Source organism: Alphaproteobacteria bacterium (assembly GCA_030739735.1).
GTDB lineage: Bacteria > Pseudomonadota > Alphaproteobacteria > UBA7887 > UBA7887 > UBA7887.
In genome coordinates this window covers 56,448-113,589 of record JASLYQ010000005.1, presented here as the reverse complement: position 1 = coordinate 113,589, position 57,142 = coordinate 56,448, and the positions used below count along the sequence as shown (strand labels likewise).

Here is a 57,142-nt window from a genome sequence, read left to right as displayed (position 1 = left end):
TATGCGTGCGCATGATATCGATTTCATCACTATCGGCCAATATCTTCAGCCGACGCACAAACACCATTCGGTTAAGCGTTTCGTCACACATGAGGAGTTTTTGGCCTTCGAGATAGCCGCTTACGACAAGGGCTTTCTGATGGCGTCATCGTCGCCGCTGACGCGTTCATCCTATCATGCCGATACGGATTTTGCGAAACTGCGGGTGGCCCGAGAGGCATTGGTATAGATCGGTGTACTGCCATGAGGAACAACGGGTTTTTCCCTATACTGCTGAGCAGCTTTATGATCTCGTCTCTGATGTCGAGCGCTATCCGGACTTTCTACCGTGGTGCATCACAGCACGGCTGACCGCACGCAATAATCTTGCCACCTACGCCGATCTCGTTGTTGGCTTTCGCATGATTCGAGAGCGTTTTGGCTCGCGCATCGTCGGCGTTCGCCCAGGTAGCATCGACGTTACCCAGACAAGCGGGCCGTTTCGCTGCCTTTCGAACAGTTGGTACTTCCATGATCTGGATGATGGTGGCTGCCGCGTCGAGCTTGATGTCGAGTTCGAGTTCCGCTCACGCGTCCTCAATGCGCTGGTTGGCGCGCTGCTCCACGAGGCCGTGCGCTGCATGGTGGGCGCCTTTGAGGACCGCGCTAAGGCGCTTTATGGCAACGGGACGGAGGCCAGCATGGCTACGGCGTGCTCGACGGTGGAGAGTCGCACCGCCTGACGATTCCCAGCAAAGAGATAGTGCTCAGTTTGCGTCGCTTCGGTACGTGCGGCAAGCCCGAAATGCACCAGTCCGACAGGTTTCTCCGCCGTCCCACCACCGGGGCCGGCGACCCCCGTCACGGCCACGGCGAGATGGGCATCTGACCTTGCCAATGCGCCTTTCGCCATGGCCCGCGCGACGGGCTCGCTGACGGCGCCGTGCACGATAAGCATTTCCTCGGTCACGCCCAACATCGTCTGCTTAGCGGCGTTAGAATAGGTGATGAAGCCGCGATCGACCACATCTGAGGATCCAGCGATCTCAGTCAGGCAACCGGCGATCAAACCGCCGGTGCAAGATTCGGCCGTGGCGATCATCCAGTTGTGCTCCCGGCAAAGCTGCAGCACGGCTTGCGCATTCTGTAGCAGGGCATCCGAAAAGCTCACAAGGTCACCTCCACGATCAGCCACAGAACGAGGCCGGCATAGATGCCCGCCGCCATATCGTCGGCCATAACGCCGGCACCACCCTCAATATTCTGGTCGAGCCATGAGATCGGCCAGGGCTTGAAAATGTCGGTGAGGCGAAACAGCACGAAGCCGAGCCCGTAAGCCAGTGGAGAAACCGGCACCACTGCCAGGGTCAGCCATTGCCCAGCAACCTCATCGATCACCACCTCTCCGGGGTCCTTACGCCCAGTTTGTTGAATATACACCTCGGCGGCCCAGCAGCCGATGCCAAAGACCACGACACTGCCTAGAAGCAAGGTGAATTGGCCCGCGAGAGTTTGAATCACGAAGGCAAAAGGTAGGGCGACAAGCGAGCCCCAGGTCCCCGGCGCTTTCGGCAGAAATCCGGTGCCAAACCAGGTTGCAAGCAGGGCCGAGAGGGTCATGCGACGAAAAGCGAGACCACAGCCTGCGCTGCGATACCTTCGCCACGGCCGGTGAAACCCAGGCCCTCGGTTGTTGTCGCCTTGAGACCAATGCGCCCAACCGGCAAGTCGAGAAGCTCGGCGAGGCGCTCGCTCATTGCCGGCTTGTGCGGGCCGAGGTCTGGGCGCTCACAGATCACGGTCAGGTCGATATTGGCAAAACAGGCCCCAGCGTCGCGCACCAGCTGGCAGGCATGCTCGACGAAGATGCTCGACTCCGCGCCGTGCCAACGCGCGTCGGAGGGCGGAAAATGCACCCCGATATCGCCGGCACCGAGGGCGCCAAGAATGGCATCAACCAGGGCATGTAACGCGACATCCGCATCGGAATGGCCGGCAAGGGCGCGATCGTGGGGTATGGATACACCACAGAGCATCACGTGATCGCCCTCCGTGAAACGGTGTACGTCGAAGCCACTACCAACGCGGGTCTCGCTCGATGCCAGGGCAAGCATGCGCTCGGCCAAAGTGACGTCTTCGACTGTCGTCACTTTCAGATTATCCTCCTTACCCGAAACCAGTGCGACGCTCAGGCCGGCCTTCTCGGCGACGGCCGCATCGTCTGTCAGAGCCTCGCCCGCAGCAGCGCGGTGCGCTGCTAGGATGGCGAGATAGCGGAAGGCCTGCGGTGTCTGTGCCCGCCACAACCCATCGCGCGATACCGTATCCGTGATGCATTGTTTGCCTCGCTTGAGGGTATCACGCACAGGTACAGCGAGAATGGCGCCATCGCGCTCGGCGAGGGCCGCGATGCAGGCGGAAATGTCCCTGGGAATTATGAATGGGCGGGCGGCGTCGTGGATCAAAACGTGATCCGGCTCACTTTCTTTCAAGGCTTCGAGCCCGTTGAGCACCGAGTCCTGGCGGGTGGCCCCGCCGGCGATGGGATCTAGCAGATCCAAGCCTTGGGTTGCCCCATCGTAAAGCGCCCGATCGTCCGGATGAATAACCACCGCCACGCCATCGATCCCGGGATGGTTAACAAAGACCTTGGTCGTTCGCCGCAACATGGGCTCGCCCGCTAGCGGCAGGAATTGCTTAGGCACGGCGCCCCCTAGGCGGTGTCCGCGCCCGGCGGCGACGATCAAAGCGAAAGTTCGAGGCATGGCGCGCACGGTAGCGCCTGGTTGGCGCGTTGCCAAGGCGCCCCAGCTCTACAATGCGACCCCATGAGTCAGGGAACGTAATGGCATTCACCAGCTGTTGCGGCGCCCCGACGAGGTATAATGTTGTGCGACGATGTGGGCCGACACGGCCGTGCATCTCATGACCGGTGCTGCCAACCGCGATCCGCCACTGTTCTCGGAACCAGACCGTTTCGATGTTGAGTGCAAGCCCAATCGACATCTTGCCTTCGGTCTCGGTGTCCATATCTAAACCGGAAACGCCTCGCTTGCATCCATTGTGCTATCGCCATTGGGAAGCTATTAGCGTGATCCTTATCCTTGCACGCCATTGAGTGAACGGAAATTGCTAACCGCATCCATTTTCGCGAAGTGATCCGCTCCGGCGTCTCCAATTGATTGATTTTAGGCGGCGATGTTCGTAGGTTGCTCAAGAATTAGGCAGCCTAGAAAGACAACTGCGCCATGACCCTGCGGATCGGTTCAATCACGCTGGACAACCCTGTGATTTTGGCTCCCATGTCGGGGGTTACCGATTTGCCATTTCGCCGCCTTGCAAAGCGTTTCGGAGCCGGTCTGGTGGTCTCCGAGATGATCGCTAGTCAGGCGCTGATTCATGCCAACCGGCGCACTCTTAGCATGTCCCGCGGGGCCGAGGAGATGGCGCCGCTCTCCATCCAACTGGCGGGCTGCGAGCCTGGCGTGATGGCTGAGGCGGCCAAGCTTGCCCGTGACCGGGGGGCCGCCATCGTCGATCTCAATTTTGGCTGCCCGGCCAAGAAGGTCGTGAATGATATGGCAGGCTCGGCGCTGATGCGCGACGAGAGCAAGGCCGCGCGAATATTCACCGCTGTGGTAGACGCGGTCGAAGTGCCCGTGACAGTCAAGATGCGCACGGGCTGGGACGACGACAGCCGTAATGCGCCGCGGCTTGCCCGCATTGCTGAGGACTGTGGCATCAAGCTGCTGACTGTGCACGGACGTACTCGTAAGCAGCGGTACGCTGGCCATGCCGACTGGGATTTCATCGGAGAGGTGAAAGACGCCGTTTCTGTGCCCGTGGTCGCTAACGGCGATGTCACCGATTGCGCGGCGGCATCTGAGATTTTGCGCCGCTCAGGTGCCGACGGCGTGATGATCGGGCGTGCGGCGTGCGGGCGTCCCTGGTTGCCCGGCCATGTGGCAGCTTTTCTGGCTAGTGGAAAAATGCCACCGGAATTTTCGCTGCCTGACCGGCTAGTGATTGTGCTGGAGCATTACGAAGCTATGCTCAGCCATTACGGAACCAATCGCGGCTTGCACAATGCACGTAAGCATCTTGGCTGGTACACCCTGGGCTTGCCGGGCGCCGCACGGTTCCGCAAGCGGGTATTTTGCCTGACCGATCCGGTGGCCGTGATTGCGGCGTTGCGTAAGCTGTTCGGAGCCAGGGCCTATGCCTATGCCGCTTGACAGCGCGATCGAAGATAGCAAGCGCTTGGCCATCCTGGCGGCGCTGCCCGTGGCCGTGTTTGCAGTCGACCGCGATTATCAGGTGACGGTAGCAAATCCGGCTGCGGAAGACTTGCTCGGTGGTAGCGAAGAATTTCTCACCAGACACCGCATGACGGATCTGGTCGCCGCGGATAGTCAATTGCTCTTCCTGATCGGGCAGGTGTTCAACTGCGGGCATTCCGTTGTCGAGTATGGTGTCATGCTGGCCAGCCCACGCTTGGGCGAGCAACCGGTTGACGTGAAGGTCACGCCGCTCACCGATGCCGCCGACATGGTGGTGATCTGCCTGGAGAAACGTACTATGGCGCAGCAATTGGACCGTCAGCTCACCCATCGTGGCGCGGCGCGCTCGGTCACCGGAATGTCGGCCATGCTTGCGCATGAGGTGAAGAACCCGCTCTCCGGCATACGTGGCGCAGCGCAGTTGCTTGAGCATTCGGTGGACGAATCCGAGCGCGACCTGACCCAGCTTATTTGCAGTGAGGCCGACCGTATCCGAGATCTGGTTGATAGCATGGACGTGTTTGCCGATGACCGGCCGCTGGGGGATCGGGATCGCATAAACATTCACACCGTTCTCGAGCACGTGCGCAGGCTCTGCGAAAGCAGTGCAAAGGGTCAGATTCGCTTTCTCGAGCACTACGATCCCTCGCTACCGTCGGTGCATGGCAACCGCGATCAACTGGTTCAGGTTTTCCTAAATATCGTCAAGAACGCGATGGAGGCCGTGTCAACCAATGGTGGCGAGATACAGATTACCTCCGCCTACCATCATGGCTTACGCTTTTCCAATGTCGGCGACGGCAGGCAGCACCATCTACCAATCGTGGTCTCAGTGCAGGACAACGGTTCAGGCGTGCCGGAGGAACTGCGCAACTATCTGTTCGACCCTTTCGTCACCACCAAGAAGGCTGGTATCGGACTCGGCCTGTCGCTGGTAGCAAAGATTATCGAGGGTCACGGCGGGCTGGTGGAGTGCGAGAGCGGCCACCGCCGCACAACGTTCACCGTGCGCTTGCCGGTGGCGAGCTGAGGCGAGGGGCCATGGCAGACGGTTCGACGATTCTCATAGCCGACGACGATAGCGGCATTCGCACGGTCTTGAGCAAGGCGCTCGGCCGTCTCGGTTACACAGTGCGCGCGACAGGCACGGCGTCGGCGCTGTGGCGCTGGGCGGCAGATGGCGAAGGTGATCTCGTGATCACCGACGTGATCATGCCCGACGAAGACGGCCTTGACATGTTGCCGCGCCTAAAGAAGGCGCGTCCAGATATGCCGGTGATCGTCATGAGTGCACAAAACACGCTGATGACGGCGATTCGGGCCAATGAGCGCGGCGCCTACGAATACCTGCCCAAGCCCTTTGACCTCAACGAGGTCATCAGCGTGGTCAAGCGGGCATTGTCTGAGCCGTTGCCGCAGCAAACCGCGACGCCGCCACAGCCGGAGGAAGACGACAGTCTACCGTTGGTGGGGCGTTCGCCGGCTATGCAGGAGGTCTACCGGGTCTTGGCGCGACTGATAGGCACTGACCTGACGGTCACGATCACCGGCGAATCCGGCACCGGTAAGGAGCTGTTTGCACGCGCGCTGCACGATTTTGGCAAGCGCGGCGCATATCCCTTCGTCGCCATCAACATGGCGGCCATCCCGAGAGAATTGATCGAGAGTGAGCTGTTCGGGCATGAAAAAGGTGCCTTCACCGGCGCCACGAGTCGCTCGCTGGGTCGTTTCGAACAAGCCAACCGGGGAACCTTGTTTCTGGACGAGATCGGCGACATGCCGCTGGAGGCGCAGACCCGCTTGCTACGTGTGTTGCAGGAAGGTGAGTTTACGATAGTTGGCGGCCGCGAACCGATCCGCACCGATGTTCGCATAGTCGCGGCAACCCATCGCGACCTCGGTGTCCTGGTGGAACAGGGGCTCTTCCGCGAGGATCTCTACTACCGTCTCAATGTCGTGCCGCTGCGCCTGCCACCATTGCGAGAACGCACGGAGGACATTCCCCTCTTGGCCCGCCATTTTTTTACCTGCATTCAGAAGGAGGGCCTACCCGGCAAAATGTTGAGCGGTGAGGCAGTGCGTTTGTTGCAGTCTTATGATTGGCCGGGTAATGTACGTGAGTTGGAGAATTTGGTGTGCCGCCTTTCGGCGCTCTATACTGAAGAGAATATCGGCGCTGATATCATCGAGAGGGAGTTGCTTGGCGACCGCCAGATGGTCGAGGCGGTGGACGATGCTGAGGCTGACAGTCTTGGAAATTCCGTCGACAGGCATGTGGCGCAATACTTCGCCGCCCACAAGGACGCCCTGCCAACACCCGGTCTTTATGGCCGAATTCTGCGCGAGGTCGAGCAGCCTCTTCTCCAGCGCACTCTGGCTGCTACCCGCGGCAATCAGGTACGGGCAGCCGAAGTGCTTGGGCTCAATCGCAATACCCTGCGCAAGAAAATTCGCGAGCTTGGCATCCAGGTTTCCCGGGCCGTGCAATAAGCGTGGGCATTGAACTCACCCAGCCCAACCGTATGCAACGGTTCTTTGAATCGGCGACGCGTGTCGGCCTTAGCCGTAAGTTAGCATTCGCGCTATCGGTTGGTGCGGTCGTCTCTGGCATCACCACGTATGGCGCCTTGACGGGATATCTGTCACCCGAAGGCGCCGACCCGAACACCATCATTGTGCTGCTCAATATCGACCTGGTGCTGCTTCTTCTGCTCGGCGCGCTGGTCGCCTGGCGTCTGGTGCGTTTGTGGATCGCCCGCCGCCAGGGCTTAGCCGGTGCCCGTCTGCAAGGGCGCATGGTGGGGATGTTCAGCGTCGTTGCGGTGGCACCGGCGATTATCGTTGCCGTATTCTCCGCCACATTCTTCAATCTCGGCATCCAGGATTGGTTTAGCGACCGCGTCCGCACCGCGCTTGAACGCTCGCTTGCGGTCTCGGAGGCCTATCTCAGCGACCACCGCAGCTTTATTCGCGCCGATATCTTGTCGATGGTGGCGGTACTCAACCGCCAGCCGCCGGCATTATTCGATTCTCCAGAAGCCTTAAATCGTATTATAGACGTTCTGGTAGTTGAGCGCTCACTTGCTGAGGCGATCATTACCCGTGGTGATGGCAAGGTCGTAGCGCGCAGTCAACTTAGCTTCGTGCTTGAGTTTGATCCCATAGAAAACGCGGCCCTGCGCCGTGCTGCCGAAGGTGAGGTGGTGATAATGACCAGCGATGCCAGTGATCGGGTGCGCGCGCTGGCCCGTATCGACGCCATGATCGGGGCCTATCTTTATGTCGGACGTTTCGTCGATTCCGCGGTGCTCAATCACATGACCCGCCTTACCAATGCGGTCAGTGAATACCAGAATTTGGAGAGCCGGCGTTCGGGTATTCAGATTACTTTTACGTTGCTCTATGTGACCGTAGCACTGATGCTGCTGCTTGCCGCAGTTTGGCTGGGGCTGATGTTCTCGAACTGGCTGATTGGTCCTATCTCGGCGCTCGTCGGCGCCACCCAGCGGGTGCGTGACGGCGACCTCACCGTTCGCGTCGATGAGGGTCCGGATGGCGACGAGATCGCCGTACTCAGCCGCGCCTTCAATCGCATGACTGGGCAACTCGAAGAGCAGCGCGCTGAGTTGATCGACGCTAACGAGCAGATCGACAATCGCCGCCGCTTCACTGAAGCCGTCCTGTATGGCGTATCGGCTGGTGTTATCGGCCTCGACGATGTGGGTCGTATCTTCCTGCCCAACCGCTCGGCCTTGGAACTGCTGAACTGTGAAGCGGATACATTGATCGGACAACGGCTGGAAACCGCAATGCCGGAAATGGCTGAACTGCTCGCCAGCCTGCGCCAGACTCATCGATCTCTGATTCAGGGGCACGTCTCGCTGGTGCGCGGTGGTCATGCCCGCGAACTGCTAGTGCGGATTGGTGTGCAGGGTGGCGGTTCTGGCGGATATGTAGTGACCTTCGACGATGTGACCGACTTGGTCCGGGCACAACGGGTTGTGGCCTACACCGACGTCGCCAGACGTGTCGCGCACGAGATTAAGAATCCACTGACGCCCATCCAGCTCGCCGCTGAGCGCCTGCGTCGCAAGTTTGCCGACGATGTGGATGATGCGGAACAGGTGTTCGATACTTGCGTCGATACCATCGTGCGCCAAGTCAAGGCCATTCGCGGCATGGTCGACGAGTTCTCTGACTACGCGCGCTTACCGATGCCTGAGTTTGCCGACGAGGATCTAGCTGTTTTGGTCGCCGAGGCCGTGGCCCTGCAGTGCATGGCACATCCGGAGATTACTTTTAATACTGCCGTACCGGACGGTGATGTGATCATTCATTGCGACGGCAGTCAGGCGAGCCAGGCCATGACCAATTTGCTGCAAAATGCCATCGACGCTATTGCGGAGCGGGTGGTTGAAGGGGATGAGCGCCTTGCGCCGGGCCGAATCGACGTCACCATAGATGACAGCGAAGTCGAGCATCTAGTGGTCATGGTGGCAGACAATGGTCGTGGGCTCCCGGAAGATCTTTCGCAGCGTGCGCGCCTTACCGAGCCCTATGTGACCACGCGCGAGGTTGGCACTGGTCTTGGTCTTGCCATTGTCAGAAAGATCATGGAGGATCACCGAGGTGAGGTTGTGCTCGCCGAGGGTGGCGGATGCGGAACCCTTGCGTGTTTGCGCTTTCCACGGCTCGATCGGAGCGACGATCGGCAGGCTGAGAGAACCAAGGAAGTCATGAGCACGACCCGAGCCGATGGCAACTGACATCCTGATTGTTGATGACGAGCGGGACATTTGCTCGCTGATATCCGGAATTCTCGTCGATGAGGGCTACAAAGCTCGCGTGGCGGGCGATGCTGATAGTGCGCTTGCGGAGATTGAGGACCGTCAGCCGGATGCGATTCTCCTCGATATTTGGCTGGAGGGCAGCCGGCTCGACGGCATGGCGCTGCTCAAACTGCTCAAAGAACGTGACATGGACATGCCGGTGATCATGATCAGCGGGCATGGCAACATCCAGACCGCGGTTACATCCATTAAGTTCGGGGCATATGACTTCATCGAGAAGCCGTTCGAAGCGGATCGTTTGCTGCTTTGTATTGAACGGGGCCTGGAGGCATTCCGGCTGAGACGTGAGAACGCGGAGCTTCGCCTGCGCACAGGGCGGCAGATCGAGATCGTTGGCAAATCCCAGTCGGTCAAGCAATTGCGCGAAGCGGTGAGCAAAGTTGCGCCGACCGGCAGCCGAGTTTTGATCAATGGTCCCGCTGGCTCGGGCAAAGAAGTTGTCGCCCGCGCCATTCATGCCCAATCGGGCCACGAGCAGGCGCCTTTCGTGGCCATCAATGCAGCGGCAATTACACCGGAGCGCATGGAGGAGAAACTGTTCGGCGTCGATGGCGGTAGTGCTGTGCCGGGCGCTGTGAATAAGGTCGGCATGTTCGAGCAGGCTCACGGCGGCATCCTCTACCTCGATGAGATTTCTGATATGCCACTGGAAACTCAGGGTAAAATCCTCCGGGTCCTACAGGAGCAAACGTTTCAGCGTGTCGGCGGTAGCCGCCACATCAAGGTCGAGGTGCGTGTCATAGCATCGACCAGTCGCGATCTTCAGGTGGAGATCGCGGGAAAGCGCTTCCGCGAGGATCTCTTTTATCGCTTGAATGTTGTGCCGCTGCGGGTGCCATCTCTGAACGAGCGTCGCGATGATATTCCTCTGCTGATTCATCATTTTCTGGGTAGTGCTACCGCCATGAGCGGGCTGGTGCCGCGTGAGCTTTCCAGCGACGCGCTTGCGGTATTGCAGACTTGCGACTGGCCCGGCAATGTGCGGCAATTGCGCAATGTCATCGACTGGATTTTGATTATGGCGCCGGGCGGTAGCAACGCCCCGGTAAACTCGGACATGCTCCCGGCGGAGCTGCTGATGCAAACACCAGTTTCTCTGCGTCCTAAGAACGGTGCTGAGATGATGGGGTTGCCTTTGCGTGAAGCGCGCGAAATGTTTGAAAAACAATATTTGGAGAGGCAGGTCACCCGGTTCGGACACAACATCTCGCGCACAGCTTCGTTTGTCGGCATGGAGCGCTCTGCCTTGCACCGCAAGCTAAAGACACTCGGCATCACCGGTGACGATCGTTAGGACGACAGTCGGAGCGGCATCGTGAAAGTGCTTGTTTGCGGCGCCGGCGAGGTGGGATTCAATATCGCCCGCCATCTGGCCGACGAAGATAATGATGTCGTGGTTATCGATCATTCGCGCGAACGCATTCAAAAGGTGGGGAAGGCGCTCGATGTGCAGGCGCTAATGGGCTATGCATCGCATCCGGATATGCTAATGCAGGGCGGCGCTGGGGATGCGGACATGCTCATCGCCGTGACCCAGTCGGACGAAATCAATATTGTTGCCTGCCAAGTCGCCCACACGCTATTCAACGTGCCGACCAAGATCGCGCGCGTGCGCAATCAGGCCTACCTGGAGCCGGCCTGGGCGGATTTATTCAGCCGAGATCATATGCCGATCGACGTGGTCATCTCGCCGGAGATGGAGGTTGCGCAATCGGTTGCTCGCCGTCTTGATGTGCCTGGTGCGCTCGATATGGCCGACTTTGCTGACGACAAGGTGAGGCTTGTGGCCGTGCGACTCGGCGAGGACTGCCCAGTGCTCAACACACCACTGCGTCAGCTTAACGAGCTATTCCCCGATCTCGCCATCACCATTGTCTCTATCAACCGCGGCGACCGCAGCCTCTATCCGGATCCATTGGAACAGCTGCAGTCCGGAGATGAGATCTATTTCATCTCCGAGACGGCTGCCGTGCCGCGCGCCATGACGTTATTCGGCCACGAGGAAGAGGCGGCGCGGCGACTTATCATCGTTGGCGGCGGCAATATCGGCGTACTGTTGGCGCGCCAGATAGAGAACAGCAATCCGTCGATCAACCTCAAGCTCATAGAATTCGACAAGGCCCGCGCTGAATACGTCGCAGACACGCTCGAGCACACCATTGTGCTCAACGGCGATGCCCTCGATGCCGACTTGCTGGAGGAAGCCAATGTCGCCGCTGCCGAAACCATCATCACAGTGACCGACAATGACGAGGCGAACGTGTTGGTCTCTGTATTGGCTAAACGCCATGGCTGTTTGCGCGCCGTGACGCTGATCAATGCTAGCACCTATGCGCCCCTGATCTCGCCCCTCGGCATCGATGCTTCTGTGAGTCCGCGAGAGATCACGGTCTCAACCATTCTGCAGCATGTGCGGCGTGGTCGTATCCGCTCGGTCTATACTGTGCGGGCCGGTGCAGCCGAGGTGATCGATGCTGAGGCAATGAAAACCTCTCCCCTTGTCGGCTCACCTTTGAAGGATGTCAGGCTGCCGAAAGGTGTTCTGGTCGGTGCTGTGGTGCGCGGTGACGAGGTGATCGTGCCGCGTGGAGATACCGTCATAAAGGAACATGACAGAGTCATTCTGTTCGCTCCCCACGATATGGTGAAGAAGGTCGAACAGATGTTTGCAGTGGCGATCGGCTTCTTCTGATTTTTTATGGTTTCGGCCTCGCTTTTCAGGGTCCTTGGCCTGTTGCTAATAGTCTTTGCGGGTCTGGAATGTCTGCCCTTGGCGCTGGCACTTGACGAGGGCGAGAGCCTGGCTGCAGCTGGCTTTTCTCTTGGGGCCGGGGCGGCATTGTTCGTTGGTGTGGCACTGTTCATCGTCGGCCGTGATGCCGGACGCGGTGTCGATCGCCGTCAGGCCTTGGCGCTCACCGTTCTTGCCTGGGTAAGCTTGGCGCTGTTTGGCGCAATTCCCATCGCCTATAGCAGCGGTGTGGAAAAATATACCGGCGCCGTATTCGAGGCTATGTCTGGTCTGACTACGACCGGGCTTTCGATCTTCGCGGATCCAGGAATAATCGAGCGCAGCATCGTCTTGTGGCGCGCCATCCTGCAATACCTAGGCGGCTTCGGCACGCTGCTCTTCGCTGTTGCGCTAGCTCCAAGCCTGGCCATGCCCACCGATGTGGTCGCCGAGGTTGGACGGCGGCGAGGGCAGGGATCTTTCCGCCCCCAATTTGCCCAAGCTCTAAAAATCGTCGCGATATCCTATGTCACTTTGACGACCTTTTGCCTGGTAGCGCTGCTACTCTCTGGCTTGCCGCCGTTTTTGGCGCTTTGCTATGCGCTCACGACACTATCTACGGGTGGCTTTGTACCGAACACGGGCGGCCCGTCTGGTCTTGGCAACGCTATGGTCGAGATCGTTCTGATCGTCTTCATGATGGCCGGCGCGATGAATTTTCTGGTCCATTGGGCCGCTCTTAACGGTCAGCGTCGGGTTTACCGTTGCGACCCAGAGCTTGGCTTTTGGCTGGTATTGCTGAGCGTCTCGGTGGCGGTCCTCTGGCTAGTGCAAATTGCCGCTGGCTCACCTGGCAGCATGGCCGGATTGCGTGATACGGTGTTCTTCGTGGTATCGGCGGCGACGACCACCGGCTTTCCCAGCCAGACCTCGACCGTCGCCACATCCGTCTTCGGGCTTATGCTCCTTGCAGGCCTTGCTTTGATTGGCGGCGCCTCGGCGTCAACTGCTGGCGGGGTCAAACTCGTGCGGGCCTTATTGTTGCTGCGCCAGAGCGCTCGTGAATTGCGCCGCCTCAATCACCCACACGGCATCGTCCCGGTAAAGGTCGGCCGGGCGGCGGTGGATGATAAGGTCATGCAGACCGTCTGGTCATTTTTCGTTCTTTTTCTCTTCTGTCTAATCCTCTTGACTATCACGCTGTCAGCGACCGGCCTGCATTTCGAGACTGCCTTGGCGCTGGCTTTAAGCGCTCTTACCAATTCCGGTCCGCTGCTGTCTCAGGTCACTGAGGTGAAGGCGGATCTTGCTGATCTCGGGACGGTCGCCAAGTGGTTGCTTTTGACAGGCATGTTGGTCGGCCGTCTGGAAGTATTCGCGGTTCTGGTGCTATTAACACCGGTCTTTTGGCAACGACGAGCCTTGGAGAAACCATGACCCGCGTTGCCTACGTCAATAGACGCTATGTGCCGCACCATTCCGCACAGGTCCATATCGAAGACCGCAGCATGCAATTTGCTGATGGTGTCTATGAGGTCGTGGCGGTCCTCAATGGCAAGCTGGTTGACCGGGAATGGCATCATGAGCGGCTTGAGCGTTCGTTGGGCGAACTCGGCATCGCGATACCGATGTCCCGCGCTGCCCTCGACGCGGTGCTCGAAGAGATGGTGCGACGGAATCGGGTTGACGAGGGTATCGTCTACCTGCAAGTCGGCCGCGGTGTAGCGCCGCGCGAACATACTTTTCCGGCACACGTCCGTCCCTCGGTGGTGGCGACGGCGCGCTCATCTCGTCCGGCAAGCGCCTCCGCCTTGATAGAGGGAGTGAGGGTGGTGTCGACTCATGACCAGCGTTGGGAACGCTGCGACGTAAAGTCGGTGGCTCTACTTCCCAATGTTCTTGCCAAACAGGGGGCAGCAGAGGCTGGCGCCTTTGAGGCCTGGCAGGTCGATGCCGACAGCATGGTCACCGAGGGAACCCACTCCAACGCCTGGATCGTGGACCACGATGGCGCCATCGTCACCCGTCCGGAAAGTAACGCGATCCTGAGCGGCATCACCCGCCGCCGCTTGCTGGCGGTTGCGCGCGATGCTGGTTTGCCGGTGGTCGAGCGCGCCTTTAGCCTGGACGAGGCCAAAGCTGCCCGGGAAGCCTTCCTCACCAGCACCAGCTCTTTTGTCGTGCCCGTGGTGCAAATTGATGACAAGGTTATTGCAAACGGCCGCCCTGGCAGTGTGACTGAGCACCTTCTCACCTTGTATCTTGCCTTCGCGAGTTCCTCTTAGCAACTACATGGGCTTGCGCAGCGGGCCAAAAAGCGTTGGTATAATGGTTCGGTAGAGCGTGGAATTTGCACGTTGCTAATACGAGAAGGACTTCCGGTCCGTACGGAACGGAATGGGGGGATAATGGCAGCGGAGAAATCGCAAAACGTTCAGGACGTATTCCTGAACTATGTGCGGAAGAACAAGACGCCGTTAACCGTGTTCTTGGTAAACGGGGTGAAGTTGCAGGGTGTGATCACCTGGTTCGATAATTTTTGTGTGCTGTTGCGTCGCGATGGAATATCGCAGCTAGTATACAAGCACGCTATCTCAACGGTGATGCCGGTGGCGCCGATCCAGCTTTTCGAGGCGAATCAGAACGACGAAACAGAGTGACCTGAACAAGAGACGCGACAAGAACAGGCATATGGATGGTTCAGTTCTTGCCGTTGGAGTAGCCTAGGTTCTATTCGGCGCTTTCGAGTGGCCGTAACGTGGCGGTCGTCCACAATGATTCTGCAGGCTTGGCAGAAGCGGTTGGCCTGACCAGTGCCGTCTGGCTGTAGGTGACGATGGCCGAGGCACTGCGGCTATGGGTGCAATGGTCCGCCACTTTAGTTTGGTGTCGGAAAGGTTGAAGCTGCTGGCGAATCCCTAACGCCACACCTGATGGGCAACTGGAAGCATTCATTATCGATGTGGTGGCTTTGAGCCCCGTGCAACAGCGCGACCTGAAAAAGGCATGGCGCTACAGGGCGCCTGGCCGGACCGCGCTGATTCTCCAGATCTTTGGCGAGTGGCGAATTCGCGGGGGACGCTTGCAGGTAGAGCTAGCTGCGGTCTCTACGTGCCGTTGGAAGAGGGGTTACCCTAGCCTGTCTCTAACTAATATGCTGAGGATATGACCCCCCCGTGATGACGAAATGTCGGCCCAGTCCAGGGAAGTTTTGGAGCGTGCCAATCTTGCCCGTTTTGCTCATCGCCTCGACTATTGCAGCAGAATTTACCCGCAATCGAGCGAGGCGATCCCTTCCGCTGCTTGACAGCACCGGTTGCCCTACATATATCCCGGCGACGGCTATTGGCAGTCTTGTCGCGACAGTGCCAAATCGTGTTCGCCGATGAGACGCGCAAGCGAGGGAGAAGGACTCATGAAAGTCAGGCCACTTCACGACCGGGTGCTGGTTCAACGCATCGGTGAGGAGGAGACGACTGCGGGCGGGATTATCATTCCCGATACCGCCAAGGAAAAGCCTAGTCAGGGTAAGGTGCTCGCCGTCGGACCGGGCACCCGTGACGAGGCCGGCAAGTTGCAGCCGCTCGACGTTCGAAAAGGTAACACTGTGCTGTTTGGCAAGTGGTCAGGCACGGAAGTCAAGATCGATGGGGACGACCTGTTGATCATGAAGGAATCCGACATCATGGGAATAATCGAATAGGGGCCTGGTCATGGCAGCCAAAGACGTAAGATTCAGTATGGACGCCCGCCAGCGCATGGCGCGGGGCGTCGATATCCTAGCCGATGCGGTCAGGGTCACGCTCGGGCCTAAGGGCCGCAATGTGGTCCTCGACAAGGCTTTCGGGGCACCGCGCATCACCAAGGATGGTGTTACCGTCGCTAAGGAGATTGAGCTTTCTGACAAGTTTGAAAACATGGGCGCACAGATGGTCCGTGAGGTCGCCTCGAAGACCAGCGATATTGCCGGTGACGGCACCACGACCGCGACCGTGCTCGCCCAGGGGATCTTCCGCGAAGGCATGAAGTCGGTGGCCGCGGGCATGAACCCGATGGATCTCAAGCGCGGCGTCGACCTCGCCGTTGACGCGGTAGTCAAGCAGGTCGGAAAGCGCGCCCGCAAGGTGCAGAGCCACGAGGAAATCGCCCAGGTCGGCACCATCTCGGCCAACGGCGAGCGAGAGATAGGTGACATCATTGCCAACGCTATGGAGCGTGTTGGCAAGGAAGGCGTGATCACGATCGAAGAAGCCAAGGGCCTCGAGACAGAACTCGATGTGGTCGAAGGTATGCAGTTCGACCGAGGCTACCTATCGCCGTACTTCGTGACCAATGCGGAGAAGATGGAGGTCGAACTCGAAAATCCCTACATCCTGATCCACGAGGCGAAGCTCTCTAACCTGCAGGCCATGCTGCCCGTGCTCGAGGCTGTGATGCAGTCGTCACGCCCACTGTTGGTGATCGCCGAGGATATCGAGGGCGAGGCGCTTGCCGCTCTGGTGGTCAACAAGCTGCGTGGTGGTCTCAAGGTCGCGGCCGTTAAGGCGCCCGGCTTCGGAGATCGCCGCAAGGCGATGCTCGAGGATATAGCGGTGCTGACTGGCGGTCAGGTGATCTCGGAGGACCTCGGCATTAAGCTCGAAGGTGTCACACTCGATATGCTCGGGACCACGAAGACCGTGGTGATCACCAAGGACGACACGACGATCGTCGAGGGGGCGGGTGCCCGTAAGACCATCAACGGCCGCTGCGAGCAGATCCGCAGGCAGGTCGACGAGACTAGCTCTGACTACGACCGCGAGAAGCTTCAGGAACGCCTTGCCAAGTTGGCCGGTGGTGTTGCGGTAATCCGAGTCGGCGGTATCACCGAGACCGAGGTCAAGGAGCGCAAGGATCGCGTCGAGGACGCCTTACACTCGACCCGTGCTGCAGTTGAGGAGGGCATCGTGCCTGGTGGTGGTACAAGCTTGATCTACGCGACAAAGGTTCTCGATAAGATCGAGCCGGAGAACCACGACCAGCAGGTCGGCGTCGATATTGTGCGCCGCTCTCTCAGCCAGCCGTTACGCCAAATCGCGGAGAATGCTGGCGTTGATGGCTCGGTGGTCGCTGGCAAGGTCGCCGAGTCGAAGGATACTAAGTTTGGCTTCGATGCTCAGAATGAGGTTTACGGCGACCTGCTGAAGAAGGGCCTTGTCGATCCGGCTAAGGTGGTTCGCGCCGCCTTGCAGGATGCTGCCTCGGTGGCGGGTCTGCTGATCACCACCGAAGCGATGGTTGCTGACCGTCCGGAAGAGAAGAGCGATGCACCGGCCGGTGCTCCCGATATGGGCGGCATGGGCGGCATGGGCGGCATGGGCGGCATGGGCGGCGGCATGTTCTAAGGCAGAGCTGCGTACGCTTGGAGCGGCCGTACCCTGCTGTCGGGGTGCGGCCGCTTTTCTTTTGGCTACGCGTGGGGTATATGCGGCCCATTCTCAGACAGGGCAGGAGTACGGGAAAATGGCGAAAGTCGCCTTCGTTGGTCTAGGCGTGATGGGGTATCCGATGGCGGGTCATCTTGCCAAGGCGGGCCACGACGTGGTGGTCTACAATCGCACGGCATCCAAGGCCGAGGGCTGGGTCACCGAGCATGGTGGCGCTAGCGCACCGACGCCTGCGGCAGCGGCGGCAGGGCGCGAGATCGTCTTCATGTGTGTTGGCAACGATGACGACGTGCGCAGCGTCACCTACGGCGATGACGGTATTCTCGCCGGCATAGCCTCGGGCGCTATTCTGATCGATCACACCACCGATTCCGGAGACCTCGCCCGCGAGGTCGCCGAGGCCGCAGTGGCGGAGGGTGTGGGCTTTCTGGATGCACCAGTTTCGGGCGGCCAGGCGGGGGCGGAGAACGGCGTGCTCACGGTTATGGTCGGCGGCGATGATGCGACCTTTGCGATCGCGTGGCCTATCATGGATGCCTTCAGCCGCGCTGTCACCCTGATGGGTCCGGTCGGCAGCGGTCAACTCACCAAGATGGTCAACCAGATTTGCATAGCCGGCGTGCTACAGGGCTTGGCAGAGGCGTTTAACTTTGCGACCAAGGCGGGGCTCGACGGTGAACTTGTCAAGGACGTTATTTCGAAGGGTGCGGCGGGCTCCTGGCAGATGGAGAATCGAGCCAGCACTATGGTGCGTGATGAATTTGAATTTGGATTTGCTGTCAATTGGATGCGAAAAGACTTAAAGATTGCGTTAGAAGAGGCGGGGCGCAATGGTGCCCGCCTGCCCATGACGGCGCTGGTGGACCAGTTCTACGCCCAGGTCCAGGCTCGCGATGGTGGTCGCTGGGACACCTCCAGCCTCATCCATCTCCTGGCTCATGACTGATGCGTCAGCCTCTGTTAGCCGCGCCACCGCGTCGTCGGGCAGCGGCGCGTCGCCAACGAAGTGCTCACGCTGGGCTTAGTGGCGAAGTCCGTAGACGAGGAAATTAAGTTAAGCTTCAGCCGCAACCTCTGGCATCAGTCGATTGTGATGTTTCCGGAGAACGTGAGCTGCGGCTTGTCCCAGTCGGGCAATGACTCGAAGACCATGTCTTCATTCCCTGATGCATTGGCGTATTTTGCTTCTTCCGCAGGCGATCCATTTCACCTGTTCGCCCGGGTACGCAGTCGTTAAATTAGATGATCATCTCGGGAATGCGAGTTTCGACGACCAGATAGGTGTCACGATAACGCGCTTATCAGCTTTCCTCATCTTTGGCGCGATCCCAGAGCGTGTCAAGCTCGGCAAGCGACGAATCTTCGGCCTGCTTGCCGGCTTCTGCCAGGAAGGCTTCGATGCGCCGAAAGCGACTCTCGAACTTGTTGTTGGCACCGCGCAAGGCGGCTTCTGCATCGACACCGGTGTGTCGGGCGATGTTCGCACAGACGAACAAGAGGTCGCCCACTTCCTCTACCAAGCGCTCAGGTAACGCATCGTCCTCGGCCACTTCCGCTTCTAATTCCACAAGTTCTTCGCGCAGCTTGTCGAGCACCGGGCCCAAACCTGACCAATCGAAGCCGACGCGCGCAGCGCGTTTCTGCAGCTTTACCGCTCGCGATAAGGCGGGCAGGGCGCGAGCCACCCCGGCCAGGGCGCTAATATCGCCATCGGAGGCCTTGGCAGCGCGCTCTTTGGCTTTTAGGGTTTCCCAGGAACGTGTCTGTGCCGCAGATGTGGTGATATCGGCATTGCCGAATACATGAGGATGCCTTCTCAGCATTTTTTCGATCACGGCACCGACAACTGTGGCAAAATCAAAGGCGCCGTCTTCGGCCGCCATCTGGGCGTAGAAAACAATCTGAAACAGCAGATCGCCGAGCTCGTCCGCAAGCCCTGGCATATCGTTCTCTGCAATTGCTGCGGCGACCTCGTAGGCTTCCTCGATGGTGTGGGGGGCGATGGAAGAAAAATTTTGCTCAATATCCCAAGGACATCCGCCATCCGGATCCCGTAACTTGACCATGATCGCTAAAAGCTGCTCGATCGGGCCGGGATTAGGTATTTGGGAATGTCGCATAATGTATATTATGGGAAATTATTCATCGTGGTTTGGCAAAGTACCAGCGAGCTTCGCGCACGATAAAGCCAAAGACCAGCATTAAAACGACGCAAATGGCTACGACGAATGTGGCCCATTGCAGCCCGAGAGTCTCGCCGAAGCCAATATAAACGGCAACGCGGATGGTACCCCACAGGCTTCCCGCGGTTATGAGATAGGCCAGTGTCAATCGCGCTGGGCGCTTCTGATCCCAGCCGAAAACGGTGCCGATGATCCACAACAATGGATCGCGGATTGCTCCGCCCAATAGTACGTTGAACAGCTCCGGTTCCATCTCAGGCAGCTGCAACGGCAGCACGGGCCTCGCGAAATAGCGCATGAAAGTTTGCCGTTGTCGCCTCGGCCAGGCGTTCCGTTGGGACATCCAGCAAATCGGCGATCGCCGCTGCGGTATGGGCGACATAGGCGGGTTCGTTGCGGCGGCCACGATTGGGCGCTGGCGCCAAAAATGGTGCATCGGTCTCGATCAACAGCCGGTTGAGCGGGATTTCGCGCACGATGTTGCGCAACGCCTGCGCGTTGCGAAAGGTCACGATACCCGAGATCGAGATGCTCATACCAAGCGCCAAGGCCGTCTCAGCCAGTGCCCGCCCCGAGGTGAAGCAATGGATGAGGCCAAAAAAGGCGCCCTTCCCGGCTTCGTCGCGCAAAATCTCGGCAGTGTCTTCGTCGGCGTTGCGACTATGAACGATCAGCGGCAGACCGCTCTCGCGTGCCGCTGCGATGTGGCTGCGGAAGCTAGCCCGTTGGGCTTCGCGCGGGCTGTGTTTGTAATAGTAATCGAGTCCCGTCTCGCCGATGCCGATGACCTCGGCATGTTTGATTGCCGCAACCAGTTCGGCGCTGGTGACGTCGCCCTCGTCTCCCGCATTATGGGGATGCACGCCGACGGAGCAGTACATATCGTCGTAACGTTTTGCCAACGCTAGCACTTTGGGAAAGGTGGTCATGCGGGTGCTGATGGTCTGGATCACGCCGACACCAGCCTGTCGCGCCTGCGCCACCACATTGTCGAGATCGTCTGCATAGTCCGGAAAATCGAGATGGCAATGGCTATCTACAAGCATCACTCGGCCTCGGCTTCGATGCGAGGAAACACGCCTTCTGGCTTGGGTAATGCGACACCGGCATGTAACGCATGGCCTGGGCCGAGATGGGAAAAATCTCGCGCGTCGCCCGGTACGGCGAGCTGGTCGAGCATCTTGCCGGCGGCGTCCGGCATGAATGGCTGCACCAAGATAGCCAGATGGCGGATGGTCTCGGCCAGGACATAGAGTACCGTCGCCATGCGTTTCGGATCGGTTTTGCGCAGGGTCCAGGGTGCCTGGCGATCGACATAGGAATTGGCGGCGCGAACGACGCCCCAAAGGCTTTCCAGCGCCGCGTGGAGCGCCTGGCGCTCCATTAGCGGTCGCAGCTCGGCGATCAATGAGTTGGCACTATCCAGAAACGCCGTGTCGTCGCCGCTGTAGGCTCCGGGATTAGGCACGGCGGCGTCGCAATTCTTTTGAATCATACTCAGAACACGTTGCGCCAAATTTCCGAAATCATTCGCTAAATCGCTATTTATTCTATGGATCATGGCCGCGCGCGAAAAATCGCCGTCATTGCCGAAAGGTACTTCGCGCAAGAGGAAATAACGCACTTGATCGAGACCATAGGTGGCGACGAGGTCGAAGGGCTCGACGACATTGCCGATGGTTTTGGACATTTTCTCACTCTCGACCGTCCACCAGCCGTGAGCGAAGACGCGCTTAGGTGGCATCATGCCGGCGGACATCAGGAATGCTGGCCAATAGACCGCGTGGAAGCGCAGGATGTCTTTCCCGACCACATGCAGCACCTCTGACCAAAAGGTCTTGTAGGCCTCGCCGTCAGTGTCGGGATAGCCGACGGCAGTCAGATAGTTGGTTAGCGCGTCGAGCCAGACATACATGATATGCTCGTCATCGCCCGGCACCGGTACGCCCCATTTGAAGCTAGTGCGCGAGATCGAAAGATCCTGCAGGCCGCCGCGAATGAAGCTCAGCACCTCGTTGCGTCGGCTCTCGGGCAGAATGGCATCCGGGTTGGCCTCGTAATGGGCCAGCAACGGCTCTTGCCAGCGCGACAAGCGGAAGAAATAACTCGGCTCCTCGACCCACTCCACCGGCGCGCCAGCCGGCGTAAGCTTCTCGCCGTCGGGGCCCTCGATGAGCTCTTGTTCGGCGAAATAGGCCTCGTCGCGCACCGAGTACCAGCCGTCGTACTTGTTGAGATAGATATCTCCGGCTGCGGCCAACGCCGACCAGATCGCCTGGCTGGCTGCAGCGTGGCGTGGCTCGGTGGTGCGGATGAAGTCGTCATTGGCGCAGCCGAGCACGCCCGTTAAATCACGGAAATGCTGCGACACCCGGTCGGTAAACACCTGCGGGTCTTCGCCCGCGGCAGCGGCGGACTTCTCTACCTTTTGGCCATGCTCGTCGGTGCCAGTCAGGAACATGACCTTGCGGCCGTCAAGGCGCATGAAGCGCGACAGCGCGTCGCAGGCAATCGTCGTGTAGGCGTGCCCGAGATGGGGCACGTCGTTGACATAATAGATGGGTGTTGTGACGTAATAGGCCGTCGGTCCCGGCATGCGCGAGCTCTCCTGCTGTGTAACCGGTCAGGCGCGCGCGTTGCGTTCCAGCGCGGTAAAAACGCCCAGTACGATCTGCTTGCGGTCGAGATTGACGCGGCCGGCGCGCGCCGCGAGGTCGCCGACCTTTTCCCACAGCTCCAGCCATTGATCAAGGTCGCGTGCCGCCAACAGGCGTTTGGCGGTCCGAGCCTCGCCCGGCACCAGCTCGACGAAAGCGACGCCGCGCGCGGCACTACCGACCAGGCGGGCCAGCCAACCGCTGAGCAGAGCCATGGCTTGGGCGAAGGTATCCTCGTTGCCGCGGCTCGCTAACTTGTCGCCGAAACCGTGCAGCGCTTGCGCGTCGATCCCCGGGGCGCTGGCGATCAGGCCGACAAGCTCGCGATACAGCGCCATGCCGCCCGCTTCCGCTAGCGCCAGCGCGCGCCCCGGCGAGCCTTCGGCAAGATGCGTGAGGCCGTGGACATCGTCGGCGTCAAGACCGGGCTGCCAACCCTGCAGTAAATCGGCGACCGTCGCGTTGTTGAGTGGCGCCAGACCCAAGCGCCGGCAGCGGCTACGCAAGGTAGCGCTGACGCGGCCTGGCACGTGGCAAACGAGCAGCAGCAGCGCGCGCGGCGGCGGCTCCTCCACAAGCTTGAGAAGCGCATTGGCCGCATTGCGGTTGAGTTCGTCGGCGGCGTCGATCACGACAACGCGCCAGCCACCCTCGCCGGCGGTCAGCGACAGGAAATCACCGAGACGGCGGGCGTCCTCGACGATAATTTCTCCACGCTGCTTACCTTTGGTGTCGCGGCCGCGCTCAAGGGTAAGCAGGTCCGTGTGTCCACCCGAAGCGACACGAGAAAAGACGGGGTCTTCGGGATCCACCCACAGTCCACCGGCGCTATCATCACTGAGCAGTTCGTTCTGGGCTGCGTCGCCGGTCAGCACAAAGCGGGCGAAGCGGAAGGCGAGTGTCGCCTTGCCCACCCCTCGCGGACCGCTGATCAGCCAGGCATGAGCAAGGCAGTCGGATTCGAAGGTTGCTCGCATGGTCTTTTCGGCCGCCTCGTGGCCAAGCAGGTCCGGGTTTGCCCGAGGCGTCAGGGTGTCCCACTCAAGCATCGTGCATATATTTTTGAATTGCGGTGGCCACGGTCTCTTCGTCACCGTCGGCATGGATGACGATACACCGTTCCGGCTCGCGCGCGGCAATGTCCAGGTAGGCTTGGCGCAAAGCCTCGTGAAACGCCACATCGCGGCTTTCGTAGCGATCGTCGCCGCCTTGCCGAAGCGCCCGCGGCAGGCTCTCCACCACCGGTAGATCTAGCACCAGGGTCAGGTCGGGAACCAGGGTGCCGACGGCAAGGCGGTGCAGGCTCTCGATAACAGGACGACCAAGCCCCATGGCGAGACCCTGATAGGCCATGGTGGAATCCGTGAAGCGATCGCACAGCACCCAGGTGCCGGCGGATAAGGCGGGCGCAATCACCGTGTGCGCATGTTCGCGGCGTGCCGCGAAATGCAACAGCGCCTCGCTCATGACATCCAGACGGTCGGCATTGGCGTCGAGCAGCAGGCAGCGGATCGCTTCGGCGGCCGGCGTTCCACCCGGTTCGCGTGTGGTAAGAACGGCCTTGCCTTGCTCTTGAAGCCAATCGGAAAGGCGGCCGCATTGAGTTGACTTGCCTGTCCCCTCGCCGCCTTCGAAGGTGATGAAGCGGCCGCGGCCCGCCGCGGCCGTCGTCATGGCGCGGGTGGGCCGAAAACGATGTAATCGATGGCCGAAAACAGGCGACCAAATAGGTCGAGCTGGTCCACGTCATGGGCCGCCGCAAGAGAGATTCGCTGTGAGGTCATGTCAGGCGCCTCGATCATCAGGTGTGCGATGAGATCTCCCTCGGTGATCGGGGCCGGCACGGGAGAATCATATTCCACCCAGACGGTCAGCTTCTTGCGTGCCTCGCGGTTCAGAGTGACGACAACATCCTCCTTGATGACGAGCGGCACGAGTGGCTCCGTGCCAAGCCAAACTTCGGCCTGCTCTACCTCGTCGCCGGCCTCGAACAGGTCGTAGTTCTTGGTCTCGCGGAAGCCCCAATTGAGTACGCGCTCTGCTTCAAGCGCCCGAGCCCGCGCGCTTTTCTGGCCGTTCAGCACCAGGATCAGGCGGCGGCCGTCGCGCTTAGCCGTTGCGGTAAGGCCGAAGCCGGCCTCTTCCGTATAGCCTGTCTTCATGCCATCGGCGCCGAGATCCTTGTAGAGCAGCGGATTGCGATTGCTCTGCTCAATGTCGTTATAGGTAAAGGACTTTTCAGCGAAGAGCGAAAAATATTCTGGATACTCCTTGATGATCAGCCTCGTCAAAAAAGCCAGGTCTCGGGCTGTCATGTAATGGTCCGTATGAGGCCAACCGGTGGCATTGGTGAACTCGCTGTCCATGAGGCCGATTTCCTGGCCGCGCTCTGTCATGGCTAAAGCAAAGGCCTCTTCGCTGCCAGCCAGCGCTTCCGCGACGACGATGCAGGCATCGTTGCCCGATTGCACGATGATGCCGCGCAACAGGTCAGCGACGGTCACGTCGGTGTCGACCTCGACGAAGGTTCTGGAGCCGCCCATCTGCCAAGCTTTCTTGCTGACCGGCATGGTATCGGTGGGCATCAACGTACCCTCGGCCAGGCGTTCGAAAACCATATAGACGGTCATCAGCTTGCTCATGGAAGCCGGCGGCATGGGCACGTCGGCGTTCTTTTCGAGCAAAACGGCGCCGGAGTCGAAGTCGATAAGCAGCGCCTCGCGCGCAGTCGTGTCGAAGGCCGCCGCAGCTGTGGTCCACGCGAGCAGGGTGAAAAGATAGATGGTGCGCAGCAAACTCATCGTGGCTGATGTTCTACCACTATGCGGCGCTTGCGAATAGGTTAGTCGGTGACGATGTGGGCCTCGCTGTGACCGGCAGCAATGACCTGAGTGAGCAGGTGTTTGGCAGCATCGCGATTGTAGATTGGCCCGAGACGGACGCGGTAGAGAATACGCCCGCTGGTCTCGAGTGCTGTAATGAGGGTGGGCCCGAAAGGAGATAGCCGCTCACCCAGCTTGACAGCGTTATCTTGTTGGGTAAAGGCGCCGCCCTGGACATAAAGGCGCGAATTTTTCACGGTCTCAAACTCGGCGGCGACGGCGGACGAGATGAGGGAGAAGCTGCGTTCTGGCTCATGCGGCGCAGTGACAGGCGGCGGTGGTGCCGGTGATAGTGAGGCGGTAGCGACCTCCGTTGCGGGCCAGCCGAGAATCTGCACGCGGACCTTAGCGACACCCTGGCGACGAAACCCAAGGACTTCGGCGGCGTGGCGCGAGACATCGATGATGCGCCCGCGCACGAAGGGGCCACGGTCATTGACAACCAACTCTAGGCTGCGACCGTTTTCCAGATTGGTCACCCGCACCCGGCTCGGCATCGGCAGCGTCTTGTGCGCGGCGGTAAGCGCGTTCATGTTGTAGATTTCGCCATTCGCCGTGCGCTTGCCGTGGAAATCTGTGCCGTACCACGAGGCTAGGCCGGTCTCATCGTAACCCGGCTCGACACGCGGCACGTAGCGTACGCCATTGATCGTATAGGGTCGACCTACCTTTACCGAGCGATCAGCATCGCCGCCGCCGACCTGAGTTTCGGCCTTGGTTCCGACCTTGACCACATGGGCCGCAAGCTCTGTCCCGGAACAGCCACCGACCAGGAGGCAGCCCATGATCAGCAGACTTCCAATCAGCGACTGTCGTTGCAACGGTTTTAGCGCCATTTGCTTTTCTCCAATAGGCAAGCTAGGCAAGAATCTAGTGACCAATCATGGAATCGGCAAGTTTTCCGACCGCCAGGGCAAAATAGGTGGAGCGGTTCCATTTCAGCGTAGTGGCGAAGTTTCCGTACACCATATAGGCTTGAGTACCTTCACCATCGGGCTGCACGATCGAGGCCGGCAACTGCCGTGTCGGCAGATCACGGCCGTCCTGTCGGCGCACGCCGAGCACCTGCCAGCCGCCGATCGGTCGTTTAGTTTCGAGACCGATGAGATTCTTGTCAAACCCCGTCGGTAGGCGCACTGCCCTGCCCCAGGTCTGGTTATCTTCCCAGCCGAATTGGGTCAGATAATTGGCGATGGATGCGAAAACGTCAGGCAGTGTCTTCCAGATATCGCGACGGCCGTCGTCGTTCTCGTCCACAGCATAGGCAAGAAAGCTCGACGGCATAAACTGGCTTTGCCCCATGGCACCGGCCCAGGAGCCGCGCATCGCGTCTGGCGCGATGTGTCGTTCGTCCAAAATCTGCAAGGCGGCAAGTAATTCGCTACGGAAGAAGTTCGCGCGGCGGCCGTCATAGGCCAGTGTGGCAAGGGCTTCGATAACTCCGAACCCGCCGGTGTTGCGCCCAAAATCTGTTTCTATGCCCCATAAGGCCACGATGAAGCGTGGCTGCACTCCGTACTTGGCGGCGATGAATTTTAATAATTTTCGATGTTTAGAGAGTCGTTGCTTAGCTACTGTTTGGCGTGATGTAGGAACCACTCGCTCGAGATATTGTGCCGCCGTGAGTCGCCCTTCGGGTTGTCTGCGGTCAAGCTCGATGATGCGTGCTATCGGCCGAATTCCCGTCAATGCCGCATCGAGAATCTCGACGTCAACGCCCATCGCTATAGCCTCCGCGCGCAGGCCGACAAGCCAGGGATCAAAATTCGACGAATCCGCAGCCTGAGCAGCCGCGATCCAGAACAGCACAGCGATAATCGTTCGCGACAATCCAAGCATGGAGCGTTAGTGTTCCGCCTTGGTTACTGAAGTTCCAGTATATTACACTATTTTATGAAACTAAATTATTATTTTGCAAGCCATCTTGACCCGCAAGCCGCGTGCTTCCACCCTGCGCCCCGCTGGGAGGGACGGCATGAACATTGACGGTAAGGCGTATCGCACAATCTGGCGTGCGGAGGACGGGGTGCAGATCATTGATCAGACACGCCTGCCCCATGAACTTGTCATCGTCACCCTGCGGGATATCGACGACGTAGCACGCGCTATTCGCGACATGCAGGTGCGCGGTGCGCCCCTGATTGGCGGCGCTGCCGCCTATGGTATGGCTGTCGCCGCAGCGGTTGATCCTTCCGATATCGCGCTTGCCGAGGCACATGAGATTCTAGCGACGACGCGACCGACTGCCGTCAACCTTGCTTGGGCTTTACAGGAGATGAGGGATCGGCTAGCCCCGTTACCAGAAGATAGTAGGGCGGAGGTAGCTTGGCGCCATGCGGCCACGATATGTGATGATGATGTGGTAAGTTGTCGCAGCATTGGTGAGTATGGTCTCGCCGTCCTACGTGACATAGTCGCGAAAAAACCTACCGGCGAGCCGCTCAACATTCTCACCCATTGCAACGCAGGCTGGCTCGCGACCATAGATTGGGGCACGGCGACGGCACCGATCTACGCGGCCCATGAGGCGGGGCTAGATGTGCATGTTTGGGTCGACGAGACGCGGCCGCGCAATCAGGGTGCCTCGCTGACCGCTTTCGAGCTTGGCCAGCACGGCGTGCCACACACGGTGATCGTCGACAATGTTGGTGGGCACCTGATGCAGCATGGCCAGGTTGATGCGGTGATCGTTGGCAGCGACCGCACCACCGGCGGCGGCGACGTGGCGAACAAGATCGGCACATACCTAAAAGCGCTGGCCGCACGCGATAATGGCGTGCCGTTCTATGCCGCGCTGCCCTCCACGACCATCGACTGGACGCTCAGTGATGGTGTGGCCGAGATCCCCATAGAGCAACGCGACGATGAGGAGGTGGCCTGCATTCACGGTCGCGCGTCCGACGGCAGCATTTCTCGTGTTCGGGTTGTCCCCGACGGCAGCCCAGTGGCAAACTACGCCTTCGACGTGACACCTGCGCGCCTAGTCGATGGCCTGATCACCGAGCGCGGCGTTTGTGAGGCCTCATCCGTCGGCCTCGGCGTTCTGTATCCTGAGCGGGTCGCCTGATGACGAGTTGGCTCGGCACGCCCCTACCGCGCAAGGAAGACCCGGCTTTGCTGACCGGGGCTGCACGCTTTATCGACGACATGGCACCTGTGCCGGGTATCGCCCACGTCGCGCTGCTGCGTTCGCCGCACGCGCATGCGCGAATCCGTAGCATCGACACGGTCGTCGCACTCGAGATGGAGGGTGTTATCGGTATCGTTACCGGTGCCGAGCTCGCGGAAGGATTACGACCGCTCGCGAGCGCCTTGCGCGCACCCATGACTTACTATCCGATGGCGGTCGATGTAGCACGCTATGTCGGCGAGCCGGTGGCTCTCGTTGCCGCTGTAGACCGCTATCTGGCGGAAGACGCACTTGAAGCGATCCTGGTCGATTACGAGCCTCTATCCGCGGTGGTGGATCCGGCCGCTGCTGCAGGCGATGAGGCACCGAAAGTCCATGAGTCGATGGACAGCAATCTCGTCCACCAACGCCATTTTTGTTACGGTGATCCGGAAGCCGCTTTCGCGGTGGCAGACGAGACTATCTCGCTGTCATGGCATTATCCGCGGCAATCCTGCACACCGATGGAAACCTGTGGCGTTATCGCTCATTTCGAAAGCCACCCTGCCCGCTACACCCTCTGGTCCAACTTCCAGGGCCCATATATTTTGCACGGCCTGATGAGTGCAGCGCTCGGCGTTGATGGCAACCGGCTGCGCTTGATCAGCGCTCCGAGCAGCGGCGGCAGCTTTGGCAACAAGCAGGCTATGTTCCCTCAGATGGTCATGCTGGCGGCCGTCAGCCGCTTGCTGGGCGTGCCGCTGAAATGGATCGAGGATCGCCTGGAGAACCTGCAGGCTGGCTCCTGCGCTTCGGACCGGGCGGACGCGGTATCCGGCGCTTTTGCCGCTGACGGTACGCTGCTCGGCCTGCGCTACGACAACCTGATGAATGCCGGCGCCTATGTGCGTGCGCCGGAGCCTGCTTCTCTGTATCGCATGCATGCCGCATCCAACGGCTGCTATCGGGTGCGCGACATCGCGGTGGACAATCGAGTGGCCCTGACGAACCTGCCGCCGGTTGGTCTCAATCGCGGTTATGGTGGTCCGCAGTTTTATTACGGGCTCGAGCGCCTGATGGATAGCGCCGGGCGTCGCCTCGGCCTCGATCCTTTAGCCATGCGTCGCCGCAATATCATTCCGGCCGATGCCTTCCCCTACGAGGCGCCAGCCGGCGCTACCTACGACGCCGGCGACTATGAAAGCGTGCTCGATCTCGTCGCCGAGCGCGCCGACTACCCTGCCCTGCTGGCCGAGCGCGAGACAGCGCGCTCCGAAGGGCGGCTGTTCGGCATCGGCATGGCTATGGGGGTCGAACCGTCGGGCTCGAACATGGCTTATGTCACTCTCGCCCAATCGCCGGAGGAGCGTGCTAAGGCCGACGGGCGTTCTGGCGGACCGGGCTCGGCGACAGTATCCTTCGACCCCTCAGGAGTGGTTACCGTGCGCACGGTCTCGACCCCGGCGGGCCAAGGGCATGCCACGGTGGCGGCGCAAATCGTCGCCGACAGGCTCGGTCTGCATCCAGACGACATCACGGTGAACACTCAGGCCGACACCTTCACCAGCGACTGGTCTTTGGCCTCGGGCAACTATGCCAACCGCTTCTCCTCCGTTGTAGTTGATGCCATCGCGCTGGCCGCAGATCGCATCGCAGGCCGTCTGAGGCGCATCGCCGGTGACATGTTGGAGGTTGCGCCAGAGGACGTCGAGCTTGGCGACGGACGCGCGTGCATCGTTGGCGTGCCCGACCAAGGGCTACCCATTCGGCGCGTCGCCGCCCGCGCTCATTGGCACCCCCTCGGCCTGCCCGAAGGCGAACCGGCGATGCTGCGGGAAACGGCTGTCGTCTCGCCCGACGTGCTCACCTCGCCGGACGAGCAGGATCGTGTGGGCTCGGCCGTGACCTTCGGCGTTGTCTGCGATCTCGCGGCTGTCGAGATCGACCGTGCAACCGGGCGCGCGACCGTGCATTCCTACGTCTCGGTGCACGACTGCGGCACCATCCTTAACCCGTTGGTGGCGGAGGGGCAGGTCCTCGGCGGCTTCGCTCATGGTTTCGGCGCCGCCTTCCTTGAGGAGTTGGATTACGACGAGGGTGGCAATTTCCTTTCGGGTAGCTTCGCCGAGTACCTCTGCCCCACGGCACCCGATATGCCAGATATTGAGACGGCCACCGTGACTACACCCTCGCCGCGCAACGCTGTGGGCTCGAAGGGCATGGGCGACGGCTCCGCCATGCTCACCCCATCGGCAATCGCCAATGCTGTTGCCGATGCGCTCGGGCGGGAGGATATAGAGATTCCCCTCACCCTCAATCGCCTTTGGCGGCTGGCCCAAGCATGAAGCCACCGCGCTTTGCCTATGCTCGTCCCGAAACCGTCGAGGAGGCGCTTTCGTTACTTGCTGATGGTGAGGCCAGCGTGCTCGCCGGTGGTATGTCACTTGGCCCTATGCTTAACATGCGCCTCGCCTGGCCAGAGTTGGTGGTCGACATCAATCGCCTGTCGGGCTGCGATGTCATCGCCGTCGAAGGCGATACCGTGCGCACGCCCTGCCTGGTACGCCAGGCGGTGATGCTGAGGAATGGTAACGTGCCGCTGCTCTCGCTCGCCCTACCCCATGTTGGACACATGCAGACGCGCAACCGCGGAACGCTGTGCGGCTCTGTCGCCCACGCCGATCCGAGCGCCGAGGTGCCGCTTTGCCTTACTGCCCTTGACGGCGAGGTCGAGCTGACGTCGCAATGCGGCACACAAAAAGTCGCAGCCGCGGTTTTTTTCGATGGTCTGCTGACGACGGCACGTGAGCCGAACGAAATGATCACAGCACTGACATGGCCAAAGTCGCCGCCCGGAACCGGCTACGGTTTTGCCGAGATCGCGCAGCGCCGTGGCGATTTTGCCCTTGCCGCCGCAGCCGCATGGGCGTGCGTCGACGGCGCTATCGCCAGGGTCGGCTTTGCCCTTGGCGGTATCGAGGACAGACCACGCGCGTTCACACCCGATGCGTCCGGCCTACCAGCGAGCGAGGCAACGGCGCGCGAGCTAGCGGAGACGGCTGTTGGCGAGCTTGACGCCATGTCTGATCGCCAGGCTGATGCTGCCTTTCGCCGCCACCTTGGTGTGGAAATGGCGACGCGTGCGCTTTGCGACGCATTCGCGGGAGCCGTGTCGTGAGACGTATCGGTGCCGAGGAACGGATCACGCTAACTCTCAACGTGAACGGCCGCCGCCGGGCCGGCATGGCCATGTCACGCACCCTGCTCAGCGATTTTTTGCGCCACGAGGTTGGCCTGCCCGGGACCCATGTCGGTTGCGAACACGGCGTCTGCGGTGCTTGCACGATTCTCATTGACGGTCGTGCCGAACGCACCTGTCTGACGCTCGCTGTGCAGGCGGAAGGCTGCGAACTCGTGACCATAGAAGACCACGCCGAAGATGGCGGCCTCAACGACCTCCAGCAGGCCTTCAGCGAGAACGGCGCCTTGCAATGCGGCTATTGCACGCCCGGCATTCTAGCCTCCTGCGTTCAGTTCCTAGCGGAGAATTCGGACCCTGACGAGGTGGCGGTGCGCGATATGCTGTCGGGCCATATTTGCCGCTGCACCGGCTATGTTGGCATGGTGCGCGCCGTGCTCGAGGTGGCGGCCAAACGGCGGAGCGGCAAGTGAGCCTGGGCCAGGCGTTCGTCGAGAGTGCCACGCAGAATGCCGATGCACTGGCGCTTAGCGATGGCTCGGTGCGCCTGACCTATGGCGACTTGCAGGAGCGTGCCGCGGCCGTGGCCGGCTGCCTTGTGGCCCGAGGCTTACAACCCGGGGACCGCTTACTGACACTGCTGACCAATCGCTGGGAAACGGCAACCCTTTACTGGGCGTGTCAGATGTCGGGCGTTGTTTTCACACCGTTCAATTGGCGGGCGACGGCGGAAGAGGTCGCCATCATCTTGGCCGATAGCGAAGCTAAATTGGTGATTTGCGAGCACATCACCGCGTCTGCCGCCCCTGCCGACAGTATCAATATCGATGACGATTTTTCGGAACTCTCAGCGAGCGAGCCTTTGGCCACGCCTGTTGAGGTGGCAACTGAAGACCCATGCCTGATGCTCTACACCTCGGGTACCACGGGAGGGCCAAAGGGTGTGCCGCGTAGCCATGCGGCCGAGCTTGCCGCTGGACGTAACGCCATCACCCAGCTCGGCTACCGGCGCGGAGAAGTCCAACTCGGTGTCATGCCACTGTTCCATACCATGGGTGTCCGCCAGCTCCTGACTTGCGAGCTGCTGGGTGGTCATTGGGTGGCGATGGCGCAGTTCGACGCCGGTGCGGCGTTAGCCCATATCGTGGAAGAGCGGATCAGCGCGCTTTTTCTGGTACCGACCGTGTTTCACGACATAGTCAACCACCCCGATATTGCCAACGCCGACCTCTCCAGCGTTCGCACTATTGGTTATGCCGGCATGTCGATGAGAAGCGCCCTAACAGCACGCTGCGTCGAGGTCTTCCGACCACAACGCTTCCACAATTTCTATGGCTCTAGCGAGATCTTTACGTTCACCGTATGCGACCATGTGGCTGACAAACCGGGTTGTGCCGGCACGCCCGGTATCGGTCAGGAGATTCGCATCGTGCGCGCCGACGCTGCACCCACCGTGCATCGCGACGACACCGTACCACAGGGCCGGCTGGGGGAGATCATCGCCTCCATGGCAAGCCCTGAAGCCTTTCGTGGTTACTGGAGGCGTCCGGATGCGGACACCAAGGCGATCCGCGACGGCTGGTACTTCACCGGCGATCTTGGTTACTTCGACGAGGATGGCGAGCTTTACGTCATCGGCCGAGTCGATGACATGATCATCTCAGGCGGAGAGAATATTCACCCCGAGGAGGTGGAGGACGTTCTGACCTGCTCGCCACTCGTGCGACAGGCGGCGGTCATCGGTGTTGCAGACAAACGCTGGGGCGAACGCGTGACGGCGTTCGTCGAGCCTGCGCAAACAGACGCCTCTGCTGTGGCGCTGGATAGCTATTGCCTCGACAACGGTCTCGCGCGGTTCAAGCGTCCCCGCGACTATGTATTTGTCGCCAAGATTCCGCGCTCCGGGTCCGGGAAGCTGTTGCGACGCGAGCTGCGGGATGGCAACTATCGGGGTCTGCTTAGCTACGACACCAGGCTCTGAACCTGATGGAGGCCCTATGGAACCCGACTACGCCGCCCGCCGCGCAGCCCTGCTAGAAGATCTCGACGGCTTACGCGTCGATGTTGATGCCGAACGCCGCATCGGCACGCTGACCCTGGATCGGCCGCCGCTCAACACGGTGAGCTATCGCGGCCGGGCACAGATCCGCGCCATCATCGAGACGTTCGACGAGGATGATGATGTGGGCGTGGTTGTAATCCGCGGTGCCAACGGCGTCTTTACCTCGGGTGGTGACGTCAAGCGCTTTCCCGAGATCCCGGTCGATCGCATGTCCGATCTCGCCGACAATATCGGCGCGCCGGAGCGCTGTTCTAAGCCGGTTATCGCGGCACTGGAGAAATACGCCTTTGGCGTCGGCTTCGAGTTGTCGCTGGCCTGCGACTACCGCCTGGCGTCAAAAGAGACGCTTGTCGGTTTGCCTGAAATCACCCTGGGCCAGATGCCGGGTTCGGGTGGCAGCGTCCGCGTTGCGCGGATAGCCGGCATGACGCGCGCTAAGGACATGGTAATGCTGGGCAAGCGCATTTCGGTCGAGCAGGCCTGCGACTGGGGTCTGGTGACGGCAGTGGCTGAGGATTCTGACGCCTTGACTGCGCTCATCGATGATTATACCGGCAAGCTCAATGCCATGGCGCCGGTGGCACTGCGCTCGCTCAAGCGCGTCCTCAACGCGGCCTATGACAGCAGCCTCAAGGTGGCGCTGGAGATCGAGGGCCATGCCTACGAGAAACTGCGGCGCACCGAGGACTATGCAGAAGGGCTCGCCGCTTTTAGCGAGAAGCGCAAGCCCAGCTACAAGGGACGTTGAGGATATTCAACTCGGCACCGACGGTTTTACGCACATTCACCTGAGTTGTAGTTTGCCTGAAGCAAACAAAGTTTTCGCCAAGCACCACAGGTTCAGCTCGAAAACGTCGATAATTCCGAGCAAGCGGTGGTTAGGATCTGCACTTCTTCTCGGATGGTTTGGCTACCCTTTGTGAGGCATCTATTTTTCCAAGCTTAATATTAAAGTCATTCTCATGAAATTGTTCTTATTTTACTATCTTATAAGGTATATCCGAAATAGACATCACATGTTGGTCGTGCCTAAATTCTAATATTATGAGGCTATCTTGCGTGCACGCGCTTCGCCTATCCGCTTTCCTGACGTCGAGCAAACATCCCAACCCCCTTCATAGACAGAACACGGTCACCATCCTGATTGAACATTTCATAAGTGGTGCGCAAGATCCCGCGGTCAGGTTTGCTGCGCGAGGGAATCACGGCGTGAATAATACCGCGGGCCAAAAGTGTGTCGCCCGGTCTGACCGGTTTCAGCCAACGCACTTCGTCTACACCCGGTGAGCCCAAACTTGCCGCCTGGCAAAGCAGACCATCGACCAGAAGCCGCATGAAAAGCGACACCGTATGCCAGCCGCTTGCAATAAGGCCTCCGTACATGGATTGCTCTGCCGCTGCCTCGTCCACATGGAACGGCTGCGGGTCGTATTGGGTCGCAAAATCGAGAATCTCATCACGAGTTATGGTCGTACTTCCCAATTCGACAACCTGGCCCACCTGGAAATCCTCAAGATACAATTGGGAAAGGTCGGCATCCATTGCAGCCTCCGGTCAATTACGATTCGGCCGAACCCTACGGCAAAGCGGCAGGTATTTGCTATCCGAAACACGATGCCACGGTCGATGACGTGTCTTTCCCTATCCGTTATTAAGACAGCACACAACGAGTCGGGATGAAACGATGGCGAGCACGGTAGAAACTCGGAAGCACGGGGGCTCATTGATTGATGCACACGGTATCACGCTGCGGTTTGGTGACCGCTTGATCCTCGATAATGTTGACATCACCGTGAATCGCAATGAGATCACCACCCTCATCGGATTGAACGGCTCGGGAAAGACCAGCCTTGTTCGCGTGCTTTTAGGACTGACCGATTGCCAAGCAGGCAAGATATGGCACAGGCCGGACCTGCGTATTGGCTATGCGCCGCAAAGCGTAGCCATCGACCCGACTCTACCATTGACAGTCTCTCGGTTTCTTAGCCTCGGCCAGCCGATATCGGGCGTCGATCTCGATGAACTATTGGATGAAGTTGGTGCTAAAGCGGTCAAGCATGATCAGATGGCGGTGTTGTCCGGCGGCGAGATAAGCCGGGTCCTGTTGGCCAGGGCATTGGTTGGCGATCCGGAGTTGCTCGCTCTTGATGAGCCTACGTCTGGCGTGGACGTAGCCAGCCAAGCGGCCCTTTATGACCTGATCGCGCGAATTCGAGATCGCAGAGGTTGCGGTGTCTTGTTGGTGTCCCACGATCTGCACCTGGTAATGGCTGCTACGCAAACTGTGGTCTGCCTGAACCGGCATGTGTGCTGTACCGGTCACCCGGAGGCCGTAGTAAACGACCCTGCCTTCCAGAATCTATTTGGGGTCCAGATATCGAGCGCCATTGCCCTCTACCGACATCACCATGACCACAGGCACGACGATGCAGGGCGAATCGTTTCTCTCTCATCATCAACGGAACCTCCCGCCCGATGATAGAGGACTTCTTTGGCCGGGCGATTGTAGCCGGTTTGGGTCTCGCCATGTTTACCGGCCCGCTTGGCTGCTTCCTGATTTGGCGCCGCATGGCCTACTTCGGCGCTGCTGTATCGCACTCCGCTCTGCTCGGCGTGGCGTTAGGCCTGTTCATTGGGGTCGATCCTATGATCGGCGCGGGTACCACTTGCCTCGCCATGGCTGTTCTTCTGGCCGCACTGGACCGACGCCAATTGCTCCCGACGGATACACTGATGGGTGTCGTGGCTCATGCCGCGCTTGCGATCGGCCTGGTCGTCCTTGCATCACTTCATGCCGTTCGCGTTGATCTTATGGCTTATCTGTTCGGCGATATTCTCGCCGTTGGTGCCGCCGATATTGCCGCCATATTTGTGACACTCGCGGTCGCCGGAATATATTTGTACTGGGGTTGGCGCCCGCTGTTGTCGGCCACAGTGCACAGGGACTTGGCGACAGTAGAAGGTGCACCAGTCGATGCATCGCAATTTTCGTTAATGGTCATGGTTGCACTGGTGGTAGCGATCGGCATGAAAGTCGTTGGTATTCTATTGATCGTGTCAATGCTCATATTGCCTGCAGCGGCGGCGAGGCGGTTAGTGTCGTCGCCGGAGCAGATGGTCGCTCTGGCCACTATCATCGGCGTCGTTTCGGTTCTGGGCGGCTTGTATGCTTCCGCGTCCTTTGATAGTCCGGCCGGACCATCGATTGTCGTTGTCGCAGCAGCGATATTCGCGGTTATGTGTATTCTTCCACGACGCGATAGCGCTTGACGGCTGACTTACGGCGCTTCTGACAAACACGCTACGAGCGCAACCGCGTTCGCCCGCATCATCGCTAAATAGCCCTCGGGACCCTCTTGTCGAGCAATGCCGAGAGGATCGAGCTGACCGCTCCGCAGGCCCCAGTCACGGGTAAGTTGGGTCGCGATTGGTGATACTACCCCGATTTCTCCGAAGAGGCAGGGCGCATCGACACGATCCAGTTGATGCGTGAGCTTTTGCAGGTATTGAATGCCCGGACGCCTCACCGGTCCGAGGGTAACAGCGCTTACGGCGCGCAATCCAAAAGCATGCTCAAGATATTGATAGGCGTCATGTAACACCACGAATGGAATATTCCGCACCGGTGCTAGCGTGGTGCTCAGGTCAATCTCAAGCTCCCATAATTGCACATGCAACTTATCACGATTCTTATGGTAAACATCTATGTGTTCGGGATCTACTTCGGCAAGTGTGTTGACCATCGCTGTAACTATCGCGCGGGCATTCGCAGGCGAAAGCCAGATATGCGGATCGGTGATGTTCGAAGATTGGCTGAGTTCAGAGTGCGCCTCAACATGCCAGATTTCATGAGCGCGGGCGGGCAATTTGACAATGCCGTCAGCCTCCAACAGCGACACGATAGCTGCCGATCTCGCCAGTGATTCCAAGGGTCGAACAAGAAATCTCTCCAGTTCCGGTCCAACCCAAAAAACGATGTCGGCGGCAGCGAGCGCCGACGCATCGGAGGGTTTGAGCTGGTTGTCATGGGGCGAGCCTGCTCCGCGCAACAGAAGTGTTGGCTCGGTGACGCCTTGGGTCACGCCAGTCGCCAAGGCTTGCACTGGGGCTATGCTCGTCACAACATGTGGTGCATCCGCCGCAGTTCCGTTGGCACTCAGAAACGCCAAAAGCACTAGATTACGAGGCCAAGCCATACACGCGCGCGCCCAAGTCATTCGCGGCTCGCCCGCTCTCCACATAGCAACCGCCTAATCAGGCTGCGGCCGCCTGAGGCCCTACGATAAATATTGTATGGGAGCGACGTCCAGCCCACACGTGTGCGCAGCCCGATCGGATCTTAGTTCTCTGCATCACCCTCTTGGGCCATGGCTGCTATGGAGCAAATACCAATCATCGCTGCAACCGCCGCCACCCGCCCGACCCACAGCAGGGGACGGGCGAGCGCAAGGCAGTGCGGCAATGCCGCAATCGTCATGTCGTCGCGCCTTATCCTGACTTAGTCGAGGTAGCCGTAATCACCCCATACCTTATAGTTCTTGCGGAACTCGCTGAGCGACTCCCAGACCCGGGCAAAGTCAGCATTTGCCGCCGCTTCTTCCGCGACAACTTCCTGCCAGGCTTTCTCAAGCGCTGCTAGGATCTCGGGCGACCAGCGATGTAGCGTGACGCCTTTGTTCTGCAATTCCTGCAAAGCGCCGAATTGGATGGCCTCACCCTGCGCCAGCCCGCGAAGCATGCTCTCTTTACACGCCGCTTTGACAATCTCTTGCTGGGTTGTGTTGAGAGCGTTCCATCGATCCATGTTGATGATGAGTTCGCCCATGCTGATCGGTTGGTGCCACCCTGGAAAATAGTAATGCTTGGCAACCTGGTAGAAGCCTAGCTCAAGGTCGATCGCCGGCATGGAGAACTCTGTGGCATCGATGGTGCCAAGCTCTAGGGCCGGAAAAATATCACCACCAGCGATGAGTTGAGTGGAAACACCAAGCTTTTCCATCACCTTTGCGCCAAGACCGAAGAAACGCATCTTCAGGTCCTTTAGGTCCTCAAGCGTCTCGATCGGCTCGCGAAACCAGCCGGATCCTTCTGGCGAGATCAGGTTACATTGCAGGGGGTGAATATTGTGGGGCGCATACAACTCCTGCAGCAGCTCCTCGCCACCGCCATAGTACAGCCAGGCGATCGCCTCACCCGCCCTAGGACCGAATGGTACAGCCGTAAAGAATTGCAGTGCAGGTACCTTGCCGGCCCAATAGCCGGCCGCTGACCAGCCTGCATCGACGGAGCCTGCGGAAACCGCATCGAAGATCTCCAAGGCCGGGACCAAGGCGCTAGGCTCGAAGAACTTGACCTCCATGGTGCCGCCGGAAAGCTCGCCGATACGCTTTTCAATCAACTGCCCCTGGTCGCCAAGCTGTACCAGCTCACTCGCAAAAGCGCTGGCCATTTTCCAACGAACCTTATCTGCAGCCGGTGCTTCAGCGGCTTGTTCGGTGCTGGGTGCCAAGGTGAGGCTTTCGCCACCATCATCCAAAAAGAACTTTCCCAATGCCAAACCGATGACAAGCATCACGATGGCGACGATTACTGTATTGCGTTTCATGTCGTAGCTCCTCCCCTGTGAGGCACCGGTTCAGCTGCTCCGGGTCACTCTGGTGCCGTTAGCAGCTTTGTGCTCCGTGTGCTTAGTATTCATGCCTTTTCCACCGGCAAGGTCAAGGCTGCTGAGGCATAAACCTCAGGTGTTGCAGCCTGGTCCCGGGTCGACGATACCCAAGCGTTCGATAACCTCGAGCGCCCCCTCACCCGTGCCTCTGCCAATCACCATTGGCAACTTTGCCTGACGGCTCTGGCCATCGAAGCCGATGCGACCCGTGGCCCCCTCGAATACGGTATCTGGTAGGGCCCTCAGCGCCGCTTCTCCACTGGCTTCTCCGGCGGACCGCCATGCCGAAGCAAGCGCCATAATGGTGGTATAATGGGTGAAGGCATAATAGGTGATTGGCATAGAGTCTCCGGCGTGGCTATCCAGCTGTGAAGCTAACGCGGGCACGCCATTGGCTGTGTCGCTAGCAACAAAACTCGATGCGGTTACCACTTTTTTTGCCAAATCGGCGCCAAGATCTTGCGCGTGCATCTCGTTGAAACCTAGCCATCCGAGATCGATCCGATCAAGCAACCCTATGGCGTGGGCTTGCCGTACGAACTCGCTACCATTTCGCCGCGGGACACAAAGCAATACCACATCGGCCTCCGTCGCTGCGATCCAGCGCGCAACAGGCTCGAAATTAGTCTCTCCGATTCTGGTAAGCGCCTCACCCAGCACTTTTCCGCCGTGGTGGTAGAGGACGCGCAAGACCGTTCGTCTGAACATGCTCCTTTGCCAGCTTGTGCCGCTACCGACGAGGAAATAGGAGCGGCCGCGTCCGCCATCGAGATATTGTAGTAGCGGAAAAGAGTCCTGGTAGGGCGTCGGGGCTAGGGTGAATGCGCCTAGCGTACAAAACCCACCTTCATTGTTGCTCGCAGTCAACAAAGGAACTCGGCTTGAGGCTAAGGCGCGTGCTGCGGTCTTGCGGCCGGCGGCGACAAAGGGCCCGATAACCGCCTGTGCCTTTTCGTCGCGCACGAGTTCGGCACAACGGTTCGCAAGGTTTCGCAGCGTCCCTTCGGAATCGCGAAATGCGAGACGCAGAGGTCGCCCCAGTACGCCGTCCTTCTCGTTCAGTTCGGCCACCGCTGCGGTCACGCCCAACCGTATTTGCGCGACATGATCGTTGAGGCCGCCGCTTGTGGGTAGTAGGACACCGATCGTTACAGGCGGAGCCGTTAAGGCACCACGCAATGGCAGCAAACAGGTGGCAGCAGCGGCGCCAACGCCACACACCACGCTCCGACGGGACAGTATGTTGCTGATCAGTCGCATGCCCTTACCCCTCCCACGAATCGTCTGACTATCGGCCTAGTCGAAAACAATACTCAATGGATGTTCGGGGGCGGGCGGTAAAGTGCCTTTGTTGATCGCTCGGCGCCCGTCGAAAACCACGTAGCTATGGCTCCCGTAATGTGGCAACGGTCGAATTATGGCCTCCAGCGCAGCACGATCATTCGCCGCGATGACCAGCACGGCTTGGCCGTTGGTAAGCTGTGTTGCCCATGCCCTAGCCGTTCCCTCAACTGACGCGAAGTCGGGAATTGATATGCCGTTACCGACGAGTATCTCTTCGATCGTACCATCCAAGCCAATCAGCACAATACCCTGCCCGTCGAGTAACGAAGTCAGAGCCGTCTCCGGTCGGATTTTGGCTTTGCGGCCCAGGAGATGTGCCGCCATTACTTCGGCCACTGCGGCCAGCTCGGTGTCATCGCCGGCGACGACGACGGCTGCGCCGCCATCCAGTGTGACATCGCGAAATATTGCTGGCGCCTCTCCCGTTGCCAAACGCCTGAGGACATGATGATCGGGGTCGATGGCCACCGCTATGGGACGCGACGACAAGTCCCACGCATAGTCCCCGGTCGTTGTCGACAGTTCGGCAAAACGCACGACGGTGCCTTCCGCCGTCTTAACGACAACGGGCACCGTGAGATCCCATGGGCGACCGTCCTGCCGCAATCGCAACGCCAGGCGCCACCCCGATGGGCCTTCCTCAACGGCAACATTCTGCAACGTCAAATCAGGTGTACCGGCCCGTGTTATCCATTGCTCGAAAAAGCGCCCGAGCTCACGCGATGACGCGCTTTCAAACACTCTTCGAAGGTCCGACCACCCTGCGACATTTCCGCGCCATCGTTTCCAGAGGTCTTTCAAGCCATTGTCAAAAGCGGCATCACCAATTTTTCGACGCAGCATGTGGAAGACCATCGCGACTTTATCGTAGCCCACCACTTGGGCAGCATCGTGATGGCGCTGGACGAAGGCGGACAGGGCCGTGTCGTCATAATCGCGGAGAGCGCTTATATCCCGCAGCCATGCTAGACGCATGTTATGGGCCGCTGTCTCACCTGTTTCCTCGGCGAGGCCATAATCGGCGAGATATGTGGTCAGGCCCTCGGACCAATTGCCGGTTGCGTAATCTGCACGAACGCCATTGCCCCACCAGTTATGAAGCACCTCATGTGCCAGCGAGCGCCCCTGCATGAACGGCAACGGCAAAATGCGTTCGCTCACATAAGTTGCGCCCGAAAATCCTAGGCCAACCGGGAAAGGCGCAGAGACGACCCAGAAATGGGAATGGGGATAGTCACCGATGTCCGCCTCGAAGCGGTCGATGTAAGAGACCACGCGATCGAGATACCGCTGGCCGAGCGACGACATTTCTGACGGAAAATAGGTTCGCAGGCGCTTGCCCGTGTGCCAGCGCTCCGTCACCTCGTAAGGCCCGACGAAAATCAGAGGCGGTATCTCGCCAACGAACGTTGCCCGATATCCGGCAGCGGTAAACGGCTCTGAATCGAGGTGAGCCGTCGCGACTGCGACCTGACCGAGGGGAACCGTGAGGGTCAGCCTGTATCTATAATCTACGCCGTTGTGCCCCAACGTTGGCCACCACGCCTGTGGCGGAAGATAACTGCCGTCGGGTGAGGCCAAGGCTGCGTCCGGCATGGCATCAAAGGAATGAGAGTCGGCAAGCGGAATTTGTTTGGTGAATGTTATAGCACCGTGGGAAGCCATCCCTTCGAGACGGCCGGTCGTCGGATCGAAAGTAACCTGGAGCTCAACGATTTCCCCTGCGGTGATGGGTCCGGCACAGAAAAGGGATATTAGGGCGCCTACTATGCGTCTCCCCCAAGTGATGCTCATATTTAGAAGTGCATCGGAAACTTAGCCACCAGATGCAAGCCTTCGCCATCCCGCATCAGAACTAGCGGCAGCCATGTGCCGGGCGCTTGGCGTCGCACGATCCGTATCAGGTCACCGGGATCGCTAAGCGCGAAACCCGCCGCCTCGGTGATGATATCGGTTTCTTTGATTCCGGCTTCGGCGGCGACACTGTCGGGAACCACATGGCGGACGACAACACCGTCGTCGGCCCTATCGATCAAAATGCCCAGCCGCGGTCCCGGCGATGATCCGACTTCTTGCACGGTGGTGACGAACACAAGGTCAGCCAAGCCTGTCGGCAGATTGGCACAGGACTCCGTCGTCGTCACAGCGATTCCGATGTCGTCCACACCGAGATCGCGGAGTTGATGCGCGATGCCGTGGCCACCTTCCGCGTGGCCGCGTCCCACGATACCGACCACAAGCGGCGCCTCAGTCCTTGCTAACGCAACCTCGGCGAGTGCCTCGGCCATGGCCCGATCCCAGGTCAGTTGTGCCTCGACAAAGCGCTGAAATTCGGGGTCGTCGACCAAGGCCATGCGTTCAGCGTCGCTTGTCGGCGCCATGGCACTGTCCTCGTGCCCGCCTGCTGCCATTCGTTCCTTTACGACAAAGACATCGGCCAGCATGTCGCTATAAGCGCTAGGTGCAGTCGCCGGATCACCGACACCGACACGCTCCTCGTCAGGGATCGCAGCCCAGCCTTCGTCTCTCACTTTGGCCACGAGACTGCGCGGAATATTGATCGCGATCAGGGGCACTTGATTCATACGAGAAAATTCGAAAATTGGCATATAAAGGTTTGAATTATATCCCCAAACGCGATCCCAATTGACGCTCTCCAGGAAGGCCTTGACGGAAAGCTCTCCGGCCATCCACCGATCCAAAACCGGTTGCGCTGCACGCGGCAACATTTCCAGGCCAATGCGCAAATCTGGGCGGCGACCATGTAGTGCTGCCAGTACCTGGAGCTGCCAGCGATGATCGTCGGCATTTCCATGGGATTCGCCGAGTAAAACGACCTGCCGCTCCGCCAATCTAGAGATCGCGTTATCCGCAGAAAGCCGTTTGCCTTGTTGGGACGGCACTAGCCAAGTTCCTACCGGCGCACATGATGCGGCGACAGCCCCGCACGACGGGGTCAGCATCGTTACGATCGCCACCGCCACGAAGCGGACCAACCCATTTGTCATTCGCTACTCCTAGCGTTAGTGCCGGTTGATTATTTGGCATGTCGCGCTTGCGTCCGCCAGCTCTATTGATCGCCCATGGTGGTAGCTGGTATGGATCGGATCCGTCCCTCGGTCGATAAACGGGGATAATCATGGACGATGCCTTTGCCATTCGCACGGCCTCGGCCGACGACGACCACTTTGTCGAACATGACGGCGCGCGTTTCGCGGGCCGTCATCTGCTCATCGATTTTTGGCAGGCGCGGCATCTCAAGGATACAGAGTGCGTCGAAAGGGCTTTGTGCGATGCATCGGCGGCCGCTGGCGCGACGGTCTTGCGCCTGGACTTGCATCGTTTCGAGTCGAGCGGTGGCGTCACGGGCGTGGCTATCCTGGCGGAAAGCCATATCAGCATCCATACTTGGCCGGAGCGCGGTTATGCCGCCATCGACATCTTCATGTGCGGTGATACGCGCCCTTACGAAGCCCTCCCCGTCCTGACAGCTGCCTTCGAGCCGCAACGCCAGGAAATCACCGAACATTGGCGCGGCATTCCGGCATAGCTCAGTCGCCCACGATGACTGACAAGTCCTTGCCCATGGCATTGGACGTTCCGCCGAGTTTTCACACAATGCCGCGTGATTGAAGCTCTGCTATTGCCCTGTCGTCGAGCCCCAGCATGCGCCCGAACACCTCGGTAAGATGCTCGCCTAACGGCGGCCCCAGATTGTCGATATGGCCGGGCGTTTCGGATAGTCGTGGCACCACTCCCGGCACCGCCAGAGCTCCTATGCGTGGGTCTTCGATGGATTGAATATTGCCCCGTGCGCGGTACTGCGGGTCTTTGAATATCTCATCGATCGAATAGACCGGACCGCAAGGTACGGCGCCCTTCTCACAAAGCGTCAAAATCTCGTCCGCATCCTTGGACCCGACCCAGTCGGAGACAAGGCCGTCCAACGTATCGCGCGCTTCTTCGCGTGCGGCGATGGTGGCAAAGCGATCCGCCGCGGCGAGCTCGGGCTGTCCCATTACCTCGGCTAGGCGCCCGAAAATGCGATCGTTGGTGCAGGCGATCGCCAGCCAGCGGCCATCGCGCGCCTGGTAATGGCTGTGGGGAACAACATTGACCGTCGCCGGTCCCATGCGCTCGCGTACAAACCCGAAACGGTCGTATGCTGGCGCCAGCTCATCCAGGATGCGAAAGATCGATTCGTAGAGCCCGATATCTACGACTTGCCCTTTGCTAGAGGTCTCCCGCGCCCGCAAGGCGACCATTACGCCGAAAGCACCGAACAAGCCCGACATGTAATCGGCTAAGGTTGCCGAGCCCGGTGTCACTGGCGCCCGATCCGAATAGCCGGCAAGGTAGGAAAGACCACCGAAAGCATTACCGATGCGTCCGAAGCTCGGTCGTTCGGCGTTGGGCCCTGTCTGCCCGTAGCCAGTCACTCTGAGCATGATCAGGCCCGGATTGATCTCGGCCAAAGTCTGGTAGCCGATACCCCAGCGCTCGAGGGTGCCGGTACGGAAGTTCTCACACACCACATCGGCTTCGGCGGCGAGCTGCTTGAACAGGCGCACACCATCCAGGGTACGAAGATCTAGAGTGACCGATTTCTTGTTGCGTCCCTCGCTGAGCCAAATCAGGGAATCACCCGCCTCGGTCATACTGCCCAGGCGGCGTACCGGATCGCCGTTCTTCGGCATTTCGATTTTGATGACCTCGGCGCCGAATTCGGCCAGCAACGTGGCGCAAAATGGCGCAGCAATGAAAGTCGCGATATCGAGGACCCGAATGCCGGCAAGAGGCTTCGCCAGGGTCTGGTCAGCCGTCACGTGTGATCTCCCGCCGATAGCGATTACGTGGAGATCAGAGTGTGCCCTAAGTTACGATGATCGGGAAGTCTCCGAGATTCTGACTAGCGCCATAACATCGATGCTGAGATCACGCTCAGCAGCCCAAGTACCAAAAACATTTCAAACATACTGCGATCCTCTTGATGGCTATTTATGTGGCCAGAGAAGCGTTGTCGGCACTGTGATGGTGGTTACATCTTGATCGGAATGCCATGCCTTCAGGTATTCAACGTGCCAACCTTGCCATGGCCGCCAAACCCGGCGGCGCCACTTCGCGGACGAGAGGATCCGCATTGTCCTAGAGGGTCTGCGCGGCGACGACAGCATTGGCGCACTGTGCCTGCGTGAAGGCATCGCCGAGAGCCTATCGCCGAGGCGTCGGCCGTGCGTTGCCACCAACAACTGGCACAACATGGGATCTACGACCACGCTGTAATGTGATGGTGTGCTAGCTCGTTCGTCCGGGCCAGTGTAAGCATTGGTAGGCTGGGATGGATTGGAAATCGACCATGACAAAGAGGCTCGACAGCAAGGTCGCCCTGGTGGTGGGCGCAGGATCGGTCGGTGACGGCTGGAGCAACGGGCGCGCGACCGCCGTTTTATTTGCCCGGGAAGGCGCCAAAGTAGTGGCTGCCGATATCAATCCGGAGTCAGCCGCGCAGACCGTGGCTTTGATCAAAGGCGAAGGCGGCGTTGCCGTTGCTCACACGGTTGACGCGACCGACTCTGGCCAGGTGCGCGTCATGATTTTGGGATGCATCGAGCAATTCGGCAGGCTCGATATCCTGCATAACAATGTCGGAGGCTCGATTCCAGGCGGTCCTGTGGAGATAGCCGAAGAGGACTGGAGCGATAATCTTACCTACAATCTCACAACCGCGTTTCTGGCATGCAAGCACGCCCTGCCGATCATGGTTGAGCAAGGCGGTGGGGTAATCGTCAATGTTGCATCTGTGGCCGGCATGACCTTCGTCGACCGGCCCTTGGCATCGTACCAAGCCGCCAAAGCCGGTCTAATCCAATTCAGCCGCGCGGTGGCAGTCGAATATGCAGGCAAGCGCATTCGCTGCAATTGTGTGGTTCCCGGAATGATGGACACACCGCTGGTCCGGCACCGCTTGATCGATAAGGACGATCCCACCAAGGCCGACACCATCATGACACGGCGCCACGCCTCTGCGCCCATGGGGCACATGGGCGACGCCTGGGATGTCGCCTATGCAGCGCTATACTTGGCGTCCGACGAAGCGCGCTACGTTACAGCGACGGAGATCGTCGTGGATGGTGGCCTGACCGCACGCAGCGGATCTTGATTACGCTTCGGTGAGGTCAGGATATGTCTACCAGACGTTAGCCCTGAACCGAGAAGCCACCATCTACAGGGATCGCCGCGCCTGTCACGAAGTCCGAGGCCGGCCCCGAAAGGAATACGGCGATGCCGGCCATGTCCGCCGGCTCGCCCCAGCGACCCGCTGGCGTCCGCGCGAGGGCCCGCTCGTGCAGCCCTTCGACCTCACGCCGGCCGCGCCGTGTCAAATCAGTGTCGATCCAGCCGGGCAGCACCGCATTGACCTGGATGTTGTGCTTGGCCCAGGCTGTCGCAGTCGCCTTGGTCAGTTGCACGATTCCGCCCTTGCTGCTGGCGTAGGCCGGCGCAAAGGCGGCGCCGAAAATTGACATCATCGAGCCGATATTGATGATCTTTCCGCCACCGTTGGCGGCCATATACGGATAGACTGCCTGGGAGCAGAGGAAAGCTGAGGTCAGGTTGGTGTCAAGCACCGAGCGCCATTCGTCCAGCGACAGCTCCTGCGGTTCCTTGCGAATATTGATACCCGCGTTGTTGACCAGGATGTTGAGGCGCCCCCAGCGTGAAAGCGCCGCCTCGACCATAGCAGCAACGGCAGTCTCGTCGGTCACGTCTGCCGTGGCCGCAGCGGCATCTGAGCCGCTTTCGACCAGAGTTGCCACAGCGGCTGCATTCTTTTCATCATTGCGCCCTGCGACGAGTATCGCTGCACCGGCGTTGGCCAGGCCCTGCGCCATGCCGAGGCCGATACCGCCATTGCCGCCAGTGACCAGCGCGACCTTTCCCGATAAATTGAACAGACTCACTTCCTAAACCCCTCACTCAAACGGCCAATGGCCGGCTTCGACGCACGCCTGACAGTCGTCTACGGTACGATCCTGGCGGATCACTATGAAAATAAAATTCACCTGAGGCCCCGTCACTCCTCGCCATCGCGTTGGGGCCTGTCCACGGCCTCGCGCATCATCTTGGCCATCTTGATAAGTTCGCGCTTTTGCGCCGGTGTCATTCGCTCGCCGATTTGCCGTCGCATGGTCGTAGCCTTCTCCATGCCGCTGCGCTCGGCTTTCATTGCCCAGAAATAAGCGAGTACCAGGTTCGGGCCCTCGCCTTCGCCGTTGCGATAGAGTTCGGCAAGCCGCAGCTGGGCCTCCGGGTAGCCTGCAACCGCCCCACGGACTAGCCATTTGCGCGCTAGGCGAGGGTTGCGCTCACCCATCTCGCTCTGGCCATAGTTGCGCTCGGCCATCTCTTCCTGGTCGTATAAGCGGGAAAGGCGATAGGCAGCGGCGCCCAAACCCGCTTCCGCCGCGACCTCGTAAAGCGCTTTGGCCTGCTCGATATCGCGGAGCACACCAGCACCGGACTCATACAAAGTCGCCAGGTAATATTGTGCTGGCGGGAAGTCTGCGTGCGCGGCCTCGTCAAACCAGTGGAAGGCCCGTCCGAGATCCCGCTTGACCCCGTCACCGTCAAGGTAAAGGCGGCCAAGGTTTACCTGCGCATGGTGATGGCCCTGCTGGGCGGCCCGCTCGTACCAGCTGGCGGCGGCGGCGGCATCGCGCGGCACGCCTTCGCCCTTTCGCAGCAAGGTCGCGACATTGTACTGCGCTGCCGCATCACCCTCCTCCGCTACGGCCAACCAAATCACCATCGCTTCGGCCAGCTCGCCTCGGTCATAGGCAGCCTCAGCCTGAGCATTGTCGGCATCGGCGGCCACCGGCGCCAACGACAAGGCCATCGCGATTACAGCCGCTGTTCGTTGAAATAACTTCATACTCCGGACTATAAGGGCTTGAAGCAGCGCGATCATCTATGACAACGTGGATATATATAGTAGTGATTTAATGAATTAAAATAAATAGATATAGTGTTATTTTCATGTCAAATATTAAAATAATAGACCATGCTGAAATCCGTGTTCTGGCCTTTGATCGCCCTCGCAAGCGTAACGCGGTCGATGCGGCGACCCGCGCGGAACTGGCAATGGCCTTTACGGCTGCAGACCAGGATCCGGCTGTCGCGGGCGTGGTCGTCACCGGGAATGGCGAGGCATTCTGCGCTGGTCAAGACTTGGCGGAAGCTCAGGCCTTTGATCCGGAAAATGCGGAATTCTGGGTGGAAGACCTGAGGTATTTCCTATCGGCCATCCGCGATCTCGACAAACCCTGTGTCGCTGCCGTGAACGGAACGGCGGCGGGCGCCGGCATGCAAGTCGCACTGCTGTGCGATATGCGCATCGGGCATCCCGGCGTGAAAATCGGACAGCCCGAAATCCGCGTCGGCCTCGCGAGCGTTATCGGGGTTCACCTTCTGAGCCTGATACTCGGCCACGCGCGCACAACTGATTTGGCGCTGAGCGGTCGCCTGCTCGATGCGGAGGAAGCACTGGCAATAGGAATGTTGACGCAGCTGGTTGATGCCGAGGCTGTTGTCGACGAAGCGATTGCGTCGGTGCGCTACCTATTGCAGAGGCCGCCCAACGCCTTCCGTCTCAGCAAACAACGTCTGCGCGAGATAACTCAAGCCGGCTTCGACGAGACATTTGCCGCTGCTGCCAGGCTACAACGCGCGGCATACGAGAGCGGTGAGCCGCAAAGGATCATGGGTGAATTTCTCGCGCGTCGTCGCTAGAGGGCATCTTGACGACAACGCCGTTCGCCGAAAGATCAATAGTGATCGAGTCGACATCCAGCCGCGCCATCGCCAAGTCCGATAAGGTGAGAAGTGCATCAACAAGCCATTGCTCTGGTGCTAGGCCTTCCGCATCGTGCTGCGACAAAGGCGCCACTTTTAAGTTGCGACTGCCTTCCGAGATATTTGCGAGCCAGACCATCGCACCGAAGACCGTGCTGCGCACGAACCCCAGCGCGTAATTCCCCTCGCCAGATCCGATGTCCTCTAACCCGAGTAAGTCACAGATGGCTTGCTCTGATAAGCCGGCTCCTGGATCAATCGGTTCGGGCATACGCTCGTCACTCGGGATGGTGAGAAACTGTCCCTGCCGTGCGAGGGCAGCCGCAGCCGTTATCGCCGCCAGGGGATCCTCGAAGCAAGGAATGCCTTCCTTGCGCAACCTGCCGGGCACCTCGCTTGCACCAAGCATCCAACCAACCAACAAAGGCGTGTCGTTTAGGGTATTTGCCTCAACCAACTCCTGGACTAGCTCGTCTGCATTGAGCATTTGCACGCCGAAGAATGCTAATGCGACATCGACCCCATCGTCCTGTACGATATTGCGAATATGAGACCCAACCGAATGCGGATCCGTGAACGCTTGCAGCGTGAAATCGACCGGATTGGCAGGTGAGCCGAAGGCTGGGAGGCTCTCGAGAATACCTGCGGTCGTAACCGGCGAAAATTCGCTCAGGCGCAATCCTTGCTCGGTAACTTTGTCTGCACAGAATACGCCGATCCCGCCCGAATTCGAGGCAATGCCGATACGGTTGCCTTTTGCCGCCGGCGTCCCGTGCCCGAAGGTCTCCATGACATCGAAGAGTTCTTGGATAGTGTTGACCTCGACAATGCCCCACTGCTCCAGCGCCGCGCGATAGACCTCGTAGTCCCCGGCCGTAGCGCCGGTGTGGGCAGACGCCGTCCTCGCGCCATCAGCACTGCGTCCGACCTTGATCAGGACGATCGGCTTGCCATGTGCCCTGGCAACGGCTGCTGCTCGGCGCAGCTTGCTGCCGTCTCGCGCACCTTCTACATAACCGGCAACCACACGGATACGCGGGTCAGCCGCCATGTAGGCAAATGCTTCAGCGAAGTCGACATCCGCTTCGTTGCCGGTGCTGACGAGGTAGCCGAGCCCCATGCCGCGGCGGCGGAACTCAGCCACGACTATGCCACCGAACAAGCCGCTTTGACTGGCAAAACCAACCGGCCCTGCCTCCATTCCGCCACTGGCCAGGGCAGAGGTAAAGTTAGAGACCGCGTGGTCATGAAAGTTTGCTATCCCCTGACAGTTGGGCCCACAAATCAGCGTCCCTTTACTCTTAGCGAGTGCCGTAAGCTCAGCTTGCAGGGCTTTGCCCTCATCGCCGGTTTCGCCGAAACCTGAGGTGTAAACCGTGATCGCCGGAACGCCTGCTGCTTGACAGTCGCGTACGGCATCGAGGCAAAGCGCGGCCGGTACAGCCAATATCGCCATGTCTGGGCAATCGGGAATGTCGCTTACGCGTGGAAAGCAGCAGTCCCCGTCGAGCTCGTCGTAACGCGGATTTACCGGGTGGATTGGGCCAGGGAACCCAAAATTTTTCAAAAATGGGATGGGGCGACCGCCAACACGTTTGGGGTTTGACGTTGCACCGACGACAGCGACCGATTGCGGCTTGAAAAGCGGCGTGAGATCCCGCCACTCGCTCATTCTGCAGCCACCGAAAAAGTTGGCTCCGACCGCAACGCCCGTTTGCGCTCTGCCACCAACGGGGGACATTTGTGAAAGTCGTAAAAGTCAACTTCGCATTCGAGGCATTGGAAGCACTCGTTCATGTCGATGGCACCGTCGTTTCGGATGGCACCAACGGGACAGCTGCCCTGACAAATATTACATGGCTTGCCACATTGTGGGCGTCGTTTCAGCCAGTTTAAGAGGCGTGCACGCCCAAGAATACTGAGTGATGCGCCGAGGGGGCAGAGAAAGCGGCAGAAGAACCGCTCCATGCTCAAGCCAACTCCCAACAGGATGCCTGCGTAAAGGATGTAGGGCCAACTGCGGTCTAGTCCGACAATGATCGTCGTCTTGAAGGGCTCAACCTCGGCTGCGAAGATCGCCGCATCTATTGACCAGAAAGACAGTCCGAAGATTACGACGACTACCACATATTTCAGTGCCCAAGCCCGCTCTTGCAGGTCCTGAGGCAGGGTAATTTGCGGGATATGTAGAATGCGGGCCGCACGCGCTAGCAGTTCCTGCATGGCACCGAACGGACAGAGCCAACCGCAGAAGACGCCGCGCCCCCAAAGCAATAGACTAATTCCGACATACACAGACAAGATGAATATAAGGGGGTCGAGTAGGATAACGCCCGGATTGAAATCTTGCAGCGTGGCCTGGGCGTAAGTGATGACGTTGATGATTGTGAGTTGAGCGTCATTCATCCAGCCGAGCCAAACTAGAACCGCCGCCAGCACGCCTATGCGCAACCCGGTAAAGAGTCGGCGCCGGCGCGACAAGGCATCCTGAAGCAGAAGCATCGCTGTAACCGTTCCCAGAATGACGAGCAGAACGCCGATGTCGAAGGCACGCGTGGCCCATACCAGTTGCCATTCGTTCAAAAGGCTTTCGCGCAACAGGCCGAAAAGCATAAAATTGGCAGTCTTGTAACCCGCCTCTTCCAGCGCGTAGTCGCTTCCTACTACATAGTTAGTTGGCAGATTATATGTCAGCGGAAAAGTAACTGTTTCGTGATCTTCCGGCGCTCCCACGGATGTCGGCTTTACGAGAATCTCCAGGGTCCATGGGGACAGGGGATTGAAGCCATCGGCGGGGTTTACACGAAACAACATGTGCTCGCGAAATCGCGGCGCGCCGTGCGCGCGTATCGCCGTTCGCCTGAGCTTGTTACTGAGCGATAGCTTGATTATCTCGTCGCCTTGGACGATGCGTATTCTGGGAAAAGTATCGGCGACGAATGGCTGCAAGTCGCTGTGGGTAGTCGCCCGAAAGGAATAGAGGCCGCGCGCCGCAATGGCCAGGAAATGCTCTCCGGGCGCAATCTGCATAAGGTGAAAATTGTACCATTGATTGCCGAAAACGTTGCGCCCGATCCCACTGGGCGTATTCAGCATAGTGTAGAACTCGATAAAGGTTTGATCTGGCGCCAACCCGTTAAGCTCCGCTGCCATTCCACCAAAAGCGGTCATGACGTTGCCTACCGTCACCGTGCGGCCGACGACCTCATCATCCGCTAACAGCTCCTGCCAGCCCTTCTCTTCGTAAGTATCCAGATCTACCGACAGGCCGAGCGGACCCACATCGGTATCGGCTATGCCGGTTCGTATGGCGACTATGCGGGCAGATGCCAATGCAGCTGCTCGCATGAGCTTAGAGCTGATGGTTGCGCCGGATACGCCGTCGGCGGTGCCACGGCTGGTCCGAACCGATCGTGCGACGGGCCGCTCGCGCAGGCCGTCGAGGAAGGCCTGGACACGCTCTTCACGGATCATGCTCTGTCCGATAATGGGCTCGTGATGCTCGAGCAAGACAGCACCTTTGAGCTTTGCATCGAAGCCGAGCCCGAGCATCAAATCGAAAGGTTTACCGGCAAAGCCTACAGGATTTACGATATCGTGTGCCGACATCACGTATCCAGCGACCTCACCCTCGATCAATATTTCCGCAATCGGCGGCTCGCCGCTGATCTCACCGATTTCTTCCGCGCTCGGGAACGCCTCCTGCAACACAGAACTGGTGATGCGACTGATCAACGGATCATCCATCCGTGCAAACGCGGGCGTAACTGCCAATACCGCCATCAAGCATACGGCAAGCCATCGATACCAATTATGCATGGATCAGCAAAACCATCCTGGCCCGATCAAGTCGGTACGTTTCACGGGCCAAGGCCCTTCCTTTGCCAAGGATATCGCCCGCCTGACTCGGGTCGATATAGGCGCCGCGGAGAATGACTCAGGGCGGAGTTCCTGTCCAGCATGGCGACCATTCCGCCCGGGCTTGCGGACCGACATCTAGCTTCCTATATGCGTATCGCTCACGAATGCCGATGTCGGGTTTGTGGGTAGAAAACAGGGCCGCGCCGGATGGTGGGCCCATAGGGATCATGTTGCTCAATGGAGGATATGCATGCGTACGTTTGACCTTTCCCCCCTTTTTCGCACAAGCGTTGGCTTTGACCATGTGAACCGGCTCCTGGAATCGGCCCAGTCTTTTAATTCGGCGTCATCCTACCCACCTTATGATATCGAGGCATGGGACGAGAATACCTACTGTATCACTATGGCCGTCGCCGGATTTAGCGACGACGATATCGAAGTGACGGTCGAGAATAACGTGTTGCAGATCAGTGGCCATATCGCGGAGCCCAAGGACGAGAAGTGCCGCTATTTGCACCGCGGCATTGCCAGCCGGGCCTTCGAGCACCGCTTCCAGCTCGCCGACCACATCCTGGTAATCGGTGCCAAGCTCGAGAACGGCCTCTTGCACCTCGAGCTTGCACGTGAGATTCCGGAAGAGTTGAAGCCGCGGCACATCACCATCAACACAGAGAAGGCGCAAAAGACTATCACGGCCGACAAAGCCGCCTAATCCGGTTCAGGTTAAAGTCGTTGGGGCCTCTCCCATTGGGGGAGGCCCCCATCCCTTATGATTGGTAGCCCTCGATGATAACGAGGCGACCTTCGGATGCGCTTTGTCGAAGCTTGGCAAGCGGGGCATAGTCTTCCGAGTCGTACCAGCGTCGCGCGGCCTCAACGGAATCGAACTCAATAACAACGACGCGCGGAGCGAACGGCTCTCCCTCAAGCGCCGCCATGTCGCCGCCCCGCACCAGATAGCGGCCACCGAACTTCTCGATGGTCGCTGGCACCTGAACCCCGTACTTTGCGAACTGCTCAGGGTCCGTTACTTTCAATTGTGCCAGCACATATCCCGCCATTCCCTGCTCCTTCTTAAATCGTTGCATTGATTGAGGCCGCACCACCACGCGCGCGTGAAGCGCGAGGTCGGATGACATTCGGCACCTTAGGTGGCACATTCAGGCTCGCCACGCTAGGTCAATCGCCCCATCCCTGCTGACAGGACTGCCGCAATGCTCGATCTGAATGACAAGGTTCTGGTTCTGTCCGGTGCCAATGGCGGCATTCCGCGCGCCATCGCCAGGGTTTTTCGAGATTGCGGCGCAAAGCTTGCATTGAGCGATCTTGATGCGGAAGCCTTGCAGGCCTTTGCCGATGATCTCGACCCGGGCGGCGGGTGCGTCCTCGTGGACAAGGTCGACGTTTCTAAGCGCACGGATGTTGATGCCGCCATTGCCAATTGCCAGGCGACCTTCGGTGGCGCCGACTATCTGGTAACTGGGGCAGGTATCTATCTAGAAAAAGCTTTCGACGAGATGTCGCCTGAGGATTGGAGTTGCACCATTGCGGTAAATCTTGATGGCGCATTTCATTTCTGCAGCGCGGTGCAACCGATCCTGCGCGATGGCGGTGCTATCGTGAATATTGCCTCCGTCGCCGGGCATCGTGGCTCGTTGCGGCACGCCCATTACGGCGCTGCTAAGGGGGGCGTGTTGGGCCTGACCCGCTCCCTAGCCCAGGAGCTTGCGGAGCGGAATGTTCGCGTCAATGCGGTTTCGCCAGGGATTATCGATACCGTCATGGTCGAACACACCATAGCCACGCGCGGAAATGAGCTGATCTCGGCGACGCCGTTGAAGCGCTTGGGCACTGCGGCCGAAGTTGCAAGCGTTGTCCTATTCCTGTGCAGCGATATGGCAAGCTTCGTCACCGGTGAATCCATCGCCGTGAACGGTGGACTGTATATTTCCTAAGTGCTGGCATGGGGTTCTCTGGCGTCAAAGAGTACTACCAGTCCCTTGGTTTGATGCGGGGGTCTATACAGCTACGGTCAAGTGGAACTCCCATACTCATGCTAAGAAATTTTACCTCGGCGCCATTGACTTAGACAATGGCGACTACTGCGAGTGTGCCATGTTGACCAAAGTCACCGACACCACCGGGAGCCTGACTACATGAGCCCGCAAGGCAAGGCGCTTGTGGTCGGTGCTACAGGAATGATCGGCAACCGTGTTTGCGAGCGCCTTGTCGAAAATAATTGGCAAACTATTGGTATTTGTCGCATGCCACCACTGGACACAGGCACCGTCTCCTATCTTGCGGTCGACCTTCTCGATGCTGCCGACTGCCGCGCCAGATTAGGTGCTTTGCACGATGTCAGTCATGTCTTTTACGCTGCGCGTGCCGCTCATGGAGAAGGCGGCACGGAGTCGGTACCAGAGAACCTCGCCATGCTGCAAAACGTGGTCGAGGCCTTGACGGAGTCTGGCAGCCTGCGCCACGTCCACATCGTCCAGGGCGGCAAGTATTACGGCCAGCACCTTGGCCCCTACAAGAGCCCGGCCAAAGAGGACGACCCGCGCCACATGTCGCCTAACTTCTACTATGACCAGCAGGACTATTTGGAGGCCAAGGCCGGAGACTGGACTTGGTCGGCCTCGCGCCCCTCCCTGGTCTACGATTTCGTGCCTGGCAGGCCTCGCAATCTGGTCACCGTGATTGCGGTCTACGCTGTCGTCTGCCGTGCCCTCGGTCTACCCTTGAGCTTTCCTGGCTCGCTGGAAAACTATCATTGTCTAAGCGAATGTGCCGCCGTACCCCATGTTGCCAAGGCGATCGTATGGATGGCGAGCGAAGCGCGCTGCGCCAATCAGGCCTTCAACGTTACCAATGGAGACAGCTTTCGCTGGGAGCATCTGTGGCCCCGCATCGCAGACTATTTTGCCATGTCCGTCGGCCCGGTCAGCACTATGTCTCTTGCCGCAATGATGGCCGATAAGATGCCTATTTGGAACGACATCGTGGCAACTCATGGCCTGCGGCAAACGCCATATGAGGACATGGCACTATGGGCCTACGGCGACTTTGTCTTTGCACCCACCTACGACATCCTTAGCGACATGACCAAGGCACGACGCTACGGATTCCATGACTGCCTCGACAGCGAGGAAATGTTTTTCTCGATTTTCAAGCGTTACCGCGACAGCAGGCTGATCCCGTAAATCTGACATACTGGCCGCATTGCCATGTTTCAGAACTGGAAAAACTGGCTGCCTTTATCGGTCAGGCTGCGAAGCCCGCTACGGCGCCAGGTAACCGTGACTGTCGATCTTTCCATCGGCGAGACGACAGATGACGGCTATGGCGATGTCGATACCCTGAACAATGTCCTCTGGATCGGCGGCTCGGACCACGACGACTCGATCCTGGGCAGCGCCTCAGGTGCGTGGGAATGTTTTTCTCCCTTCGGCGGCGACGACACCATCAGACGCAAGTCTGCTTCTTTCTTCAATAGCGCTAACCCCACCTGGCAGAGTCGGCAAGGCAATCGAAAACATCGCCATCTCCGGCCATGCCGAGAATGTGGGCGCTGTGCCATAGTGCGTAGAACAGCAAGGTCCAGGCGGCAAAGATGCGTCTCTTGTCGAGGCGCGCGAATAAAACGTCGACCCTGCCAGGGAGGCAGATCTCTGCGATCCCCGGCTGTCCCGCAACAAGCGGTGCGAGACGTGTCGCCTGACCTGCCATCCAATCGCCGACCGGAACGGTGAAGCCCTGTTTGTCGGCAAAGGGCTCTGCCGCCGGCAAGGCATCGGCTAGCCAGCGGCGCAGAATCCACTTGCCCAAACGCCCCTGCACTTTCAGCCTGTCTGGCAAGGCAAAGGCGAATTCTGCAAAGCGCACATCAACGAACGGTGCTCGGCCTTCCAACCCATGTGCCATGAGGCAACGATCTAGTTTGGTCAGCAAATCATTAGGTAACCATTCGGCGATGTCGATTTCCTGTAAAGTTTGAAGTCGACTGTTCTTGCGATGAGTTAAAAGCTCGGCCTCGGCAATATCGTCACGCCAGCCTT

General features: G+C 59.3%; 55 protein-coding genes (2 of these 55 only partly in view). 29 read left to right on the top strand and 26 right to left on the bottom strand.

Annotation, left to right across the window (positions count from 1 at the left end; all coding sequences use genetic code 11):
- A protein-coding gene (gene lipA, locus QF629_04525; GenBank protein MDP6012799.1) for a lipoyl synthase crosses the window boundary here: on the top strand, positions 1-229 show its 3' end. 677 nt of this gene lie to the left of the window's left edge; only the last 229 of its 906 coding nucleotides appear in the window; the start codon falls outside the window, past its left edge; the stop codon is at positions 227-229.
- 4 nt (positions 230-233) lie between these two features.
- A complete protein-coding gene (locus QF629_04520) occupies positions 234-722 on the top strand; it encodes a type II toxin-antitoxin system RatA family toxin (protein ID MDP6012798.1) in 489 nt (162 codons plus the stop codon).
- On the opposite strand, the gene QF629_04515 is transcribed toward QF629_04520, so the two are convergent.
- The 3 genes from QF629_04515 to QF629_04505 form a co-directional block, all read right to left on the bottom strand.
- Positions 656-1,081, bottom strand: a complete 426-nt coding sequence (locus QF629_04515; GenBank protein ID MDP6012797.1) for a CinA family protein — start codon at positions 1,079-1,081, stop codon at positions 656-658. The genes QF629_04520 and QF629_04515 overlap by 67 nt on opposite strands.
- A gap of 65 nt (positions 1,082-1,146) precedes the next feature.
- Positions 1,147-1,599, bottom strand: a complete 453-nt coding sequence (locus QF629_04510) for a phosphatidylglycerophosphatase A (GenBank protein MDP6012796.1) — start codon at positions 1,597-1,599, stop codon at positions 1,147-1,149.
- Positions 1,596-2,744 (bottom strand): bifunctional 2-C-methyl-D-erythritol 4-phosphate cytidylyltransferase/2-C-methyl-D-erythritol 2,4-cyclodiphosphate synthase, encoded by a 1,149-nt coding sequence (locus tag QF629_04505; protein MDP6012795.1) that lies wholly within the window; start codon positions 2,742-2,744, stop codon positions 1,596-1,598. Before QF629_04505 ends, QF629_04510 begins: the two co-directional genes overlap by 4 nt.
- 133 nt (positions 2,745-2,877) lie before the next feature.
- On the opposite strand from QF629_04505, the gene QF629_04500 reads away from it, so the two are divergent.
- The 13 genes from QF629_04500 (at position 2,878) to QF629_04440 (ending at position 18,212) form a co-directional block, all read left to right on the top strand.
- Complete coding sequence (locus QF629_04500; protein ID MDP6012794.1) at positions 2,878-3,015, top strand: hypothetical protein; 138 nt, start codon at positions 2,878-2,880, stop codon at positions 3,013-3,015.
- A 212-nt stretch (positions 3,016-3,227) separates the two neighbouring features.
- Positions 3,228-4,214 (top strand): tRNA dihydrouridine synthase DusB, encoded by a 987-nt coding sequence (dusB, locus tag QF629_04495; protein MDP6012793.1) that lies wholly within the window; start codon positions 3,228-3,230, stop codon positions 4,212-4,214.
- Complete coding sequence (locus tag QF629_04490; GenBank protein ID MDP6012792.1) at positions 4,198-5,289, top strand: ATP-binding protein; 1,092 nt, start codon at positions 4,198-4,200, stop codon at positions 5,287-5,289. Before dusB ends, QF629_04490 begins: the two co-directional genes overlap by 17 nt.
- 11 nt (positions 5,290-5,300) lie before the next feature.
- Positions 5,301-6,749 (top strand): nitrogen regulation protein NR(I), encoded by a 1,449-nt coding sequence (ntrC, locus tag QF629_04485; GenBank protein ID MDP6012791.1) that lies wholly within the window; start codon positions 5,301-5,303, stop codon positions 6,747-6,749.
- A 2-nt stretch (positions 6,750-6,751) separates the two neighbouring features.
- The gene (locus QF629_04480; protein MDP6012790.1) at positions 6,752-9,025 is read left to right on the top strand and encodes a PAS domain-containing sensor histidine kinase; all 2,274 of its coding nucleotides are present in this window, start codon (positions 6,752-6,754) and stop codon (positions 9,023-9,025) included.
- Positions 9,015-10,403, top strand: coding sequence for a sigma-54 dependent transcriptional regulator (locus tag QF629_04475; protein ID MDP6012789.1), 1,389 nt, complete (start codon positions 9,015-9,017; stop codon positions 10,401-10,403). Before QF629_04480 ends, QF629_04475 begins: the two co-directional genes overlap by 11 nt.
- A 21-nt stretch (positions 10,404-10,424) precedes the next feature.
- Complete coding sequence (gene trkA / locus QF629_04470) at positions 10,425-11,801, top strand: Trk system potassium transporter TrkA (GenBank protein ID MDP6012788.1); 1,377 nt, start codon at positions 10,425-10,427, stop codon at positions 11,799-11,801.
- A gap of 78 nt (positions 11,802-11,879) precedes the next feature.
- Positions 11,880-13,277 carry a potassium transporter TrkG gene (locus QF629_04465; GenBank protein ID MDP6012787.1) on the top strand — a complete coding sequence of 466 codons (1,398 nt, stop codon included), beginning with the start codon at positions 11,880-11,882 and terminating at the stop codon, positions 13,275-13,277.
- Positions 13,274-14,125, top strand: a complete 852-nt coding sequence (locus QF629_04460; GenBank protein MDP6012786.1) for a D-amino-acid transaminase — start codon at positions 13,274-13,276, stop codon at positions 14,123-14,125. The genes QF629_04465 and QF629_04460 overlap by 4 nt, the downstream gene beginning before the upstream one ends.
- Before the next feature lie 123 nt (positions 14,126-14,248).
- Positions 14,249-14,500, top strand: coding sequence for an RNA chaperone Hfq (gene hfq, locus QF629_04455; protein ID MDP6012785.1), 252 nt, complete (start codon positions 14,249-14,251; stop codon positions 14,498-14,500).
- 755 nt (positions 14,501-15,255) lie between these two features.
- A complete protein-coding gene (locus QF629_04450) occupies positions 15,256-15,543 on the top strand; it encodes a co-chaperone GroES (protein ID MDP6012784.1) in 288 nt (95 codons plus the stop codon).
- A gap of 10 nt (positions 15,544-15,553) precedes the next feature.
- Positions 15,554-17,224 (top strand): chaperonin GroEL, encoded by a 1,671-nt coding sequence (gene groL / locus QF629_04445; GenBank protein MDP6012783.1) that lies wholly within the window; start codon positions 15,554-15,556, stop codon positions 17,222-17,224.
- Positions 17,225-17,342: 118 nt separating this feature from the next.
- Positions 17,343-18,212 carry an NAD(P)-dependent oxidoreductase gene (locus QF629_04440; GenBank protein MDP6012782.1) on the top strand — a complete coding sequence of 290 codons (870 nt, stop codon included), beginning with the start codon at positions 17,343-17,345 and terminating at the stop codon, positions 18,210-18,212.
- A 355-nt stretch (positions 18,213-18,567) separates the two neighbouring features.
- Here the strand turns inward: QF629_04440 and mazG are convergent, their stop codons facing one another.
- The 9 genes from mazG to QF629_04395 are packed head-to-tail and all read right to left on the bottom strand — an operon-like array spanning position 18,568 to position 26,827.
- Positions 18,568-19,386 (bottom strand): nucleoside triphosphate pyrophosphohydrolase, encoded by an 819-nt coding sequence (gene mazG, locus QF629_04435; protein MDP6012781.1) that lies wholly within the window; start codon positions 19,384-19,386, stop codon positions 18,568-18,570.
- Positions 19,387-19,408: 22 nt separating this feature from the next.
- Complete coding sequence (locus QF629_04430) at positions 19,409-19,747, bottom strand: hypothetical protein (protein ID MDP6012780.1); 339 nt, start codon at positions 19,745-19,747, stop codon at positions 19,409-19,411.
- Complete coding sequence (locus QF629_04425) at positions 19,704-20,495, bottom strand: TatD family hydrolase (protein ID MDP6012779.1); 792 nt, start codon at positions 20,493-20,495, stop codon at positions 19,704-19,706. The genes QF629_04430 and QF629_04425 overlap by 44 nt, the downstream gene beginning before the upstream one ends.
- Positions 20,495-22,045, bottom strand: a complete 1,551-nt coding sequence (metG, locus tag QF629_04420; protein MDP6012778.1) for a methionine--tRNA ligase — start codon at positions 22,043-22,045, stop codon at positions 20,495-20,497. The genes QF629_04425 and metG overlap by 1 nt, the downstream gene beginning before the upstream one ends.
- A gap of 27 nt (positions 22,046-22,072) precedes the next feature.
- Positions 22,073-23,155, bottom strand: coding sequence for a DNA polymerase III subunit delta' (locus QF629_04415; GenBank protein ID MDP6012777.1), 1,083 nt, complete (start codon positions 23,153-23,155; stop codon positions 22,073-22,075).
- The gene (gene tmk / locus QF629_04410; GenBank protein ID MDP6012776.1) at positions 23,148-23,780 is read right to left on the bottom strand and encodes a dTMP kinase; all 633 of its coding nucleotides are present in this window, start codon (positions 23,778-23,780) and stop codon (positions 23,148-23,150) included. Before tmk ends, QF629_04415 begins: the two co-directional genes overlap by 8 nt.
- The gene (locus QF629_04405) at positions 23,777-24,907 is read right to left on the bottom strand and encodes a D-alanyl-D-alanine carboxypeptidase family protein (protein MDP6012775.1); all 1,131 of its coding nucleotides are present in this window, start codon (positions 24,905-24,907) and stop codon (positions 23,777-23,779) included. Before QF629_04405 ends, tmk begins: the two co-directional genes overlap by 4 nt.
- 41 nt (positions 24,908-24,948) lie before the next feature.
- Complete coding sequence (locus tag QF629_04400) at positions 24,949-25,824, bottom strand: septal ring lytic transglycosylase RlpA family protein (GenBank protein ID MDP6012774.1); 876 nt, start codon at positions 25,822-25,824, stop codon at positions 24,949-24,951.
- A 34-nt stretch (positions 25,825-25,858) separates the two neighbouring features.
- A complete protein-coding gene (locus QF629_04395; protein ID MDP6012773.1) occupies positions 25,859-26,827 on the bottom strand; it encodes a lytic murein transglycosylase in 969 nt (322 codons plus the stop codon).
- Positions 26,828-26,963: 136 nt separating this feature from the next.
- Here QF629_04395 and mtnA point away from each other — a divergent pair, with 136 nt between their 5' ends.
- The 6 genes from mtnA to QF629_04365 are packed head-to-tail and all read left to right on the top strand — an operon-like array spanning position 26,964 to position 34,106.
- Positions 26,964-28,055 (top strand): S-methyl-5-thioribose-1-phosphate isomerase, encoded by a 1,092-nt coding sequence (gene mtnA, locus QF629_04390; protein MDP6012772.1) that lies wholly within the window; start codon positions 26,964-26,966, stop codon positions 28,053-28,055.
- Positions 28,055-30,442, top strand: coding sequence for a xanthine dehydrogenase family protein molybdopterin-binding subunit (locus QF629_04385; GenBank protein ID MDP6012771.1), 2,388 nt, complete (start codon positions 28,055-28,057; stop codon positions 30,440-30,442). The genes mtnA and QF629_04385 overlap by 1 nt, the downstream gene beginning before the upstream one ends.
- The gene (locus QF629_04380) at positions 30,439-31,275 is read left to right on the top strand and encodes an FAD binding domain-containing protein (protein ID MDP6012770.1); all 837 of its coding nucleotides are present in this window, start codon (positions 30,439-30,441) and stop codon (positions 31,273-31,275) included. Before QF629_04385 ends, QF629_04380 begins: the two co-directional genes overlap by 4 nt.
- A complete protein-coding gene (locus tag QF629_04375) occupies positions 31,272-31,769 on the top strand; it encodes a (2Fe-2S)-binding protein (GenBank protein MDP6012769.1) in 498 nt (165 codons plus the stop codon). Before QF629_04380 ends, QF629_04375 begins: the two co-directional genes overlap by 4 nt.
- The gene (locus tag QF629_04370) at positions 31,766-33,277 is read left to right on the top strand and encodes an AMP-binding protein (protein ID MDP6012768.1); all 1,512 of its coding nucleotides are present in this window, start codon (positions 31,766-31,768) and stop codon (positions 33,275-33,277) included. Before QF629_04375 ends, QF629_04370 begins: the two co-directional genes overlap by 4 nt.
- A gap of 16 nt (positions 33,278-33,293) precedes the next feature.
- A complete protein-coding gene (locus QF629_04365) occupies positions 33,294-34,106 on the top strand; it encodes an enoyl-CoA hydratase/isomerase family protein (GenBank protein MDP6012767.1) in 813 nt (270 codons plus the stop codon).
- 326 nt (positions 34,107-34,432) lie between these two features.
- Here QF629_04365 and QF629_04360 read toward each other — a convergent pair whose 3' ends face one another.
- Positions 34,433-34,900, bottom strand: a complete 468-nt coding sequence (locus QF629_04360; GenBank protein MDP6012766.1) for a MaoC family dehydratase — start codon at positions 34,898-34,900, stop codon at positions 34,433-34,435.
- 142 nt (positions 34,901-35,042) lie between these two features.
- Between QF629_04360 and QF629_04355 the strand changes: the two genes are divergently transcribed.
- Positions 35,043-35,837: a metal ABC transporter ATP-binding protein gene (locus QF629_04355; protein MDP6012765.1), complete on the top strand. Its 795-nt coding sequence runs from the start codon at positions 35,043-35,045 to the stop codon at positions 35,835-35,837.
- Positions 35,834-36,628: a metal ABC transporter permease gene (locus QF629_04350; protein MDP6012764.1), complete on the top strand. Its 795-nt coding sequence runs from the start codon at positions 35,834-35,836 to the stop codon at positions 36,626-36,628. The genes QF629_04355 and QF629_04350 overlap by 4 nt, the downstream gene beginning before the upstream one ends.
- A gap of 8 nt (positions 36,629-36,636) precedes the next feature.
- Here QF629_04350 and QF629_04345 read toward each other — a convergent pair whose 3' ends face one another.
- From QF629_04345 to QF629_04320, 6 genes are all read right to left on the bottom strand, one after another.
- Positions 36,637-37,554 (bottom strand): zinc ABC transporter substrate-binding protein, encoded by a 918-nt coding sequence (locus tag QF629_04345; protein MDP6012763.1) that lies wholly within the window; start codon positions 37,552-37,554, stop codon positions 36,637-36,639.
- A 143-nt stretch (positions 37,555-37,697) separates the two neighbouring features.
- Complete coding sequence (locus QF629_04340; GenBank protein MDP6012762.1) at positions 37,698-37,835, bottom strand: hypothetical protein; 138 nt, start codon at positions 37,833-37,835, stop codon at positions 37,698-37,700.
- Between the two features lie 21 nt (positions 37,836-37,856).
- Entirely contained in the window at positions 37,857-38,963 is a 1,107-nt protein-coding gene (locus QF629_04335; GenBank protein ID MDP6012761.1) for a TRAP transporter substrate-binding protein, read from the bottom strand.
- 135 nt (positions 38,964-39,098) lie between these two features.
- A complete protein-coding gene (locus QF629_04330) occupies positions 39,099-40,286 on the bottom strand; it encodes an ABC transporter substrate-binding protein (protein MDP6012760.1) in 1,188 nt (395 codons plus the stop codon).
- A 36-nt stretch (positions 40,287-40,322) separates the two neighbouring features.
- Positions 40,323-41,966, bottom strand: coding sequence for a M1 family aminopeptidase (locus QF629_04325; GenBank protein ID MDP6012759.1), 1,644 nt, complete (start codon positions 41,964-41,966; stop codon positions 40,323-40,325).
- A gap of 200 nt (positions 41,967-42,166) precedes the next feature.
- Positions 42,167-43,333 carry a ChaN family lipoprotein gene (locus QF629_04320; protein ID MDP6012758.1) on the bottom strand — a complete coding sequence of 389 codons (1,167 nt, stop codon included), beginning with the start codon at positions 43,331-43,333 and terminating at the stop codon, positions 42,167-42,169.
- A 176-nt stretch (positions 43,334-43,509) separates the two neighbouring features.
- Here QF629_04320 and speD point away from each other — a divergent pair, with 176 nt between their 5' ends.
- Positions 43,510-43,920 carry an adenosylmethionine decarboxylase gene (gene speD, locus QF629_04315; GenBank protein ID MDP6012757.1) on the top strand — a complete coding sequence of 137 codons (411 nt, stop codon included), beginning with the start codon at positions 43,510-43,512 and terminating at the stop codon, positions 43,918-43,920.
- A 61-nt stretch (positions 43,921-43,981) separates the two neighbouring features.
- On the opposite strand, the gene QF629_04310 is transcribed toward speD, so the two are convergent.
- Complete coding sequence (locus QF629_04310; protein ID MDP6012756.1) at positions 43,982-45,196, bottom strand: CoA transferase; 1,215 nt, start codon at positions 45,194-45,196, stop codon at positions 43,982-43,984.
- Between the two features lie 530 nt (positions 45,197-45,726).
- On the opposite strand from QF629_04310, the gene QF629_04305 reads away from it, so the two are divergent.
- Positions 45,727-46,530: an SDR family oxidoreductase gene (locus QF629_04305; protein MDP6012755.1), complete on the top strand. Its 804-nt coding sequence runs from the start codon at positions 45,727-45,729 to the stop codon at positions 46,528-46,530.
- 37 nt (positions 46,531-46,567) lie between these two features.
- Here the strand turns inward: QF629_04305 and QF629_04300 are convergent, their stop codons facing one another.
- Both QF629_04300 and QF629_04295 read right to left on the bottom strand, forming a co-directional pair.
- Positions 46,568-47,332: a glucose 1-dehydrogenase gene (locus tag QF629_04300; protein ID MDP6012754.1), complete on the bottom strand. Its 765-nt coding sequence runs from the start codon at positions 47,330-47,332 to the stop codon at positions 46,568-46,570.
- A 113-nt stretch (positions 47,333-47,445) separates the two neighbouring features.
- Positions 47,446-48,267, bottom strand: a complete 822-nt coding sequence (locus QF629_04295) for a tetratricopeptide repeat protein (GenBank protein MDP6012753.1) — start codon at positions 48,265-48,267, stop codon at positions 47,446-47,448.
- 140 nt (positions 48,268-48,407) lie between these two features.
- Here QF629_04295 and QF629_04290 point away from each other — a divergent pair, with 140 nt between their 5' ends.
- Positions 48,408-49,160, top strand: coding sequence for an enoyl-CoA hydratase/isomerase family protein (locus QF629_04290; GenBank protein MDP6012752.1), 753 nt, complete (start codon positions 48,408-48,410; stop codon positions 49,158-49,160).
- Here the strand turns inward: QF629_04290 and QF629_04285 are convergent.
- Together QF629_04285 and QF629_04280 are read right to left on the bottom strand one after the other, a co-directional pair.
- Complete coding sequence (locus QF629_04285; protein MDP6012751.1) at positions 49,129-50,895, bottom strand: CoA-binding protein; 1,767 nt, start codon at positions 50,893-50,895, stop codon at positions 49,129-49,131. The genes QF629_04290 and QF629_04285 overlap by 32 nt on opposite strands.
- Positions 50,892-52,958, bottom strand: a complete 2,067-nt coding sequence (locus tag QF629_04280) for a 4Fe-4S binding protein (protein MDP6012750.1) — start codon at positions 52,956-52,958, stop codon at positions 50,892-50,894. Before QF629_04280 ends, QF629_04285 begins: the two co-directional genes overlap by 4 nt.
- A gap of 376 nt (positions 52,959-53,334) precedes the next feature.
- Here QF629_04280 and QF629_04275 point away from each other — a divergent pair, with 376 nt between their 5' ends.
- Positions 53,335-53,796, top strand: coding sequence for an Hsp20 family protein (locus tag QF629_04275; protein ID MDP6012749.1), 462 nt, complete (start codon positions 53,335-53,337; stop codon positions 53,794-53,796).
- Positions 53,797-53,851: 55 nt separating this feature from the next.
- On the opposite strand, the gene QF629_04270 is transcribed toward QF629_04275, so the two are convergent.
- The gene (locus QF629_04270) at positions 53,852-54,145 is read right to left on the bottom strand and encodes a DUF1330 domain-containing protein (protein MDP6012748.1); all 294 of its coding nucleotides are present in this window, start codon (positions 54,143-54,145) and stop codon (positions 53,852-53,854) included.
- Between the two features lie 153 nt (positions 54,146-54,298).
- On the opposite strand from QF629_04270, the gene QF629_04265 reads away from it, so the two are divergent.
- Both QF629_04265 and QF629_04260 read left to right on the top strand, forming a co-directional pair.
- The gene (locus QF629_04265; GenBank protein MDP6012747.1) at positions 54,299-55,039 is read left to right on the top strand and encodes an SDR family NAD(P)-dependent oxidoreductase; all 741 of its coding nucleotides are present in this window, start codon (positions 54,299-54,301) and stop codon (positions 55,037-55,039) included.
- A 201-nt stretch (positions 55,040-55,240) separates the two neighbouring features.
- Positions 55,241-56,287, top strand: coding sequence for an SDR family oxidoreductase (locus QF629_04260; protein ID MDP6012746.1), 1,047 nt, complete (start codon positions 55,241-55,243; stop codon positions 56,285-56,287).
- A gap of 295 nt (positions 56,288-56,582) precedes the next feature.
- On the opposite strand, the gene asnB is transcribed toward QF629_04260, so the two are convergent.
- Positions 56,583-57,142, bottom strand: the 3' end of a protein-coding gene (gene asnB / locus QF629_04255) for an asparagine synthase (glutamine-hydrolyzing) (GenBank protein ID MDP6012745.1). Its footprint extends 1,216 nt past the window's final position; only the last 560 of its 1,776 coding nucleotides appear in the window; its start codon lies beyond the right edge, outside the window; it ends in the stop codon at positions 56,583-56,585.

What these genes read in the sequence shown, in the direction of transcription:
- QF629_04515 (MDP6012797.1), bottom strand. Translation starts at nt 1,081, where the DNA reads ATGATCGCCACGGCCGAATCTTGCACCGGCGGTTTGATCGCCGGTTGC.
- QF629_04510 (MDP6012796.1), bottom strand. Translation starts at nt 1,599, where the DNA reads ATGACCCTCTCGGCCCTGCTTGCAACCTGGTTTGGCACCGGATTTCTG.
- QF629_04505 (MDP6012795.1), bottom strand. Translation starts at nt 2,744, where the DNA reads ATGCCTCGAACTTTCGCTTTGATCGTCGCCGCCGGGCGCGGACACCGC.
- QF629_04500 (MDP6012794.1), top strand. Translation starts at nt 2,878, where the DNA reads ATGTGGGCCGACACGGCCGTGCATCTCATGACCGGTGCTGCCAACCGC.
- dusB (MDP6012793.1), top strand. Translation starts at nt 3,228, where the DNA reads ATGACCCTGCGGATCGGTTCAATCACGCTGGACAACCCTGTGATTTTG.
- QF629_04490 (MDP6012792.1), top strand. Translation starts at nt 4,198, where the DNA reads ATGCCTATGCCGCTTGACAGCGCGATCGAAGATAGCAAGCGCTTGGCC.
- ntrC (MDP6012791.1), top strand. Translation starts at nt 5,301, where the DNA reads ATGGCAGACGGTTCGACGATTCTCATAGCCGACGACGATAGCGGCATT.
- QF629_04475 (MDP6012789.1), top strand. Translation starts at nt 9,015, where the DNA reads ATGGCAACTGACATCCTGATTGTTGATGACGAGCGGGACATTTGCTCG.
- QF629_04460 (MDP6012786.1), top strand. Translation starts at nt 13,274, where the DNA reads ATGACCCGCGTTGCCTACGTCAATAGACGCTATGTGCCGCACCATTCC.
- hfq (MDP6012785.1), top strand. Translation starts at nt 14,249, where the DNA reads ATGGCAGCGGAGAAATCGCAAAACGTTCAGGACGTATTCCTGAACTAT.
- QF629_04450 (MDP6012784.1), top strand. Translation starts at nt 15,256, where the DNA reads ATGAAAGTCAGGCCACTTCACGACCGGGTGCTGGTTCAACGCATCGGT.
- groL (MDP6012783.1), top strand. Translation starts at nt 15,554, where the DNA reads ATGGCAGCCAAAGACGTAAGATTCAGTATGGACGCCCGCCAGCGCATG.
- QF629_04440 (MDP6012782.1), top strand. Translation starts at nt 17,343, where the DNA reads ATGGCGAAAGTCGCCTTCGTTGGTCTAGGCGTGATGGGGTATCCGATG.
- mazG (MDP6012781.1), bottom strand. Translation starts at nt 19,386, where the DNA reads ATGCGACATTCCCAAATACCTAATCCCGGCCCGATCGAGCAGCTTTTA.
- QF629_04430 (MDP6012780.1), bottom strand. Translation starts at nt 19,747, where the DNA reads ATGCGCTATTTCGCGAGGCCCGTGCTGCCGTTGCAGCTGCCTGAGATG.
- QF629_04425 (MDP6012779.1), bottom strand. Translation starts at nt 20,495, where the DNA reads ATGCTTGTAGATAGCCATTGCCATCTCGATTTTCCGGACTATGCAGAC.
- metG (MDP6012778.1), bottom strand. Translation starts at nt 22,045, where the DNA reads ATGCCGGGACCGACGGCCTATTACGTCACAACACCCATCTATTATGTC.
- QF629_04415 (MDP6012777.1), bottom strand. Translation starts at nt 23,155, where the DNA reads ATGCTTGAGTGGGACACCCTGACGCCTCGGGCAAACCCGGACCTGCTT.
- tmk (MDP6012776.1), bottom strand. Translation starts at nt 23,780, where the DNA reads ATGACGACGGCCGCGGCGGGCCGCGGCCGCTTCATCACCTTCGAAGGC.
- QF629_04405 (MDP6012775.1), bottom strand. Translation starts at nt 24,907, where the DNA reads ATGAGTTTGCTGCGCACCATCTATCTTTTCACCCTGCTCGCGTGGACC.
- QF629_04400 (MDP6012774.1), bottom strand. Translation starts at nt 25,824, where the DNA reads ATGGCGCTAAAACCGTTGCAACGACAGTCGCTGATTGGAAGTCTGCTG.
- QF629_04395 (MDP6012773.1), bottom strand. Translation starts at nt 26,827, where the DNA reads ATGCTTGGATTGTCGCGAACGATTATCGCTGTGCTGTTCTGGATCGCG.
- mtnA (MDP6012772.1), top strand. Translation starts at nt 26,964, where the DNA reads ATGAACATTGACGGTAAGGCGTATCGCACAATCTGGCGTGCGGAGGAC.
- QF629_04385 (MDP6012771.1), top strand. Translation starts at nt 28,055, where the DNA reads ATGACGAGTTGGCTCGGCACGCCCCTACCGCGCAAGGAAGACCCGGCT.
- QF629_04380 (MDP6012770.1), top strand. Translation starts at nt 30,439, where the DNA reads ATGAAGCCACCGCGCTTTGCCTATGCTCGTCCCGAAACCGTCGAGGAG.
- QF629_04365 (MDP6012767.1), top strand. Translation starts at nt 33,294, where the DNA reads ATGGAACCCGACTACGCCGCCCGCCGCGCAGCCCTGCTAGAAGATCTC.
- QF629_04360 (MDP6012766.1), bottom strand. Translation starts at nt 34,900, where the DNA reads ATGGATGCCGACCTTTCCCAATTGTATCTTGAGGATTTCCAGGTGGGC.
- QF629_04355 (MDP6012765.1), top strand. Translation starts at nt 35,043, where the DNA reads ATGGCGAGCACGGTAGAAACTCGGAAGCACGGGGGCTCATTGATTGAT.
- QF629_04350 (MDP6012764.1), top strand. Translation starts at nt 35,834, where the DNA reads ATGATAGAGGACTTCTTTGGCCGGGCGATTGTAGCCGGTTTGGGTCTC.
- QF629_04345 (MDP6012763.1), bottom strand. Translation starts at nt 37,554, where the DNA reads ATGGCTTGGCCTCGTAATCTAGTGCTTTTGGCGTTTCTGAGTGCCAAC.
- QF629_04340 (MDP6012762.1), bottom strand. Translation starts at nt 37,835, where the DNA reads ATGACGATTGCGGCATTGCCGCACTGCCTTGCGCTCGCCCGTCCCCTG.
- QF629_04335 (MDP6012761.1), bottom strand. Translation starts at nt 38,963, where the DNA reads ATGAAACGCAATACAGTAATCGTCGCCATCGTGATGCTTGTCATCGGT.
- QF629_04330 (MDP6012760.1), bottom strand. Translation starts at nt 40,286, where the DNA reads ATGCGACTGATCAGCAACATACTGTCCCGTCGGAGCGTGGTGTGTGGC.
- QF629_04325 (MDP6012759.1), bottom strand. Translation starts at nt 41,966, where the DNA reads ATGCCGGACGCAGCCTTGGCCTCACCCGACGGCAGTTATCTTCCGCCA.
- QF629_04320 (MDP6012758.1), bottom strand. Translation starts at nt 43,333, where the DNA reads ATGCTGACCCCGTCGTGCGGGGCTGTCGCCGCATCATGTGCGCCGGTA.
- speD (MDP6012757.1), top strand. Translation starts at nt 43,510, where the DNA reads ATGGACGATGCCTTTGCCATTCGCACGGCCTCGGCCGACGACGACCAC.
- QF629_04305 (MDP6012755.1), top strand. Translation starts at nt 45,727, where the DNA reads ATGACAAAGAGGCTCGACAGCAAGGTCGCCCTGGTGGTGGGCGCAGGA.
- QF629_04295 (MDP6012753.1), bottom strand. Translation starts at nt 48,267, where the DNA reads ATGGCCTTGTCGTTGGCGCCGGTGGCCGCCGATGCCGACAATGCTCAG.
- QF629_04290 (MDP6012752.1), top strand. Translation starts at nt 48,408, where the DNA reads ATGTCAAATATTAAAATAATAGACCATGCTGAAATCCGTGTTCTGGCC.
- QF629_04285 (MDP6012751.1), bottom strand. Translation starts at nt 50,895, where the DNA reads ATGAGCGAGTGGCGGGATCTCACGCCGCTTTTCAAGCCGCAATCGGTC.
- QF629_04275 (MDP6012749.1), top strand. Translation starts at nt 53,335, where the DNA reads ATGCGTACGTTTGACCTTTCCCCCCTTTTTCGCACAAGCGTTGGCTTT.
- QF629_04270 (MDP6012748.1), bottom strand. Translation starts at nt 54,145, where the DNA reads ATGGCGGGATATGTGCTGGCACAATTGAAAGTAACGGACCCTGAGCAG.
- QF629_04265 (MDP6012747.1), top strand. Translation starts at nt 54,299, where the DNA reads ATGCTCGATCTGAATGACAAGGTTCTGGTTCTGTCCGGTGCCAATGGC.
- QF629_04260 (MDP6012746.1), top strand. Translation starts at nt 55,241, where the DNA reads ATGAGCCCGCAAGGCAAGGCGCTTGTGGTCGGTGCTACAGGAATGATC.